Genomic DNA, 57,671 nt, shown 5'->3' with positions numbered 1-57,671 from the left:
CTCCATGACCAAACGAACTGACTTGAAAAGGCGAGACAAAGAAGAGAACCTCATAAAGGACATCGCCGACATTGTCCTACAGCGGGCTGATGAGGCTCGGGAGATGCTGCGGGACTATGCCGGTATGCTCCCCCAAGAACAGAATCCCGAAACAGGAACCGAGGCATTGGTCTCGCCGGAGTTGAAGCCGGTCGCGATGCGCGGCTTGCTTGATCCCGCCTTACGCGACGGTACATGGCCCCGCAACATGGCATGGCTGGTGATCGACGGCATGGGACGGGCCTCCCGCGCCAACGGAAACCGGATGCTGGTTCTGGACGTGACGGCGACCGCGGCGGTTGCGGGGCTTTTGGAGGAGGCGTTTCGATGAACTACCTTGTCTTTCCCCGCGTGCGGGTTCAGGCCGCCAACATGCTTTCCGCATCCTTCCTCATGGGCGGGCCGCCGGTCTTCGCCGCCTACGGCCTCGGAGAGGCGCTCTGCTTCCATCTGGGCGGAGGGGCTAAAGTGATGGGGATGGCCCTGATCCACCATAACCGTGAGGCGTTGGGGCAATCTTTTTATGGCGTCTTTTCGCCGCAACAGCGACGGGCCGCCGCGTTTACATTCGGCAAGTCAGCCAACGGCAGCGACTATTCCTCAAAGAACCCGCACGCCCTTTCCTTGCAGCCCGTGGCCTGCGCCCATCTGCGCGTGAGCATCATCTGGGAGCTGGAACAGGTGGCGGGCGTAATGGAAGCCCGTGAATTCCTGCACCGGGCGCGCCTGTCCGGCGGGCTCGTGACGGGGCATGGCGAAATCGTGCTTGAAGACTCTTTGACGTCCGCCTTTGCTCGCGTCGGGAACGGGTATGCCGTTATGGACAGGCGGGATCTACTCGAAAATAAAAATAATAAAAATAAAAATCAGGCAAATCTTTTGGTTGAAGCGCTGGGAATGCAGCCTGCGGCTGAAGGAAACGACACATGGCTGTCCGCAGCCTGCCTCGGCTACGCGGCGATCACGCCGTTCGAGCACCGCGGCGGGGTGCGCTGCGGCTATACGCATGCCTTTGCAGAGCCTCTGGTGGGCATGGTGCAATACCGTTCCCTGCGCCAGCGGCGGAAGGAAGCGGATGCGAAAAAAAACCTCCAGTCCCCCGCATGGGAGGAAGAAACCCTCTGGCGCCCCGTATGGCTGGATGATCGGCGGGGCGCATTCGTGCTGCGGCAAGAACAAACGGAACCTGAGGAGATGTAAGGAGATACTGGCATGGCAAAAAAATGAACAAGCTTCCGGGCGTACTGTCGTTTCAGCGCTGCCTTCTGGTGACAGACGGCCTCTTTTACAACGAATTGGGCAACGGGAACCTGAGCCCGCTGTGGGTGGTGAGGCACGGCATCCGCGGGACGCAGAACATCAATAAGTCAAGCAAAGAAGGGCAGGCGGCTTCCGCCAGCGCCAAGCGGGAGGAAGTATCCAACATCCAGACCACGGACAGCGCCAAGCTCGACGCCAATGCGTCGGCCCTGCAAGTGCGTTTCAACCTGCGTGGCATGGACGTGGGAAAAGCGCTGTTCGCCTGCGCCCCCGGACAGAATGACTCCATGGGCGAGCTGAACGCCTTCAAGAAGGATCTGGCGGAGTTCGTCGGCCGGGCCAAGGACAGTGACGCGCTGGTTCATCTGGCCTGCCGCTATGTGCGCAACATCGCCAACGGACGTTTTTTGTGGCGCAACCGCACTGTGGCAAGTTCCGCCGCCGTTGACGTGCTCTTGCCAGACGGCACGAAGAAAACGTTCGATGCGCTGGCTACCCCCTTCAACCATTTTGAAGAGATAAGCGGTGACGAGCGTGCTGTGGCCGAAGTGCTGGCACGCGGCTGGAAAGGCGACCCGGCAACGGAATTGCGGGTGACGGCCCATGTCGATCCGGGAGTCGGTGGGGCCGTTGAAGTCTTCCCTTCGCAAAACTACCTCGAAAATAAAGCTCGCGGTTTTGCCCGTCCCCTGTATTGCGTGGGAGGCGCACCGGACGGACAGGATCAGCACAGCGTACGCGTCATGGGACAGGCGGCCTTGCGTGACCAGAAGATCGGCAATGCCCTGCGAACCATCGATACATGGTATCCGGCCTATAAAGAGCGCGGTGTGCCGCTGCCCGTGGAGCCCAACGGCGCAAGCCTCGATGCGCAGGAATTTTTCCGCAACAAGGGCGAAGCTTCCGGCTTCAAGCTGATGCTCCGCGTGGGCGAGCTGGATCCCATGACGCCCGATGGGTTGTTCCTGCTGGCCTGCATCATCCGCGGCGGCGTCTTTTCGGGGAGTGAATGATCATGAGGCCCCAATGGTATTGCGATGCCATGCCGCTGACTCTAGGAGGCGATACGGGCATAAGCGGGCCGATGCTGCGGAGCCGCATGCTGGGCCTGCTGCACGGCGTATTTGCCAAACGCCCCGGGACGTTTGCCGTAGCATTCCCCGGAAGGGAGCAATTGCCCACATTGCCTCTCCCCTTGACGGGGACTCTGCGCGTGTTCGCTTCCTCCCGCGAAGATCTGGACGGGCTGGCGAAAAACGTGATTTCGCAGCCGTGGTTCCGGGATTATGCGCGATTGTCTTATCCACGGGCCGTCCCCGATGATTTTTGCGGGGATTGGGTGCGTTTCGTCAGGTACAGAGTGCCCTCGCTAGCCTCGGATCGTCATGAGGGAGAAGAGCACGGACTGTTGAGGAAACGGCGCATGGAAACCGCCCGCAAGGCCCAAATGACGTACTTCATATTGCGCAGCGCAAGAACGGGACAGCGTTTTTCACTGGTGGTAAATCGCGAACAAGGAGAACCACAAAGCGGGGAATGCGCACCCAACGGTTATGGCTTTTGCGTGACCAGCAGCCCCTTTAGCCTGCCGGAGTTGCCGTGGGCATAAAAAGGCAAACCAACCCCAGACCGCTTCAGCTCTCCAAACGGGCCAACGTCTTTTATCTCGAACATGCCCGCGTGGTGCAACAGGATGACCGTATCGTCTACCTGACGCAGGACGGGGGTGAGTTCGAGCAGATGTTCAACATTCCCGAACGGAACACGGCGTTCCTGTTGCTGGGCAAAGGCACTTCCATTACGGACGCCGCCATGCGCCGTATGGCGGCATCCAACGTAATGGTGGGCTTTTGCGGAACGGGAGGTTCACCGTTGTTCAGTGTATGCGACATCGCTTTTATGACGCCGCAAAGCGAATACCGCCCAACTGAATATATGCAGGCATGGGCGGAAATGTGGTTTGACCCGGCGCTCCGACTGGAGAAAGCCCGCAACTTTCTCAGGCGGCGCGCGCAGATGACGGCGGAGTGCTGGCGGGAAAACAGCTACCTGCAAAAACTGGGAATAGCCCTGCCCGATGCCGTACTGGAACGTTTCCATTCGGATCTGGAACAGGCCAAGGATGTTCAGGAGCTTTTGCTGGCGGAGGCACGCTGGGCTAAACGTTTATATGCGGATCTGGCACGAGGACATGGATTTTCTTTCGTTCGCGAAGAAGGGGCGCGGCGTTCAACCTCAAAAGCTGATGTCTGCAACGGCTTTCTGGATCATGGCAATTATATCGCATATGGGTATGCCGCTGTGGTGCTTTGCGGTCTTGGGATCAGCTTCGCCATGCCCATCCTGCACGGGAAGACGCGAAGGGGCGCGCTGGTATTTGACCTCGCAGACGTGGTCAAGGATGGTTATGTCATGCCGCTGGCTTTTGAGTGCGCCAAGGAAGGAGAAACGCAAAAAGACTTTCGGCAACGCCTTATCGAGCACTGCCAAGAAAAAGAAGTTTTAGACTTTCTTTTTGACTTCATGAAAGGCTTGTGTGTAAAAAATGTATGATATAAATATGTTGTATTCAGCTTACCAAAACGAAACCTTCTAACGGATTTGAAATCCAACATACTGAAAAATAAATATATTGGTTTTACAATCTCCAGTTATCCGCCGCGTAGGCGGTTTAGAAGTATCTCTGCGCCGACTGGCGCGCCGATCCCGAGTTATCCGCCGCGTAGGCGGTTTAGAAGTGAACCCGGCGCGAAAGGAGCGAACATGAAAAGTTATCCGCCGCGTAGGCGGTTTAGAAGGTCAGCGTCACCGCAGATATGCCGCATGACGGGTTATCCGCCGCGTAGGCGGTTTAGAAGAAGTGGACGACGGGATGCTGGAAACGGTTCTGGTTATCCGCCGCGTAGGCGGTTTAGAAGCTGGCCGACGAGGGCGGCGTCATCATCGGCCGTTATCCGCCGCGTAGGCGGTTTAGAAGAGAATATGCGGAGGCGGTGAAGCACCACATACGTTATCCGCCGCGTAGGCGGTTTAGAAGTTCCGGCGCGCCTCCAACGGCGCGGAGTTCCGGGTTATCCGCCGCGTAGGCGGTTTAGAAGAACGTGCTTTCGCTCGGCAATGCCATGACCAAGTTATCCGCCGCGTAGGCGGTTTAGAAGCAAAGGGGGACGTATGAAGGATATGGGGAGGGGTTATCTGCCGCGTAGGCGGTTTAGAAGTGATAGATACCCTCAGCGGTTTCCGGGTTGAAGTTATCCGCCGCGTAGGCGGTTTAGAAGGCCCGGATATTTCTTCACCGCCGTCTGCACGGGTTATCCGCCGCGTAGGCGGTTTAGAAGCCAGACACAGTGATCGCGCTGTGCGACCGTATGTTATCCGCCGCGTAGGCGGTTTAGAAGTTACGCGGTTTCTCCGCGCCGCTGGCTTTTGCGTTATCCGCCGCGTAGGCGGTTTAGAAGACGAGTGCCCGGTGGCTCTCGGAGAGAACTACATTATCCGCTGCGTAGGCGGTTTAGAAGCATGTGGCCGAAGAAATGCGGCTTTACAGCTACGTTATCCGCCGTGTAGGCGGGTAAAAAAACGACCAAAAATGGAGTACTCGGCGGTTATATTACTCATAGATTTTCCCCATACGGCATGTTCCGGGATATGATTTCGTCGTACCGCTTATATCCTTCCCCGATATATACACCTACGCACGGCCGAAGCCCGGCATCTGGTGGATCGCGGTGGGGGAACGCATCACGGACTCCATCGTACGCCAAGCCATGCCCAAGGACGACGGCAGTATGGTGAGTCCTAAACGAGGGCATTTCTTCCTCGCGCACTGGAGCAAGTCGGATGTGTACGCCTACATCCGGCATCATCGACTGAAGGGTTTTCCACACACGGGGCAGCTCTCAACCACACTCTCACCCAGCCCAACACTATGAATCTTCCCCCACAAGCGTGGGAGGGGACTGGACTCGTAAACTCCTGTAAGTCGGGCTGGCTGTTTCCCCCTAACACATATGGGTTAGTTCTCGAAGCGGCATTAACGTCACTGTGGCAGATGTGACAGAAATGGGCATTTCACCATGCGCACCCATCCGAGGCATACTTCGCCAATACACAATAATACGGCAATATTTCCATACTTGTAGATACTGCCGGGCGTTTTGCCGAGTTGGGCTTCCGACGAGACAATATGGAGATAAGGTATGCACGGGAAGACTGTTCTGAGGGAAGAAGTCGGCAAGATCATCAGAAAAGTAGTATAGATTCCACCAGTTCAGCTCAGTCGGGCCACAGAATGCCTGTACTCGGTGCGGAATTAGATGAACTGCCAAGCCTGGACACCCATCAATGAGCTGCTGAATCTGGACGCCCTGCAACTTGAACGTATCAAGGATACGCTTCACGCCTACCAGATGGAAAACGCTGCAACATGAAAAGAGGATAATGGAAACCTTCAAAGGGGAGGGGCAACGGGCAAGCATCAATTCCATTTCCCCAGCATCGCCGTGACGCCTTCCATTGATGCATTCAACGCCCCATGCGAAAACTTCTATAGAATGTTTGCCAAAGACTCCTTTATACTATGCAGTTGTTTCATCACCACAGCGTGGTGAAAATACAGCTTTTTTCTCCAGTTTTTCCCTTGTTGGAACCTATGGCTAAGGCCTTTTACTGGTTATTCCTTTGAAATTTCAAGAAAAAACATCAACCATTCTCTATGACATAGCCTTGCCAAACACTCGGCAGGACATCCTAGAATGGCGGATGAAATCGTCAATGCAGCGGAGTTGCTTATGAGCTGGGCGCGTTCATCTCATTACCGGAGCGGGCTTTCTGCTCGACAGCGACGCTAGGTCGTGTCGTCAATCAGATAGGCTCTGTTATAGTTTATGGTTGTTTTATCTCAGCAATATAGTGAAAATACTTTCTTTTTCTTATATTTTCCCCTTGGCTGGAGCCACGGATAAGGCATTTTGCCGGTTATCCCTTTGGAGCTTCAGGGAAAAGAGCATCAACCATTTTCTATAACACAGCCATCAGATATAATATGTTAAAATTAATTTAACTATTTTTTCAAATCATGAAGATTATTTTAAGCAATTTCAAATAGTTATATAAAAAACAACGACACGGCCTAGGGTGCCCATTCCTATGCTCCGCTGAGGTTCGAAGCCTAATCAGGACGACATATCTTCCCACCCCAAACAGCGAATAGGGATTCAATAAGGTCAAAAGTCTTTGAAAGAGGAGGGATGGGGGGTCGGGGGAAGGGAGGGGAAAACTTTCTACAGAAAGTTTTCCCCTCCCTTCCCCCGCTTGCCTTATCCCCTACCCTTTCAATTACAACGCCAAACCGCGATCCATGCGGGCGAGCGTCTCATCTTTGCCGATGGCAAGCATGAATTCCGGCAAGCTAGGGCCGCCGATCACGCCGGTGATTGCCACACGCACAGGCTGCGCGACCATCTTGAACTTCACGCCGAGGCTTTCCACATACGAATGGATCACATGCTCAATGCTTTCCTTGTCAAAGGAAGGAAGCGCGGCAAGCTGATCACGGATAACCTTCACGTGCTCCTTGCCTTCGTCCGTCATCCACTTGGCAACGCCCGCCTCGTCGTAAGGCAGATCGGCGGACTTGCAGAGCAATTGGGCGAGGCCGTCGGCAAGCTCGATAAGATTCTTTGCCCGTTCGCGGTACAAGGGAAGCAGCGGCTCAACGGATGCTTCCGTCGCGTCCGTGAAGCCTTTCTGATGGATAAAAGGCAGAACCAGACGGGCCAGCTCGTCAAGCGGCGTCTCACGCAGGTAATGGGCATTAAACCACAGGAGCTTGTCGGGATCGAAAGCGGAAGCGGAGCTGTTCAGATTCTTCCCGTCGAAAAGCTCAATGAGTTCCTGCATGGAGAACAGCTCCTGATCGCCGTGCGACCAGCCAAGGCGGACAAGGCAGTTGACCAGCGCGTGCGGCAGAAGGCCGTCATTCTGGTATTCCACCACGGAACGGGCCCCGTGACGCTTGGAAAGCTTCTGGCGATCCTTGCCGAGGATCATGGGCACATGGCCGAACACGGGCAGTTCCCAACCAAGCGCCTGATAGATGAGGATCTGCTTCGGCGTGTTGGAAACATGGTCGTCGCCGCGGATAACGTGGGTGATCCCCATATCGTGGTCATCCACCACCACCGCCATGTTGTAGGTAGGCATCCCATCACTGCGGCGCAGAATCATGTCGTCGAGCTCGGAAACATCCGTGGCGATATGCCCTTTCACCATATCGTCGAACACAACGCGGCCTTCGGTAGGGATCTTCAGGCGGACGACACGTCCGGGCGCGGCGTCAAGATGGCGGTCGCGGCACCGGCCATCATAGCGCGGCTTTTCACCCTTGGCACGGGCGGCCTCACGCATGGCCTCCACTTCTTCGGGCGTGCAGGAGCACCAGTAGGCATGGCCGCTTTCAAGCATCTTGTCGATGACCTCATTGTAGCGGGCCGTGCGCTGCGTCTGATAGGTCAGCTCGCCATCCCAATCCAGCCCCAGCCAACGCATGGAAGCCAGAATCGCGTCCGTATATTCCTGCTTCGAGCGCTCGGTGTCCGTATCCTCAATACGCAGGCGGAATTCGCCGCCGTAGTGACGGGCAAGAAGCCAGCAGAACAACGCGGTGCGGGCGCCGCCGATATGCAGATGCCCGGTCGGGCTCGGCGCGAACCGGGTGATGATTTTAGACATGAAAAACTCCTGAAAAATCAGCGTTGAGGTTTCTGTTCCGGCTGCCAATGCAGTTCAACGGCCCCCGTCTTGGCGTCCTTACGTGGAGACGCGGGACGGCGGCAGGCGACAAGCGCCCCGGATGGGATGTCCCCGGCTGCGGGGATAATGGCGAACCCGTCTTCCGTACAGGCATAGCGGGCATGTCCCATGCCGGGGACGGGGAATGCCTCGGACAGGATGCGGGCGACGACACCGTTGGGGGCCATCGCCGGGAAAAGGGGCGTCCTGACGGAGGGCCCGGCCTCCGATTCAGGCCGAAGCTGCATGAAGGACAAACTCAGCGAATCCTTGGGCAGTTTGGCGTAACGGGCCAGCTCCGCCAGCCATGCCGGGGCCACAGCCAACTGCGACGCATGGCACCAGCGGCGCTCACGCGTCTCCAACAGGGGGCACGGGCCAAGATGCGGACAGGGGGCCACGGGCGTCAGCCCCTCTTCAAGCGCCGTTTCTCGGAGCTTCGCGGTAAGCGTGCCGCCAAGCCGCGTACCGGGCTCAACAAACAGCGCCGTGCCTTCAGGATGCAGCGTCCGCCCCACGGCGACGGCGAGATCCGCCATGCGTTCATCGACGCTGACTCCAGGCTTGTCCTTCAATTCATTGAGCACATTGCCCGCCATGATCAGATGGGGGGAGCGCAACTCCCGGAACGACTGCATCAGCGGCGAACGCACGAGCCGGATCGTCCAGTTCAGCGGTTCACCGGAGAGCTTCGCCATGTGCTCCAGTATGGAACGCCCCATTTCCATGGGCCGGGGAACCGTATCCACACAAACCAGCGTCAGCGGCACGGCCCGCCAATCGGGACGGGACAGCCACAAGGCGATAGGCAGGGTCAGCGGCCCGCTTCCGAGGTCGGCGATGACCACCGGCGTTTCGGCGCCGCAAAGGGGGGCAGGCAAATCCAAGCCCGGCAAGAGGCCGATCAGCCGCACAAGATTCCACGGCAAAAAATAACGCAGATATGCCGACACATACCGGGGCGCGCTCCAGTAGGAACGCCCGAGGCCGCTGCGCTCATAGGTGAGCATGGCGGACAGGTCACGGATGGCCTCCGGCAGATCGGCGCGGTGGCTGCGGGACAGCGGCATTACCGCATCCAGCGCCTTGGGGAGCTGCGCCAACGCGCTGCGGCAAAAGGCGTCCAACGGCGAAAACAACGGACGGCACATCGGATGCCCCGCCGCATGCTTGGCCGGATCGGGCATAAACCTTGCCGGGCCGTCGGCACGCGGCGCATCAGGCTTGCGGAAGCCTGAACGCGCACCGGGGCGGCGCTCTCCAGAACCGTCCTTCGGATTGTTTCCGAAACGCCCCTGCCCTGCATGGCTGTTCGGGGCTGGACGTTCCTGATCGGCACGACCGCCCTTCCGGGATGCGGGGCGCTTTTCCGCCGGGCCACGGGACGGGGAACGCGGGGCCCCCTTTTCGGAAGTCCCCGCGTTGTTTCTACGTTTAGGGGAGGATGACTGGCTCACGATGCCGCACGCGCCTCAAGAGCGGCCACAGCCGGCAGGGTTTTGCCTTCCAGCACTTCGAGGAACGCGCCGCCAGCCGTGGAAATATAATCCACCTGACTGGCATAGCCGTACTTTTCGAGGGCTGCGATGCTGTCGCCGCCGCCGGTGACCGTATAGGCGGACGTTTCCGCGACGGCCTTGGCGATGGCTTCCGTCCCCTTGCCGAACTGGTCGATTTCAAACGCGCCCACAGGCCCGTTCCAAACCACGGTGCCCGCCTCGGCGATGAGCTGGGCGTACATTGCGGCGGTGGCGGGGCCGATATCAAGGATCATGTCGTCAGGACGCACATCCTCGACCTTGAGCACGGTCGCCGGGGCATGTTCTTCCAGCGCCGGGCCGACAACGACGTCCACGGGCAGCGGGATGGCCGCGCCGCGCCCTTTGGCCTCTTCCATGATCTTGGCGGCGGACTCCACCAGATCCGGCTCATACAGGGACTTGCCCACTTCATACCCGGCGGCCTTCAGGAAGGTATTGGCGATGCCGCCGCCCACGATGAGCTTGTCCACGCGCTTGGAAAGGTTGTTCAGGACTTCAAGCTTGGTCGAAACCTTGGAGCCGCCGATGATGGCGAGCAGGGGATGCTTGGGCGCATGGAGGATACGGGTCACGGCTTCGAGTTCGGCGGCCATGAGCAGGCCCACGCAGGCGACCTTGGCGAAACGGATGGCCCCTTCGGTGGAAGCCTGCGCGCGGTGCGCCGTGGCGAACGCATCCATGACGTACACGTCGCCGAGCGCGGCCAGCTTGCGGGCCACTTCCTCGTTGTTCTTCTTTTCGCCTTTGTTGAAGCGCACGTTCTCGCACAGGACGCATTCGCCGGGCTTTACGCCGACGCCGTCCAGATAGTCCTTCTCAAGCCTGACCGGAACGCCGAGCAGTTCCTCAAGGCGTTTGGCCACGGGAGCCAGCGAAGCTTCTTCGGAATAAACGCCTTCTTCGGGGCGTCCAAGGTGCGAAAGCACGATGATGCCGGCGCCTTTATCCAGCGCGAACTTCAAGGACGGAACAGCCGCCCGGATGCGCTTGTCGCTGGTGATTTTCCCTTCCTTGACCGGGACATTGAGGTCTTCACGAAAGACAACGGTCTTCCCTTGCAGATCAAGGTCGGACATGAGACGTACGTTCATTGTTCTCCTCCTAAAAAAGAGGTTGCGCTACAGGGTATCGAATACGGAGGCAATGCCACAAAACGCGGTTTCTTGCAAACGGACGGCGCTTATCCGAAAACCATATGCCGCATGTACAGGGCCGTAAAATCGGGACGGGCCGCCAGATCCACAAGCATACACCCGGCACTCCAGCGGGCCAGCCTTTCCCGCAGCTCCGGGCGCGCCAACAGAAGCGCCGCCCCGCGCAGGGAGGTGTTGCCCTTCGCCGCCGTACGCGCCTGCAGGCCCTGCGGCACAAAGCCCAGCCGTTCCAGTGCGGTTTCGGGCATGTGTTCCCCAAGCGCACCGCCGAGGCAGACTCGCGCGAGCGCCCTGCTCTCCAGCCCGGACGCCGCCAGCAGGCTTTCCAAGGCCAACGAAAACGCGGCCTTGACCTTGAGGATTTCCTCCACGTCGGCCCCGGCAAGCGCCATGCCACCGGGCAGCGGCAGGCTCCAGCCGGAAGCCCCCCGCTCGACCGTTCCGAGCAGGCGGGCGGCCAGAGGCGAAACCGGGGACGCCGAAAGGCGGCCTGCAGCGTCGAGGAAACCTGTCCGCAGCAAAATATCCAGCAACGACAGGTAGCCCGTACCGCAAATCCGTTTCGGTTCCGTGTTGCCGATAACCACGGGAGACAGCCCGGACGGGCCGAGCCGGAACCCGGAGACGCTGCCCGCATCCGCCACGCCGCCGTAGCTGAGCCCGATGCCTTCAAGGGACGGCCCAAGCGGTACGCTGGCGATAAAGGCACGCCCCTCATCCACGGCAAGCACGAATTCTCCGTTCGTCCCCAAGTCCGCAAGCAAAAAGGGAAACTCCGGCGTTTCGCCGTACAGGAGCGCCGCCATGCCCGCGCTGATGTCCCCGCCCACAAACGGCGCCGGCTGCGGAGGAATCCATGCCGCAGGCAAACCGGGCAAATCCGCCGTACGGCCTCCACGTTCCGTCAGCCGGTACGGGGCGGCGCACAATCCCGCCACATCTTTATTCAGGAGGATGGAGGTCATGGCGGTATTGCCCGCGATGCACAGTTCCGCCACCGGGACGCCCGCATCCGAAATGACGCGCCGCAGAAAACGGATCACGAGATGCCGCAGCCGTTCCCGCCCCTCTTGCTCACGGGCGGCGGCAAGGCGCGACACCACATCGCTCCCCGCCCCCATCTGCGGGTTAAGGGCCTGACCGGACGCGGCCTCATGCCCCGTACCGTCGAGGAGCCGCCAATGGATGGAGGTCGTCCCCAGATCCACGGCCAGCCGGAACGGGCCCGCATCCGGCCTTATGTCCATCCGTTTCCGTTTCTCGGACGGCGGAGGCGGCAACTCCACAGCCATACCCGCAACGGGCGCATGGCGGCAGGCCAGCCGCCAGCCGCCGCGAACGGCCTCCGCACCGAGGACGGCGCTGTCCGCAGCGCACGGCTCAGGCGTCCCTTCAAGAAACCGCACCCGGCACGCCCCACAGCGTCCGAGCCCCGAACACAGCGCGGGAGGGGGCAGTTCGCCGGACAGCCAAATCGTCTGGGCAAGCGTCCGTCCCGCCTCCACGGGCAGGATGTGGGATACGCCGGACGAATCCATAACGCGCACGCCTTGAGCCGTTGACGAGATCGAGGCCAAGACACGCGCGGGGGAATCCACAGCACGCAAACCTTGAGCCGCGTGGAGGGAGTCCACGGCTACGGCGGCGTCCGAACCCGCGGCATGTATGCCGCCGCCAGCCGCCTCAGGCTTCCGCCCGCCCACATCCAAAGGCACGCCCTCCGTATCCGCGCCATCAGCCATCGGCATTCTCCCGTTTGCGCTTCGCCATATGTATGGCGAGGGCCTGACAACGCATCGCCCGGAGCCGTTTTCCCGATTCCTTGCCCCTGTCCCGCCATTCCGGGGGCAGAGAAATGCCGAGCAGCACCGCAAGGTCGTCGTTGACGGCAGGGCGCAGCGAACGCCCGCTGTCGGCTTCGGCCAGCTTCCAAAACGGCTCGTCCAGACCGGCATTGTGGATCTGCATCAACAGATCGCAGCGGGTTCCGGCCCGCAGCATATCATAAATCCCCGCCTTCATGTGCAGCTGCGACGACAACACGCCGGCAGCGGCGTAACGTGCGGGCAAGGCGAGGCGCTTGGCGACATGCTCGGCGGGTTCGGCCCCGCGCAGCTCGTGCCCGTAATGGTGCGGCAGCAAAGCCGGGTCCGTGCCGATCTTGCCGAGATCATGGCACAAGGCCATCCATACGCACAGGGGATCGCCCGCCACCGCATCCATCACATCCATCAGATGCGCCATCACAGAACCCGAATGGTACGCCACGGGGCCCGCCGGAATATCCATCGAAGTTTCCAGCTCCCGGAACCACGGGGAAAGGCAGCCCCCTTCAGCCAGCACGGACAGCCAGCGCGACGGCTTCGGCGAGGCCAACGCCTTCATGAACTCGCGCCCCACACGTTCGGCGGGAATACGCCCAAGCAGCCCCTCCCCCGCCACGGCGCGCATCTGCGCCACGGCCTCAGGGTGAACCGTGAACGACGGCAATTCGCAAGCCATGCGTGCCAGCCGGAACACCCGCACGGGCTCATCCCGGAAACTCGTCGGCGAAGCGGGCCGCAGGATGCCTTCCCGCAGATCCGAAAGCGCATCGGGATGCCCGAAAAGGTTGCCGTCCCGATCCTCGGCCAGCGCGTTGATGGTCAGATCGCGGCGGCGCATGTCGTCTTCCAGCGTCCCCTCAATCGGCATAAATTCCTGACCGTGCAGCAAAAAAACCGAAACGCTCTTCCCGACCTTGCGGGCATCGGGATTCCGCTGTAGAAACGTGGCTTCATCCGCGTCAAACGCGAAATCATATTCCCGCGGCGTCCGCCCCAACAGGCGGTCCCGAACGGCCCCACCCACCAGATAGACCGGTATCCGGCCCGTTTCCGGCCAATTTTCGATTGCCATGACACACGACTCCACTTTTCGTCTCAACGGCACGGTGCGGCTTCTGCACGAAGGCGCCCTCTCCGAACGCCCTCCGCACGGCCGCATCGCCGATCCGTTTCCGGCTGATCACGCGGCAAGCTCCGCCCTCTGGAGCGGGCTTCCCGAAGCGGCATTCACCGCGCCGGGCACAAGCACGGCCTGCCCGTATCTCGAACAATTCTTCACTGCGCCGGTTTCGCGGACGGAAAACGAGCCCGAAACGGCCAGCGTACCGGCGCCAGTGTATCTGTGCGGCCCCGCCACTTCAAGTATGGATGTCGCCCGGGCCCTCGCCGCATACGGGCAGCTTCCCGTCTGGGGGAGCGTGCTCGCCCTGAGCCAGCGCAGCGGCCGGGGGCAGCTCGGACGGAACTGGGTCTCGCCCGAAGGCAACGTCTACGCGGCGCTCCGCCTGCCGCAGCGCCACCCGTTCACGGGCACGGCCGCGGCCCCGGCCGTGGGCGGGCTCATCGCGGAAGCGCTGACCCACATGGGTTTCGACGTCCATATGAAATGGCCCAACGACTTGCTGCGGCGCGAAGAACAAGAGGAAGGCCCCGGCTGGTGCAAGGTCGGCGGCATCCTTCTGGAGGAACGCCCCCTGCCCCGGCATGGAGAAACGCCCGCCGAAAATATGCTGGTCGCCGGGATCGGCCTGAACCTCGTATCCTCCCCCCCTGCCTCCCTCATGCGGGCGCAGCGCGCCGTTCCGGCCGGGCTTCTCTCTTCCGCAACAAAATCCGGCGTCTCCCCCCTTTCCGTTACAGGACTGTGGATGCGACTTGTGAGCCGTATCTTTTTCTGTTATGTCGAAGAGATTGACGCCAAGGGGAAAAACGCGTGGCGTTCACTTGCTGAACGTCACCTCGCCTTCCTTGGGCAAACGGTCCTTCTGACGGACGGCCCAGACGATCAAGAACGCCACACGGGCATTCTTGAAGGGCTGGACGATTTCGGCGGGCTGCGCCTGCGAAATCGCAAGGGAACAACCAGTTTTCTTTCCGGGAGCCTTCGGTTGGATCGCCCTCCCATGCAGCCGTGACGCGAAGCGCCATGCGCGGCGCCGGGAACGGCCTCCCGCAGCGATGCGGAGGCGGATCACAGGTGTCCCCGATGCCGTTTCGGGGTGCTTCCTGAACAGGACCGGCTCTTGCCGGGTCTAAACATTTCTTTATTGAAAAGGTTGAAAGCATGGCCGCCAAGACGTTTGAACAGGTACTGGACGAAGTTCGGGGCAAGCCCATACTCGTAGCCAACCGGGGCATTCCGGCACGTCGAATCTGCCGGGCCATCCGTGAACGCTTCGCCGCAGTTCCCGTAATGACCGCCACCGACATCGACAAGGCCGCGCCGGCCGCTTCATCCGCGCAGGAACTGCTCCTGCTCGGTTCCGATCCCCGCGCGTACCTTGACCTCGATCTCATCATCGCCAAGGCGAAGCAGCGCGGTATCATCGCCATCCATCCCGGCTGGGGCTTTGCGTCGGAAGACGAGCGTTTCCCCCAGAAATGCGAAGAGGCGGGCATCACCTTCATCGGCTCCAAAGCCGACTCCATGAACCTGCTCGGCAACAAGGTGCAGGTCCGCAAGATCGCCAAGCGGCTCGGCATCCCCGTGGTGCCCGGCTCGGAAGGCGCGGTCGACGTGCCCGCCGCACGCAAGGTCGTCGACGAAATCACCCTCCCCATCATGCTGAAGGCGGAGGGCGGCGGAGGCGGGCGCGGCATTTTCCTTGTTCGTGAGAAAAGCGAACTGGAAGATGCCTTTTTTAAGGCCTCCGCCATGGCGCAGGCCTCTTTCGGCAACCCTCACCTGTATGTGGAAAAGTACCTCGAACAGGTCCGCCACATCGAAATCCAGGTCATCGCCGACCAGCACGGCAACGTGTTCGCCTTTGACGAACGCGACTGCTCCGTGCAGCGCAACCACCAGAAGCTCGTGGAAATCACCCCGTCCCCGTGGGCGGGCATTACCCCCGAACTGCGCGAACGCCTCAAGGAATACTCCCGCATGCTGGTTCGCGAGGTGGGCTATTTCTCCCTCGCCACGGTGGAATTCCTCGTCACCCCGCAGGGCGAGCCCTACCTCATTGAGGTGAACACCCGCCTTCAGGTGGAGCACGGCATTACCGAAAGCCGTTACGGCGTCGACCTTGTCGAAGAGCAGATCGCCGTGGCCTTCGGCGCGAAGCTGCGCCTGACCGAAGAAAACACCAAGCCGTCCCACTTCGCCATGCAGGTCCGCATCAACTGCGAAGACCCGCAGAACAACTTTGCCCCGAACTCCGGCCTGATCACCCGCTACGTGTCGCCCGGCGGCCCCGGCGTGCGCATCGACTCCAACCTTTCCGCCGGGTACGAGTTCCCCCCGAACTACGACTCCGCCGGTTCGCTCCTCATCGCCTACGGGAGCGACTGGCAGAAGGTGCTCGGCATCATGGACCGCGCCCTGACCGAATACATGGTCGGCGGCGTAAAGACCACGATCCCCTTCTACCGTCAGGTCCTCAAGCACCCGGCTTTCCGCGCGGGCATGTTCGATACGGGCTTCATCCCGTCCGCGCCCGAACTCATGATATACGCCGACCTCGCGCCGGAAAGCGAACGCCTCGCCAAGCTCATCGCGGAAATCTCCGCCAAGGGCTACAACCCCTTCGTCCAGCTCGGCGAATACCGTTCCCACACCACGCCCCGCCTGCCGCGTCAGGATGTGGTGCTCCCGTCCATCCCCTCCAAGGTACGCAAAGAGCCCTCCCCCTATCCGCACGGCGACCGCGTTGCCCTGCTCGACTACGTGCGCGACAGCGGCCGCATCCACTTTACGGACACGACCACCCGCGACAGCACGCAGTCCAACAGCGGCAACCGCTTCCGCCTTGCCGAAGACCGCCTCGTGGGGCCGTATCTGGACAACTGCGGCTTTTTCTCCATTGAGAACGGCGGCGGCGCGCACTTCCACGTCGCCATGATGGCGAACATGACCTACCCCTTCACCGAAGCGAAGGAATGGAACAAGTTCGCCCCCAAAACCCTCAAGCAGATTCTGATCCGCTCGACCAACGTGCTCGGCTACAGCCCGCAACCCAAGAACCTCATGCGGCTGACCGGCGAAATGATCTGCGACAACTACCAGATCATCCGCTGCTTCGACTTCCTGAACCACATCGACAACATGCGCCCCTTCGCCGAAGTCGCGCTGAGCCGCAGGGATGTGGTCTTTGAGCCCGCCATCTCGATGTCGTGGGCCAAGGGCTTCACTGTGGATCACTACCTCGGCGTAGCTGAGAACGTCCTCGGCGTGTGCGGCGACGTGGCCGGCATGGGCGAAAAGGAAGTCTCCCGCCATATCATCCTTGGCCTCAAGGACATGGCCGGCGTGTGCCCGCCCCGCTTCATGACCGAAGTGGTCACGGCCCTGCGCAAACGGTGGCCCGATCTGGTGCTGCACTACCACCGCCACATGACGGACGGCCTTTTCGTGCCCTCCGTGGGCGCGGCGGCCAAGGCCGGCGTCCAGATCGTGGATACGAACCTCGGCGCGTGCGTCCGCAGCTACGGGCAGGGCGACACCCTCGCCACCGCCGCCTACATGGAAGGCGAACTGGGCCTCAAGACCGCCATGAACAAGGATATGGTCCGCGACGCCAATTTCGTGCTCAAGCAGGTCATCCCCTACTACGACCGTTATTGCGCCCCGTACTTCCAGGGCATCGACAACGACGTGACCGAGCACGCCATGCCCGGCGGCGCGACCTCCTCGTCGCAGGAAGGCGCGCTCAAACAGGGCTACATCCACCTGCTGCCCTACATGCTCAAGTTCCTTGCCGGAACCCGCAAGATCGTCCGTTACCATGACGTGACGCCCGGTTCCCAGATTACATGGAACACCGCCTTCCTCGCCGTGACCGGCGCGTACAAGCGCGGCGGCGAAGAAGAGGTCAAATACCTGCTCGGCGTGCTTGAGCGCGTCAACGGCGTGTCCGATGAAGCCGAACTCAGCGAAGGCACCCGTGCGGCCCGCCTCGCCCTCTATCAGGATTGCAACGACGCGTTCCGCAACCTCCTTTTGGGCAAATTCGGCAAGCTGCCTCTGGGCTTCCCGCCGGATTGGGTGTATGAGAGCGCATTCGGCAATGCGTGGAAGCAGGCCATTGCCGACCGGACTACGCATTCGCCGCTGGAAAAGCTCACCGACCTGGACATTGAGGCCGAGCGCAAGGCGTTCCGCGACATCATCAAGCGCGAACCCACGGAAGAGGAAATGGTCATGTACCTGAACCATCCCGGCGACGCCGTGAAGACGGTTCAGTTCCGTGCCAAGTACGGCGATCCCAACCGGCTGCCGCTGCCCGTCTGGTTTGAGGGCTGCTCCGTGGGCGAGGAAATCAACTTTGTGGATACGTCCGGCAAGCCGCACCAGTTCCTGCTGGTGAGCATGTCCCCGGTCAACGATGCCGGCGAATCCATGGTTCGTTTCGTGCTTGACTCGGAAATCTTCAGCCAGCTCGTCAAGGTCGCCCCGCCCAAGAACGGCGGAGCCGGGGGCGTGGTGATGGCCGATCCTGCGGACAAGTATCAGGTCGGCGCGCCGAGCAACGGCGACCTCTGGGTGATGTACGTCCATCCCGGCGACATCGTCGAAGAGGGCGAAGAACTGTTCAACGTGTCCATCATGAAGCAGGAAAAAGCCGTTCTGGCCCCTGTGGCCGGCATCGTCAAGCGTGTGCTCAAGACCGCCGACTACAAGGAAACCAGAAAGATGGAAACCGTTCGCGAAGGCGAGCTCATTGTGGAGCTCGGGCCGGTTCCGCGCATCTGCACCAACGAGGCGTGCAGCCGCCCGCTGCCCATGAATGACATCGAGTTCTGTCCCTACTGCGGGGAACGGCTCAGCCGGATCTAAGGGACATTAACCGATACGAAGAGAGAGCCTGGAGGCAATTCTCATGACGAAAACCCCTTCCGCAACCAAAAACCGACAAGACGAGGTTCCGGTGGAAGATCTCCTCAAGCGCCTGGTTCTGACCGGCGCGGATATCGTGCGCATCGGCGAGGACGCCGAGCTGCTGGTGGGTGGCAAAAACTACAACACGGCGCTGATCAGCCGCGTTGAAGGCGTTCGCATTCCTCAGTTCCGCGCCATTTCGTCCGTGGCGTTCCACATCGTGCTCGACGAATGCAAGGTGTGCGCGGCGCTGATCCGTTCCATGGTCGACGAAGCCTACAACCGCATCGACTGGACTTCTCCCGAAGTCACCAAGGATCACGAGTTCCTGCCCAAATTCGTGCGTTCCGTCGCCGCCGAGATCCGCAAGGCTTCCGAAGCCGACCCGGAACTGCCGCGTATCCGTCTGCGCACGTTCGTCAACAACGTGGTTGACGGCTTCGCCTCCTCGCAGGAAGGCATCGACCAGCTCCGCAAGCGCTCCGTCATGGTGCAGGCCGCCATCCTGTCCTGCCCCCTGCCCGAACGCGTGGACAAGGCCGTCCGTTCCGCCTACCGCGACATCTGCGCCGAAGCGCAGGAGGGCGACGTGCCCGTGGCCGTGCGTTCCTCCGCCGCCGGTGAAGACTCCCGCAAGAAAGCCTTCGCGGGCCTTCAGGATACCTTCCTGAACATGGTCGGCGACGACGCCGTGGCCACCGCCTACCTGTGGGACTGCGCCTCGGCCTACAACCTGCGCTCCATGATTTACCGCCGTGAAGCCATCCTCGATGCGCTGACCCAGTCCGAAACCACGGGTCAGGAAGAGCTCGCGGCGCAGGCGAAAAAGGAATGGTCCATTGAGAACACGTCCCTTTCCGTGTGCATCATGCGCATGATCAACCCGGTGGTGTCCGGTACGGCGTTCAGCGCCGACACCGCCACGGGCTGCCGCGGGACCGTCCGCAAGGATCTCGTGAGCATCGACACCAGCTATGGCCTCGGTGAGGCCGTGGTGGGCGGACGTGTGACGCCCGACAAGCTGTATGTCTACCAGAAGGACGACGGCAGCGAAGTCGTGATCCGCTTCATGGGCAGCAAGACCATGAAGATCGTCTATGACGAAAACGGCGGCACCAAGGAAGTGCCCGTCCCGGAACGTGAGTGCATGCTCTGGGCCCTGACCCCCACGCAGGCCGAACAGGTCGCCAAGGGCGTGCGCGCCGTGAGCAAGGCCTACGACGGCATGATCATGGACACCGAGTTCTGCATCGACTCCAAGGGCATGCTGTGGTTCGTGCAGGCGCGTCCCGAAACCCGCTGGAACGAAGAGCTGGCCCTGCATCCCCACACCATCTTCATGCGCCGCCGCGAAGTGGAGCCCAAGGCCGCCGCTGCCGCCGAGGTCTTGCTGACCGGCAACGGGGCCTCCCGCGGCGCCGGGCAGGGCAAGGTCCGCTTCCTCCGCTCCGCGCTGGAACTGAACCGCGTGGGCAAGGGCGAAATCCTCGCCGCCGAACGCACCGACCCCGACATGGTTCCCGGCATGCGCGTGGCCTCCGCCATCCTTGCCGACGTGGGCGGCGACACCAGCCACGCGGCCATCACCTCCCGCGAACTCGGCATCGCTGCGGTCATCGGCATCCAGAACCCCACGGCCCTTCAGGCTCTGGACGGCCTGGACGTCACCGTGGACGGCACCCGTGGGCGCGTGTACCGCGGCCTGCTCCCGCTGCATGAAGTCGGCGGCGAAATGGACGTGGAAGCCCTGCCCAAGACGAAAACCCGCGTCGGCCTCGTACTCGCGGACATCGGACAGGCCCTGTTCCTGTCCCGCCTCCGCAACGTGCCGGACTTTGAAGTGGGCCTGCTGCGCGCCGAATTCATGCTCGGCAACGTGGGCGTGCACCCCGCCGCGCTGGAAGCCTTCGACAACGGCGATCTGGAACGCCTCGTCCAGAAGAAGATCGGCGAACTGGACTCCAAGCTGCGCAAGACCATCCGCGAACAGCTCGATGCGGGCCTCGTGTCGCTGGATCTCCGCCTCCGCGAACACGTCGGCAACATCACCGGCTTCGCGGAAGAGCTGGAAAAGCTCGGCAAAAAGGATGACCTCCGCAACCCCGACGAGATCATGGCCGTATATCGGCGTATGCGTGAAGTCGAAAAGCTGCTGGACGAATACACCGAACGCGCCGCGCGCTTCTACACGACGCTGGAAACGTCCGCGGATCTGGCCGAACACGTCCGCATCATCATGGGCTACGAAACCGAACTGCTGGCCCTCTCCGGCGATTCCCCCGAAGTGAAGGCGCGCCGCGCCGCCATCGAAAAGGAAATCAGCAATCAGGTCAGCTACGCCGCGCTCAACCCGGCGGTGCAGGAAACCATGCGCCAGATCGCCGCGCTGCGTGAAGATGTGGGCGCACGCTGCGGCCTCGCCAAGGAAATCGCCGCGCTGCGTTCCATCCCCGGCGAAATCGGCACGCTCATCCGCGCCCGCGGCCACAAGAACGGCCACGACCACTACGTACAGACCCTGTCCCAAGGCTTGGCCCTGTTTGCGATGGCCTTCTACGGCAAGCCCATCGTGTACCGTACCACCGACTTTAAGACCAACGAGTACCGCAACCTGCTCGGCGGCAACCTCTTTGAGGATCACGAAGACAACCCGATGCTCGGCTATCGCGGCGTATCCCGCGACATCCACGACTGGGAAATCGAGTCCTTCAAGCTGGCCCGCTCGGCTTACGGCGCGCAAAACCTCCAGCTCATGCTGCCCTTCGTGCGCACGCTGGAACAGGCCCGCGCCATGCGCGGCTACCTCGACACCGTGCACAATCTGCGCAGCGGCGAGGACGGCCTCAAGATCATCCTCATGTCCGAACTGCCTTCCAACGCCATTCTGGCGCGGCAGTTCATCCAGGAGTTCGACGGCTTCTCCATCGGTTCCAACGACATGACCCAGATGGTGCTGGCCACCGACCGCGACAACAGCTCGCTCTCGCACATCTACGATGAGGAAGATCCCGCCGTGGTCTGGGCGATTCTGGTAACCATCTTCTCCGGGCAGAAGTTCGGCAAGAAGGTCGGCTTCTGCGGCCAAGGCGTGGCGAACAGCGAAGTGCTGCGCGGCCTCGTGGCCATCAGCGGCATCACCTCCGCCTCAGTAGTGCCCGATACCTACTACCGCACGAAGCGGGACTTCGCCGCCGTCGAAGCCCTGAACATCCCGGCTTCCGGCCTCGGCAAGTGGCTTGGCGAACAGCATCAGGCCAAGCTGGTCAAGCTGCTTGAAGCTGCCGGGAAAGCCGATGTCGCCAAGCTCGCCTCCGATCCGGCCAAGATCCGTGCGTGGTACGATGCGGAAACCGCCCGTCTGCACGGCGAACTCCGCGACAGCCTCGGCGGAAGCCGCGAAAATGCCGCCCGCAAGGCGCTCAAGGCATTCCGCGCCACGTTCCACAAGCCGGTCATCTATGCCGCATGGAACTGGGACGAGACCGTCGAGGACGCCCTGCATCAGGCCGGTTTCGCCACCTTTGAAGAACAGGCCGCGGCTCTGGTGGAACAGCGCAAGAAGCTGGCATAACATGAATACGCGCAGGGCGCAGCCCTGCACCTGCTGAGGCGCTGCCTCAGGCTCCGCCGGGCTGCCGCCCGGACCTGCCCGGGGGGAGAGCCTCCCCCCGGACCCCGGCAGTTTCGGAAAAACGACCGTCGGGGGATGTTCCTCAGACGGATCATCCCCCGACGTTTTCTGTTTGGATGGCATTGCTATGGCTGTGCCATAGGAAACGGTTGATGTTTTATTCCTTGAAACTCCAAAGAAATAACCAATAAAGTGCCTTAGCCTTGAATCCCGCCAAGGGGAAAGCTGAAGAAAAAGGCCGTATTTTCACCGCACTGCAGAAAGGAAACAACCACATACTATGACAGAGCCACTGCTAACAACACCAAGTTAGCTTATCATTATCCAATATAGCCCACTCTCTTGATATTCTCCTCCGGCTGGAACGAACTCCTTTCGCGCAGCCTCCCCACCAGTCAACATTTTTGCGGGTGGGGGTCTGGGGGAGGGAGCTTTTTATAAAAAGCTCCCTCCCCCAGATTCCTCCCCAAAGGACAGCATATGGAACTCCCCCGCAAACAGACACGGCAACTGAAGCTCGGCCCCGTCCGCATCGGCGGCGGCGCGCCCATCGTCGTCCAGAGCATGACAAATACCGACACGCGGGACGTGGAGGCCACCCTCAGCCAAATCAAACGCCTGCACAACGCGGGCTGCGAAATCGTGCGCGTCGCCGTACCCGATGAAACAGCGGCCAAGGCCCTGCGCGCCATCCATGACGCCAGCCCCATCCCGGTCATTGCGGACATCCACTTTGATTACCGGCTGGCCCTCACCGCACTGGAGGCGGGGCTGGAAGGCTTGCGCATCAACCCCGGCAACATCGGCGAACGCAAAAACGTCGAAATGGTGGTCGATGCCGCCAAAGCGCGGGGCGCGGTGATCCGCGTGGGCGTCAACAGCGGCTCTGTGGAAAAACGGCTGCTGGATCAGTACGGGGGCCCTACCCCGCAGGCAATGGTCGAAAGCGCACTTGGGCATGTGCGCATCCTTGAGGAGCACGGCTTTTACGATACGAAAATTTCCATCAAGTCGTCTTCGGTTCTCAATACCATTGAATGTTACCGCCTATTATCAGAACGCTGCGATTACCCGCTGCACCTTGGCGTCACCGAGGCGGGCGGCGTGCTGCGCGGAGCCATCAAATCCTCGGCCGGCATGGGCATCCTCCTCAGCGAGGGCATCGGCGACACCCTGCGCGTCTCTTTGACGGCCGCCCCGGAAGAAGAAATGACCGTGGCGTGGGAACTGCTCCGTGCCCTCGGCTTGCGCCGGCGTGGGCCGGAAATCATCTCCTGCCCTACCTGCGGGCGCACGGAAATCGATCTCATCGGCCTCGCTCAGGAAGTGGAACGCCGCCTGAGCACTGAAACCGCGCCTATCAAGGTCGCGGTCATGGGCTGTGTGGTGAACGGCCCCGGTGAGGCGCGGGAGGCCGATCTCGGCATGGCGGGAGGCCGCGACAAAGGCATCATCTTCCGTAAAGGCGAGGTCATCCGCTCCGTGCGCGGGCAGGAAGCCCTGCTTGCCGCATTCATGGAAGAACTGGATAAACTGCTCGCCGAGCGGCAAGGCTTATAGCCGCCCGGTGACGACAAAAGGGAGGTTTGACGCCTCCCTTTTGTTGTTCTTTCCATCATCTGGAGCTGTAGCAGGAAACGCGTTTTCCTGTGTTGTCCGATCAGTAAACGCCGCCCGCTGCCTGCCGTTTTCCCGCTCAGCGGCTTAAAGAGGAGGCTCTGCCTGTTTCTCCACCGTCCAGGACGCAAAAGGCGCTCGTCGGCACTCCCTAGGTCGTGTCGTTATTTTTATATAACTATTTTGAATTATTGAAAACAATCTTTTTTTATGAGGTTGTGTCATAGAAAACGGTTGATGCTTTATTTCCTTGAAGTTCCAAAGAAATAACCAATAAAATCCCCCAATCACAGAGCCCACCAGCGGAAAATCTTGAGAAAAAGCATATATTTTCAGTGTATTGCCAAAACAAAACAACCATGCACTATGACAGAGCCTTTTATGACTTGAAAAAGAGTTAAAGAATTTCAATAGACTATATCTAATCGACGACACGACCTAAAGGATCGCGTGACTCGATACCGCGGCACAATGACCATGCCATGCACGGCGCGAGTCAAGTCCCCCGACAGGCCGGAACTGGCGATGCCCGCCTCGATTATCCCGACGATGGCGATGCCGATCAGCGTGCCGTACAGCCTCCCGGCGCCTCCGAATACGCTGGTTCCGCCAATGAATACGGCGGCGAACACCAGCAGCATGTACCCGTCTTCCTGTATGGGCCACCACGACCCCATTTCCATACAAACGGATCCATGATTTCCCAGCAACAGCACAACCAGCAAAGCGAGAGGCCGGATCAATCCCACAGCTATCGGAGGCCCTTTTTCCTCGGTGAGCACGGTACAAATCCCTTTTTCGCATGCGGCATTCCGCAAAAACCCGGCCCCGCCGGATCCCTTTTCCAAAGGCTATTGGAACCGGGCACGCTGCGGGTGAATGGCCTTCCTCCGCAAATCCCAAGGTTCCGCCACAGCAACCGCTTGATATTGCATTTCTTGATGTTCCAAGCAGATAACCGACAAAATGCTTCAGCTATGGAGCCTGCAGACGGAAAACAGAAGAAAAAGACTGTATTTCCACCACGCTGTGGCGATACACCAATTACATTCGATAGCAGAGCCCCCCAAAACACGCCATCAGGTCTGCCGTTGCCCCGCCTGCCCGCTTGGAGCCCGCCCCGTGCAGGACGGGAGGGGCCAAACATTGACGGGACTATGGCAACCGCCCGTTGAACTTTCAACCGGCTCTGCCCCACCCCTTCCCACGCGTTTCCCCAAAGGGGAACGCCCTTCCTTGCCGGACATCAAAACCATCCGTTTCCGGCCAAGCCAGTTCTTAGAAATCGTTCTTAATAAAAAGGATTCAGTATCCGCCGCAAAAGACTGCTCTCTTTTTATGGAACAAGAATACGTTTTCCGGGCAAAAACTTTTTTTGATTTTTCCTCACGTTAGGAGGTTCCTTGAGGCAACTTTGTGTTTTCAAAAACATTTTCCTTCATTTCTTTTGGATACAATTTTTTTGACCCTTTTTTCGTGTTGCTGTTCCGTAACCTCAATCCTGTCTTTTCACAAAATATCCGCCGTTTCGGGGCTTGATTACCCTAAAAAAAACAAGTGTCCTTTCAGGCTATTATCCTTGCTTTTGGTATGGGAAACAAGAAGAGGCGATAGCCTGTACGCCCCTAATACGGCATCATTCCCCTCTTTCACGGTTTTTCCTTAAGGCCGGAAAAACCGGGCTGTTCCTTTTAGGACAATGCCCTGCATGGGAATGGGGTAATGCCCGTTCCAGACGGAACGGCTTTACAGAACGTGATTTCGCGGTATGCTTCTTCCCAAAAGTAGCTTCACACCCAGTGGGGGACTGTATGGAAGATCAGAAACGGTATGATTGGGAACCTTCTGTCAGAAAGATCGGGGAAACGGCGATGCTGCCCGAAACGGCATGGCAGGAGGAATGGCAGGTTTCTCCGGACTGCGAATCGTTCGCGGCGGTTTCTGCCCTCGAAGACGGCACTTTTACCGTACGCTTGAACGATGCGTTGTGGGAAACGCGCACCGACAAGATGTATAACTGCCAGTTCGCCCCCGACGGGCGGCTGACGGCCCTGTCCCAGAGCGACGGCGAGTGGGCCATTGTGGTCGACGACGCGGAAAGCGAAGAACACGCCGACTATCTGTGGGGAACCCGGTTCAACCACTCCGGGGCCATCGCCGTGCCCATGCAGACCGGTATGGAATACGGCATGCTGGTCAACGGCACGCCGTGGGAACGGCTCTACACCGCCGCCACCGATTTCGTCCTTTCGGAAACCGGCAAAACCGCCGCAATCGTCCAGACCGCCGGGCTCGGACAGGCCGATCTGGAAGGCTTCAGCAAGGGCATCTATACGGTTGCCGTCGACGGCGAGGCATGGGAAGAGTGCTACCTGAACGCGTGGTCGCCCTGTTTTGACCGGGAAGGCCACCGCGTCGCCAGCACCGTGCGCGTCACGCCGTACGAATATACCATTTCCATCAACGGCCAGCGCTGGAGCGAAACCTACCCCTGCGCGTGGGAACCCGTTTTTGAGCCCAAGTCCGGCGACGTCATCGCGCCCATCCGCAAGGAAGGCAAGTGGGGGCTCGCCCGCAACGGCTCCCTCTTCTGGAAGCCCGTGTTCGCACAGTGCTGGTCGCCTCAGGCCGCCGCCGTCGACGGCGAGCACATCTGGGCCATCGCCGCGCCCTCCTACGGCGCCTTCACCGTAGCCTGCAACGCCGCCCCGTGGAGCTGCCGCTTCCCGTCCGTCACGGATCTCGTCCTGTCCTCGGACGGCAAGCACGCCGCCGCCCTCGGCAGCCAGAACAACAGCCGCTTCCAGATCGCCGTGGACGGCAAGGTGTGGGACGGGGCCTTCGATATGGCGTGGCCCGTCGTGTTCTCGCCCGCCGGGGATCGCGCCGCAGCCAAAGTCCGCCGCAATGGGAAGTTTGCCCTGTACGTCGACGGCAGTGCCGTGATCGAAAACCTCGACGGCGTGTGGAACCCCACGTTCAGCCCGGACGGTACCGTCCTGCTGTTCTGTTCCCTCAAGGACGGCGTGTTCTCCCGCCACACCGTGCGGCTCTAGGCATCCAACTGCAACAAGGAACCCATCATGAATGCCCTGTACAATTTTGCGGTAGGCCCGCTGGCATGGATCGCCTTCACGGTGTGCATCGGCGGGATGATCTGGCGGCTGTGGTCGCTCGGACGCCTCGCCCGCCAGCGCGACGCCTCGGCCCTCGCCTACATGAACTGGAAAGACTCGCTGACGTCGATCATCCGCTGGACGCTGCCCTTCTCCACCTGCGGCTGGCGCGAGAACCCGCTGCTGACCGTGGCGAACTTCGTGCTGCACATCGGCATCCTGCTCGCCGTGCTGTTCTACTCGGCCCACAACGTCATGTGGGACTACAATTTCGGTTTTTCCCTTCCTTCCCTGCCCGACGGCTTCATGGACGCCGTCACCCTAGCTACCATTCTGGCCTGCCTGATCCTCGGCTGGCGTCGGCTGGCAGTCCCGGCGTCGAGCTATGTGACCCGGCAGGCCGATTGGTTCTCCCTGCTGCTCGTCACCGGCGTCATGGTGACCGGCTTTGCCTCCGCGCATGGGTTCGGAAGCGAAAGCTTCATGGCTCTGCTCCACGTACTGTTCGGCGAGGCGATCCTTGTCTGCCTGCCCTTTACGCGCCTGAGCCACGCCATTCTGATTCCCTTCACCCGCGCCTACATGGGTTCCGAATCCATCGGCGTCCGTCGTACCTGCGACTGGTAATTTTGGAGGCACACGATGGGTATTGAAAAACGCTTGATCGAAGACGCCAACCTGACGCGCGGCATGCAGCTCGCCACGCCGGAGCGCATCACCAAAGTGATCCGCGATGTCCTGAAGGGCGAGGTGGGCGCGCGAGTCAAGGTATACGAACAGACCTGCATGCGCTGCGGCGCCTGCGCCAAGGCCTGCCACTTCAGCCTTTCCCACCCGGACGACGCGTCCTATACGCCCGTCGCCAAGCTCGACAAGACCATCTTCAAGATGATCCGCGAGAGCGGGAAGCTCAACGCCGAACAGATGCGGGGCATCGCGCAGATCGCGTTCACCGAATGCAACATGTGCCGCCGCTGCATCCATTACTGTCCCGTGGGCGTGGACATCGCCTACCTGATGAGCCTCGTGCGGCGCATCTGCAACAAGCTCGGCATCACCCCGACCTTCATTCAGGACACCGCCAACAGCCATTCCGCCACGTTCAACCAAATGTGGGTGCGCGAGGACGAATGGATCGACAGCCTCATCTGGCAGGAAGAGGAAGCCCGCGAGGAATTCCCCGGCATCCGCATCCCGCTCGATAAGGAAGGCGCCGACTTCATGTACTCGGTCATCGCGCCCGAACCGAAGTTCCGCACGCAGCTCATCTATCAGGCCGCCGCGATCTTCCATCAGGCGGGCTGCGACTGGACGATGCCCTCCCGCCCCGGCTGGGACAACAGCGACATGTGCATGTTCACGGGCGACTACGAAATGATGGGCCGCATCAAGCGCGCCCACTTCGAGCTGGCCCAAAAGCTGCGCGTCAAGCGCATCGTCATGGGCGAATGCGGGCATGCCTTCCGCTCCGTGTACGATCAGGGCAACCGCTGGATCGGCTGGAAGGATTCCCCGGTCCCGGTGGTCCATGCCATCGAGTTCTATTGGGAACTCATCAACGAAGGCAAGATCAGGATCACGCATCAGTTCGAGGATCCGGTCACCATCCATGACCCCTGCAACACCGTCCGCGGCCGCGGCCTTGCCGACAAGCTGCGCGACGTGGTGCACTTCCTCTGCGCCAATGTGGTCGAAATGACGCCCAACCGCGAGCACAACTTCTGCTGCAGCGCGGGCGGCGGGATCATCAACTGCGGCCCGCCCTTCAAGAGCGTGCGCATGGAAGGCAACCGGGTGAAGGCCGATCAGCTCCGCAATACAGGAGTCCATACCGTGGTCGCCCCCTGCCACAACTGCCACGGCGGGCTGGAAGACATCATCAAGCATTACAAGCTCGGCATGCACACCAAGTTCATCGGCGACCTCATCTATGAACTGATGGAAAAGCCCGAAGTATAGTCAGCCCGCGGGGACAGCCTTCCCGGAAACGGGAGGGCTCCCCGCAGCGCCCCGCACACCGCTTTTGGAGGCGCCGCCTCCGTGAATCACTGGAGTGAACTATGCCCCTGCACGCCCTTGCCCGTGCCGGCCTCGCCGTCACGCTGCTGCTTGGCCTCGTCGGGACGGCCCATGCGCTGACCCTGAAATCCGAAGAGTTCAAGACCCACCGCCGCCCCGCCGTCACCTTCGATCACGACAACCATAACGAGCGCGCCAAAATCGAAGACTGTATCGTCTGCCACCACGGCGGCGAGAACGGCGTCATCGACCCAGAACTGGGCTCGGAAGATCAGCCCTGTTCCGAATGCCACAAGGCCAGCATGCCCAGCGGGCGCACGCCGCTCATGCGTGCCTACCACAAGAACTGCATCGAATGCCACAAGGCCCAGAACAAGGGGCCGACCACTTGCGGCGCCTGCCACAAGTAGGGCCGGCTCATGGACGCCATCCGGCTGCATGCTGACGGGACGCTTTCGTCCGAAGCCCCATTCGCGGGGCTTCTCCGGATGAGGCTCGAACTCGACGGGGACGTTACGCTGCGCTCGTTTTTCCGGCTGCTCAAACGGAATCCGCTGGCGCGGGAACTGGTTCCCGGCCTCGGCGATGCCCTCGTCGAAGCCGAAGCCTGCCCCGCCTCCGGCTGCCGCTATCCCGGCCTTGAAGCCCTGCGCCTCGGCAAGCGCGTGGAGTTGACGGGATTTCCCGGCACGCCCCGCGTGGAAGTCTACCTTGCCGTCGAGGGGGTCGGCGACGGATTGCCGGAACTGCGTTTTTTCCGCCTGCGGGACATGCTGGACGCCCCATTGAAAATGGGGACGGCCCGGCATGTCCTGCTCGGCGAAACCGCGGCCGTGTTGGATGCGGCAACCAGCTTTACAGTCTTTGATCTGTTGGAAGGCATAGGCTGGGAACTGGGGTTCCAAGGCGGCTCACTCACCTGTAATCTCAAGGAGTAGCGAGATGTTGTTCAAAAACATCCTGTTTGCGAGTTCGGGAACGGCCGGCAGCGACAACGCCGCGAAACTGGCTTTTGGGTTGGCGGAAAAACAGCAGGCGGAACTGACGCTCTACCATTGCTGCGGCGTCCCCTCACGGGGGTTCGCCACCAACGTCACCGATACCCGCAGCGGCAGCCTCGAACAGCCGGATGAGGCGTATCAGGAAATGGTGCGCGAAGAGCTCAATACGGCCTATGCCTATCAGATCGAAGCCTGTACCCGCCCCTTCCGCATGGAACTGAGCGTGGGTATGCCCTCCACCGAAATTTTGCGCTACGCCCGTCAGATCAAGCCCGATCTCATCGTCATGGGCGCAAGCAGCGCCGCCAGCGATCCCAACGCCGCCCGCATGCGCTCCATCGTGGGGAACACGGTGCGCGCCGTGGCGAAAAAAGCCCCCTGCCCGGTGCTCATCGTCAACCGCCCCTGCACCACCTGCTGGCACCTGTTCTCGAACATCGTCTTCTGCACCGACTTCAGCGAAGCCGCCAGCCATGCGTTCCGCTTCGCCCTGAATACGGCCCGCCAACTGAACGCCAAACTGTACATCACGCACGCCGTCGACATCACGTCCATACAGGGCATGACGATGGATCAATCCGAGATCGAGCGCCATGCCTCGAAGATGCGTGGGAAGATCGACAAGCTGTACCTGTCCAAGCTCGACGGCTTCGCCAACGTCGAGGTCATTGTGCGCGAAGGCATCCCCTATGTCGAAATCCTTAAGGCCGCCCGTGAGAATGAGGCCGATCTCATCGTCATGGCTCACCATTCCTCGGATCTGCCCGATGACGACGCGGACATCGGCTCCACGGTGGAACAGGTTGTCCTGCGTTCCGCCTGTCCCGTCGCCAGCGTGACCCGGCCAGAGGCCCGGTGACATGGGCGGAAGGCGTGCCCTCGTCATTGATGACGAAGTCCATTTCCGGTATTTTCTTAGAGTGCTCCTCGAAAAGGCCGGGTTCACCGTAAAGATGGCCCGCAACGGGATTGAGGCGCTGGACGTGCTCCGCTTATGGAGGCCGGACGTCATCACGCTGGACGTCATGATGCCCGAACAGAGCGGCCTGGCCTTTTACGGGGCCGTCTCCAGCGACGAGGACTGGAAGCGGATTCCCGTGGTCATGCTGTCCGCCGTGCCGATCCCCGTCCGGGAACATGCCTTCGCCACGCTCGGCCTGGCGCAGGGCCCGCTTCCCGCTCCCGCGGCCTGCCTTGAAAAACCGTGTACGCCGGAAGCCCTGCTTGAGGTCGTCAACCGGCTCGTTCCCGAACCAACCACAGCCTGATCCGAACGCAAGGAGAAGCCCCATGCCCAAGAAAATCCTGACCATCGACGACGACCCGTACATCGTCAAGTACATCACCGAAGTCCTCTCCGACAACGGCTACGCGACCTGTTCCGCGTCCAGCGTCGAGGAAGCGCTTTCCGTCCTCGAAGCGGAAAAGCCCGATCTCGTCACGCTGGACATGGAAATGCCCGACGAGTGGGGCCCCCGCTTCTACCGCAAGATGACCATGAATCCCGCATTCCGGGATATGCCCGTCATCGTGATCAGCGGCCTTCAGGGTATCCACCTCGCCATCCGCAACGCCGTGGCCACACTCCAGAAGCCCTTTGATCCCGAAGAGCTGATCTCCATCGTCAACCGGGTGCTCGAATCCAAAGATGCCGCCCGCAAGGCCATGGATGGGGAATAACCGTTTCCGTTCCGGCGGTTCCCCGCGAACCGCCGGAAACCGGGGTTGACGATGCATAGCCGATTCGGAGCCTACCGCCTCATGGCCAAGACCATCACCATGACGGCGCTGCTGTTCCTCGCCGGGGTGGGGGCCGTCCTGTGGCTGATGCCCCATGAATGGCTCCGGGTTGCCCTGCCCGCCGTTACCCTGCTCCTCTGCGCCGTCTCGGTGGCCCTTTATTGGTATGAAGTGCGCCTGCCCATCGGCCGCATGATCGCCAGCATGCAGGCCATGCGCGAAGGACAGGCCGTCACCCTCGACGACGCCCGCCGCGACGACGAATTCGGGCAGCTCGCGCGGGCCATCGTTGAATTCAGCATCCGCAATCAGCACCACCTCGAAGAAATGCGCCGCCGGAAGGACGACTTCCAGCGGCTCTTCGACATGGTTCCCTGCGGCATTTCCGTGCAGGATCGCGAATACCGCCTCCTGCGCTGGAACCGCAGCTTCGCCGTCCGGTACGATCCGCAGCCGGGCAGCACCTGCTACGAGGTCTATAAAGGCCGCACTGCGCCCTGCCCCGAATGTTCGGTACAGCGCACATGGGAAGAGGGGGCCGTCCTGTGCAATCAGGAAAGCCGCGTCAACCCTGATGGGACGCGGGACTACTGGTTCGTGCAGACCGTGCCCCTGTTCGACAAGGACGGCAACGTGTCCTCGGTTATGGAAATGAGCATCGACATGACGCTCATCCATACCCTCCAGCACCAGCTGCAGGCGTCCGAGCGCACCCACAAGGCCATTTTCGACAGCATCCCCAATGCCGTCTTCCTGCTGGACGCCGCCGGGCTCACCATCCTCGACTGCAATCCCGCTTCCGTCAAAATGTACGGGCGCCAGCGCGAGAACGAGCTGACCGGGCGCAGCATCCTCGATCTGTTCCTGCCCGAAGAGCGCGAGCAGTACGCTTCCCAACTGCGGGCCTTCACCGTCTTTTCCGGCGTGACGAACATCAAGGCCGACGGCACCCCCCTGCGCGTGGACATCCGTTCCGCCTCGGCCATGATCGAAAACCGCCGCGTCCGCATCCTCTGCGCCACCGACGTCACCGAACGCATCGAGATGGAACAGAAATTCATTCAGGCCGGGAAGATGGCGACGCTCGGAGAAATGGCGACCGGGGTGGCCCATGAACTGAACCAGCCGCTCACCGTCATCAAGGGCGCGGCAAGCTATTTTCTGCGCAAGACCCGCCGCAGCGAACCCATCCCGCCGGAAACGCTCTCCGAGCTGTCCGTGGAAATCAGCGGGCAGGTCGACCGCGCCAGCGACATCATCAACCACATGCGCGCCTTCGGCCGCAAATCCGATCTTACGCTGCTGGATACGGACATCAACGGCGTCGTGGGGCAGGCCTGCGAGCTGTTCGGCCGCCAGCTCGTGGTGCACGGCATCACGCTGGAAACCTCGCTCGCCCCGGCCCTGCCGCCCATCCTCGCCATCCCCAACCGCCTGGAGCAGGTGATCGTCAACCTCATCCTCAACGCCCGGGACGCCGTGGAGGAACGGGTCAAAAACGCGCCCGAACCGCCCGCCGTCATCGGCGTTTCCACGGCTATGGACGGCAACACAGTGCTGCTGTCCGTCTGGGATACCGGGACAGGCATTCCCGCACATCTGTTGAACAAAATTTTCGAGCCGTTCTTCACCACCAAGCCAGTCGGCAAGGGAACCGGCCTCGGCCTTTCCATCATTTACGGGCTGGTCAAGGATTTCGGCGGTTCCATCTCCGCCCGGAACCGCGGCGAAGGCGGGGCGCTCTTTGAAATCCGTTTCCCCATTACCCGGCGCGGGGAGCCCGCCTCAAGCGCGCCCACCGATGGGGACAGGGCCGGGGGCGTTTCCGCCCCACAACCGGAACAGCTTTCTTGACGCAAGGATATGTATGGACGCTCCCATTCACGTTTTGCTCGTCGATGACGAACCCGGCATCCGCCATGTCCTTGGGGCCCTGATCAAGGATTTCGGCTATGACGCCCACACCGCCGAGAGCGCCCGCGAAGCGCTGGAAGCGTTCGCCGCCCACCCTTTCCCCATCGTGGTCACCGACATCCGCATGCCGGGCATGGACGGGCTGGCCCTGCTCGAACGGGTACGGAAGCAGGCTCCCGACACGCAGGTGATCATGATCACCGGGCACGGCGACATGGACAACGCCGTCGAATGCCTGCGCCTCGGCGCGGCGGACTTCATCGCCAAACCCGTCAACGAAGATCTGCTGGAACATGCGCTGAAACGCGCCGCCGAACAATACTCCCTGCGCGAACAGATCCGCCGCCACACCGAACATCTGGAGGAGCTCGCCGCCTCGCGCACGCGGGAACTGCTGGAAGCCCACCGGGTCGCCGTCGTGGGCGAAACCGTGGCCTGCATGGCCCACACCATCAAAAACCTCGCGGCGGCGCTCGAAGGGAGCCTCTTCGTCCTCAAACAGGGGATGGAATCCGGGAACCGGGAATACCTCGACGACGGCTGGGCCATGTTGGAGGAAGACATTTCGCGGGTGCGCGACAAGCTCCTGCACCTGCTGCGTATCGGGCAGCAGACGGAACTGCGTGAATGCCCGGTGGACCCGGTGCAGCCCGTGCGCCATGTGGCCAAGCGCTTGGAAGGCAGGGCCGCCAGTCTGGGCATAGCGATCCAGCTTCAGGATGCCGCCGGTTCAGGCCCCATCGCTCTGGACGCCGAACGCCTTGAAGGCTGCCTGTTCAATCTGGTGGGCAACGCGCTGGAGGCATTCCCCGCGCCGGGGCTGCGCGCCCGCCCCGCCGAAGTCCGGGTCGGGATCGCCCGCACGCCCGACGCCCTCATCTACGATGTGCGGGATAACGGCACGGGGCTGAGCGCGGAAGCCGCCGAACGTCTCCGGGACGGTTTGTTTACGACCAAAAAAGATGGTACAGGGTTTGGACTGCTCGGAACGCGCAAGGCGCTTTTGGAAATGGGCGGGCGGCTCCTGTGGGAGAACCTGCCCGACGGCGGGGCGCTGTTCCGCATCGTGCTGCCGCTGCGCAGGGGACGCCCCACTGACGCCGAGGCGCATCACTTCAGGGAGGGCTCATGAAAGAAACCATTCTCCTCGTCGACGACGAACAGGGCATCCGTACCGTCATGGGTCTTTCGCTCCGCGACGCCGGGTATAACGTCATCACTGTGGCCTCAGGGGAGGAGGCGCTGCAACTTTTTGCGGAACGGCCCATCCCCATCGTAATCACCGACATCAGGATGCCCGGTATGAACGGGCTGGAGCTCCTGAAGCACATCAAAATCCTCGCGCCGGAAACCGAAGTCATCCTCATATCAGGACATGCGGATCTGGAAATGGCGATTCAAGGGCTCAAGCTGGAAGCATCCGACTTCATCACCAAGCCCATCGACGACGATCTGCTGCACATTTCCCTGAAGCGCGCCCTTGAGCGCATCGGCATGCGCAACAAGCTCAAGGAATACACGTCGAACCTCGAAAAGATGATCAACGAGAAGTCCGCGCAGCTCGTGGAGGCGGAGCGCCAGCTCGCCGCCCGGCAGGTCGTGGACGGCTTCGCCTTCGGGCTGCACACCCTCGGCTCGTCCATGAGCGGGGAACAGCAAGCCTTCAACGAGCTGCCCTGCTTCATCGCCATGCACGACCGATTTATGGAAATCCTCGCCGTCAACGATCTCTACCGCGAACGCCTCGGCAACCTCGTGGGGCATCCGAGCTGGGAACCCTATGTCCTGCACAGCAACGAGGCCATGTTCCCCGTGGAGCGGGCCATTGTGGAGGGCCGCGGCGCGCGCAGCGAGCAGATCCTGCGCGACAAGAACGGCAAGGAAATCCCCGTGCTGGTGCATACGGCGCCGATCCTCAATAATGAAGGCGAAGTGGAACTTGTGCTCGAACTGAGCGTGGACGAGCAGGAAAGCCGCCGCCTGCGCGAGGAGCTGCGCGTCACCCGCGAACGCTTCCGCCAGTTGTTTGAGGAAAGCCCCTGCTACGTCTCCGTGGTGAGCCGCGATTTGCAGGTGCTTGAAGCCAACCGCGCCTTCCGCCATACCTTCGGCATGCAGAGCGGCAAGCGCTGTTACGAGCTGTTCGCCGGTTCATCCGTTCCCTGCGACGAGTGCCCGGTGCAGCGCTCCTTTCAGGACGGCAAGCCCTGCCATACGGAAAAGGTGGTCATCGACCACGAAGGCCGCCCGGTCAACGTGCTCGTCTGGACCGCGCCTTTGCGCGACACATCGGGCAACATCACCGAATGCATCGAAATGGCCACGGACATCACGGAACTGCGCCAACTGCAGGATAGGCTGGCCTCCCTCGGCCTGCTCATGGGCTCCACCGCCCACGGCATCAAGGGCATGCTCACCGCGCTGGACGGCAGCGTCTACCGCCTCGGCTCCGGCATCGACAAGGGCGACGAGGCCCGAACCCGCGATTCCCTCAAGGACATGCGCCAGCTTGTGGCCCGCCTGCGCAAAATGGTGCTCGACATCCTCTATTTCGCCAAGGAACGCAAGCTCGACTGGAACATTCTGGTCGCGGAGGAGTTCATGCGTTCCGTTGTTTCCACAGTTTCGGACAAGGCCGCCGAAGCGGGCGTCGCCATGACGCTGGAGGCCGACGGCGATCCCGGCACCTTCGAGGCCGACGCCTCCGCCCTCAGCGCCGCGCTGGTCAACCTGCTTGAAAACGCCGTGGACGCCTGCCGCACCGACGGTTCCAAAAAGGAACACTCCGTGCGTGTCAGCGTCAAGGGGCTTCCCGACGCCGTGGAAATACGCATCGAAGACAACGGCATCGGCATGACCGAGGAAACCCGTGCCAAGCTGTTCACCCTGTTCTTCTCCTCAAAGGGCAAGGGCGGTACGGGCATCGGCCTGTATGTCGCCCGCCAAGTGGTCATGCAGCACGGCGGCAGGATTGAAGTGGCCTCCGCCAAGGGCGAAGGCAGCACCTTCACCGTCACCATGCCGCGCATTCTGGCGAAGTAACCCGTGTTCCCAAACGGACGCGCCGGATAAAAGCCGGATCGTCTGAAACCCCATTGGAGGATACCGTGAAAAGACTCATTCTCTGTGCGCTGGCCGCCGCTGGCCTCTGCATCCCGGCCTTGGCTGCCGATCCCACGCCCGAACAGAAGGCGCAGATCGAAAAGCCCATAACCATGAACAATTCGGGCAACGAGAAGAAACAGGTTGTCTTCACCCACAGCGCCCACGCCAAGACGGACTGCGCATTCTGTCACCATAAGGCCGCGGACGGCAACATCTATGTCGGCTGTGCCGTCAAGGGCTGCCACGACAGCATGGACAAAAAGGACAAGAGCGAGCACGGCTATTACTTCATGATCCACAACAAGAAGTCCGAAAAGTCCTGTATGGGCTGCCATCAGAAGGCCGTGGCGGAAAACCCCGCGCTGAAGGAAAAGTTCAAGGGCTGTAACCCGTGCCATGCGAAAAAGTAGCGGCATAAGAGGGGAAGGATAGGAGAAATCCATAGTGGCGGAGGAAGGGCCCCTTCCGATGAAGGGGCACCCTTCCTCCCCAGCCAATACCCCCTTTCCTGACGCCGGCAATCGGTTGCCGGTGATTCTTGAAGGCCCCATCATGGAATAACCAGTAACTTGTCCCAAGTATGGAGCCCATCGATGGGAAAGCTGGAGAAAACGTCTGTATTTTCGCCATACTGTGGAGATAAAACAACCATATGCCATGACAGCGCCAAAACAAAACGCCGGGAAGCTTTCCCGACGTTTTTTCCATGGAGCGGCCCATCCCCGAATCAAACGGTTCAAAGCCCCTTTCAAAGCCATCGGCTTCAGCCTCCCGGCTGAACGGCTCGGCGTGCTTTCAGCATGTTCCCAAAGCGTTCCTGATCGGCTGCCATCCAGATATAAAAAGGTTCTGTTAGAGTATGTGGCTGTTTCATCTCCACAGTGCGTTGAAAAATAGAGCTTTTTTCCAGTTTTCCCCTTGGCGGGATCCACGGCTAAGGCATTTTCCGGTTATCCCTTTGGAGCTTCAAGGAAAAAAGCATCAACCATTTTCCATAACACAGCCATATAAAAAGGCTTCTTAGCTGCCAAGACGAAAGGGGGCACCCCAGCTCAAAGGGCTTCCTGATTCTTAGGACAAAAGGGTACGCCCCAGCTCACGGGCCTCATCAAGAAGTTTCTTGTTGGCGAGGATCGCGCCGGGCTCAAGGGCGGTTCCGTATACCTGCCCTTTCAGTTCCATGCCCGTATAGCGGCAGATATCCTGAAAGCAGCGAATGGCGTTGATACAGCCGGAATCAAAGGGATCTTCGCCTTCATAGGCCATCGTCACCGCCAGCTTCTTGCCGCGCAAGCCGCGTTTGCCGCCCCCGACGTCCACGGCGGCGCAGCGGTCGATAAACGTCTTAAGCTGCCCGGACATATTGAAATAATAGATAGGGGTAGCCATCACCAGCACATCGGCGGAAGCGATCAGAGGGTACAGCTCCGTCATGCCGTCGTGCTGCACGCATCCCCTATCGGAACGGGTACAGGCGAAACAGCCATGACAGGGATTGATGTTCCGCTCCACAAGCCGGATGACTTCGGCCCTGCCGCCGTGTTCGGCGGCACCTTCGAGCACGGCCTCGGCCAGCAGCCCCGAATTGCTGTTCTGTCGCGGGCTGCTCAGGATACACAGGATATTCTTTTCCATAAATACACTCCTTGCTGTCCGTTTCACCAAACAGGCATTACGCCCTCTTGTTCCCAGAAGGAGACGCCTTTCGGCTATCCCCAGCGTGAGGAGAAAAGCGCCTCTTCCATGCCGTCAAACATGGCCTCCGCAGCCACATCGAATGGCAGGCGGCCCGTTCCCGTACCCATGCCCGGAAAAGCCACGGACGCAAATGATTGTCCCAGCCCCGCCCGCATTGCGGCACGTGCCGAACGCATCACGGGATCGCCGTCATGAAGCACGGAAGGCCTGCGCATGGTCGGCGCGGAGATCAGCCACGGGATGCCCGCATGTCCGGTGGGCACGATGAGGGCTTCCCCGACCGGCAATTCCTTCGCGGGAAGCGTGCGGATGATTGCCCGCAGCCGGCTTTCCACGCCTTCCCCGAACACGCGGGTATAGACGCCGTCCACCCCGCCGCGCATAAACCCGAACGAGTTCGCCGGGGACACGACCGCGTCCACCTGCAAGCCCGTAATGCTTCCCGCCGCAACCGAACACAGCGCCGCCAGCCGGGGCCGCCGCTCCAGTTCCTTTTCCCACGCATCACGCATAGCCGGGTTGATGTCGCATAACAGACATTTCATACCTTTCTCCTTGTCTGAAGGAAACCGGCTCGAACCCGGCGGCGATGGCGGGGCGCTTCCAGCCGTTCTCCTTATCGAAGGGAACCGGCCTCCTTCCTCCTTCACGCACACGGCCCCTTGCGCGTTCGGAAACGGCCGCCTGTCGCCCTCCCTTAAAAAAACCTTCCTTTGTCCGGGATGCCGTTGAAGCCGCCTTCAACAGAGTGCCATAAAACAGGAAACGGCTGCAACCAGGGCGCCGTCTTCGCTGCAAGCGTATACCAACCTTGCGCAGTCAACAATAAAACGTGCCCGTCCGTCCCCTACTTGGCAAACCTCTTAGGCTGTATCGTCATTTAACATATAATTATTTGAAATTACTGAAATAATATTTTTACAACCTGAAAGTATCATAATAATTTCAATATGTTATATAATTGACGATATAAACTAGGAAAAGGGGGCTTTTCCGCCCCCTCCACAAGTGCCTCCTTGCAGGCCCAAAACGTATCCGTCCTAGGGCCTGTTCACGCAAACAGAGAATAAACATCCTTTTTACACATGGTTACCCTCATTTCAGCGGTGCTGCATTTTTCTTCACCCCTCTTCAATCATGGGAAAAATCCAGCATAGCGTGAACACGCCCTAGAGCACCTTTAATCCGTTCAACAGGATAATGACGATAAGAACCGGAGTGACATAGCGGCACAGGAACAGGATCGCCTTGGCGCAGGCGAGGTTGTGCAGCGTCCCGCCGTTGGTCAGGGCATCCAGCGCGTCGCTGCGGTTCCAGACATACCCGACGAACAAGCTCAGGAGCAGGCCGTCCAGCGGCAGCATCAGGTTTGAAGACAGGAAATCGTACAGATCGAACAGGGACATCCCGAATACGGTAAAGCCCGACAGCACGCTGGTGGACAGGGTCGCTGGCGCGCCGAGCAGGATCAGCGCAAGGGTCATGAGCACGGTCGCCCGAGGCCGGGAAATGCGGAATGTCTCGGAGAGCCATGCTACCGACACTTCAAGCAGGGACAGCATCGCACCCATCGAGGCCACGGCGGAGAGAATAAAAAACAGTGCGGTGAAAAGCTGCCCGCCGGGCATGGATGCGAATACGGCGGGGATGGTCAGGAACAGCAGGCTTGTCCCGGCCGTGGGTTCAAAGCCAAAGCTGAACACGGCGGGGAATACGGCGATGCCTGCCAGAATGGACACCAGCAGATCACAGATCATCACGCGGACGGCAAGGAACGGCACATGCGTATCCGAACGGAAGTAGCTCCCGTATGTGATCATGCAGCCGAACCCGATGGACATTTTGAAGAAGGCCAGCCCCATCGCCATGAGCACCACAGAGCCGTCGATACGCGAGAAATCCGGCATGAACAGGAACTTCAGGCCCTCCATCGCATTGGGCAAGGTCAGGCTGCGTATGCAGACCACCACAAGCAGGATGAACAAAAGCGGGATCAGGATACGGGTGGCTTTTTCAATGCCGCCGGACGCCCCCCGCAGGATAACCGAAGCCGTCAGGCCGAGCACCAGCCACTGCCAGAACAACGACTTCCACGGGCAGGCAAGCAGGGACGAAAAAGCTTCCTTGGCCACGGCGGGATCCTGCGTGTGTACGCTCCCGGTAATGCCCTTGGGGATATAGGCGAACACCCAGCCCGCCACATCCGAATAAAAACTCAGGATCGTCACCGCACCGGCAATGCCCAGCCCGCCGATGATCCACCAAAACCGGTTTGAGGAGAGCGCCTTGAAAGCCTGATACGCATTGGAGCGCGTCGAACGGCCGATGAGCAGTTCCGCAATCATGAGCGGAAGCCCCACAACCAGTGTGGACAGGATATACACGAGGAGGAACGAAGCGCCGCCGTGCTCGCCCGTCAAAGCGGGGAATTTCCAGATATTGCCCAGCCCGACCGACGATCCGAGCGTGGCCGCCAGCATGCCAAGGCGTGAAGCAAACAGATCGCGAGAGGTTTCCGCCATAATCAGCTCCGATAAAATAAAGGCATGCCCCGGAAAGGCAGCCGTGAAAAGAAGGCCCGTGAATATCACGCCGATGGGATTGAGGCAAGAAACAGGGCCATTTCATCCTTTTTTCGGCCCTGTAGGGCCTGTTTCCCCCATTGTGCGGGGCCGGGGGGACGGTTCGCCGTGCTCCGCCCTCTCTAGTGCCGTACGCTTTTATGGCGTAGTATGCTATGGAAAAACACCCCAAAACCAGCCGCCCTATACAAATGCGGCAAAGGAGTCCCCATGCTTCCAGCCATATCCCCACAAGAAGCCTTCGAGCGTTTTTCCAAAGGCGAGGTCAGGCTTGTCGACATCCGCGAAACCAACGAGTATGCTCAAGAGTTCGTGCCGGGTTCCCGGCTGATCCCGCTCTCGATCATCGCCAGGCATCCCCTGAAGGACGCCGACGCCCCGGACAAGCCCATCGTCTTCTTCTGCCATTCGGGCAACCGTACCGCCAACGCTTCCGATCTGCTGGAACGCCTCGCCGGGGGCGTGCAAGCCTACCTCCTTGATGGCGGCATCTCCGGATGGGGGAAGGCGGGGCTTCCCGTGGAGCATATCTCCTCAACCATCCCGCTGTTCCGCCAGATTCAGATCGCGGCCGGTTCCTTGGTGCTCATCGGCGTCATCGGCAGCGCCTTCTGGCATCCGTTTTTCTGGCTGTCCGCCTTTGTCGGTGCGGGGCTCATCTTCGCCGGGGTTTCCGGGTTCTGCGGCCTCGGCGTGCTGCTTTCGCGCATGCCGTGGAACCGGCGTTGAGCCGGGCCGTCTGAAAGCAACGGCCCTGATACAACAGTAAGCAGTTGTTTTTTCTTTCTTGAGGTTCCAAGTAAACGGCCAATAAAATGCTTCCGGCATGGAACCCGTCAATGAAAAGCTGGAAAGGCTCTGTCATGGCATGTGGTTGCTTCATCTCCACAGCACGGTGAAAAGACAGACTTTTTCTCCAGTTTTCCCCTTGGCGGGACTATGGCTGACGCATTTGGTTGGTTATTCCTTTGGAACTTCAAGGAAAAAAGCATCAACCAATTTCTAGGCCGTGTCGTCATGTTATATATAATCATTTGAAATAATTAAAATAATATTTTTGCTACTAAAAAATAGTTACATAGTTTCAATAGATTATATCTAACTGACGACACGACCTAGGACACAGCCAAAGGAAATGGTGCATGTCTTCGCTATCGTTTTTTTCCGACGGGCTGCGCCGCAAGGATCGCTTGCGTGGAATGGGCCATTTTTTCTCGACTTCGCGGATCTGGACCAACAAACTGGCCCGCCGCCTAACCGTGGCACAGGCCTTCTGGCGGTGTTCGGCGTCAAGGATGGCCACATTGTCCTCGACCCGCCTCTGCTCCTCACCGACCGCCTTAACCGACGGGGCGATATGCACTTCGTAGCCATCGTTCCCGAATACCGTATTTTCCCGGCCATCTTCCCAACAAATGCCCCTTGCCCAGCCGCCCACTCGATCTTGCGGATAGCCGGATCGGACATGCCGGGCTCCAGCTCGAAAACCATGCCGCTGATCACAACGACATGCCCATGTCCGTGCACGGCGATAATATCCACGCTGATGTTTTCCCTTTCCATAGCAGAACCTTACCCGGATCTCCGCCGGGCATTGCTCCTTGCAACAGTAACGACCGCGCATTGCCAAGCGTTACGGCATGGAAGACCTTGATCCCTTCCTGAAAAGCCGCTTTTCGGGGCCTGCCGTCAGGGTTCCGCTTTCATCAAAAAAATGGGGCAGGCTCTTTTTTTAGGATTTCCCCACGGCTTTTTCTTGACACGGCCTTTTTCTGAGTTATGCTCATTTGAACATTATTTGGAGATGCACATGGCAAGGCCCAAAAATTGTCGCTACGTCGAACGCAAGCCCCACGTGACGTATTTTAAGCCGCGCGGGATACCCATGACCGAACTCACGGAAACGCTATTGACCGTGGAAGGCCTGGAAGCCTTGCGCCTTGCCGATCTGGAAGGGCTCACCACAGGGGAAGGCGCCGAACGGATGCGTATTTCACGCCACACCTTCGGCCGTACGCTGGCCGAAGCCCGCCGAGCCGTAGCCGATGCGCTCGTCAACGGACGGGCCCTGTGCATTGAAGGCGGGACTTACGCCGTCCTGCCGACACAAGCCGAGGCGGATACGCCTCACAAGGAGTTTCACATGCAGAAAGTTGCCGTTTCCAGCGAAGGCCCTTCGCTCGACGATATGGTGGATCCGCGTTTCGGACGCGCGGGCGGCTTCGTCATCGTGGTTCCCGAAACGATGGAAACCTCTTACCTCGACAACGGGGCCTCCCAGACTATGGCGCAGGGCGCGGGCATTGAAACCGCCGAACGCATGTCCGCCGCGGGCGTGGATGTGGTTCTCAGCGGCTACGTCGGCCCCAAGGCTTTTGAGGCGCTCAAGGCCGCCGGAATCAAGGTCTGTCAGGATCTGGACGGCATGACCGTCCGTGAGGCCGTGGAAAAATTCAAGAGCGGGGACGCGCCCTTTGCCGACGCGCCCAACAAGTAGGCCCGCCATGCGTATCGCCATCGCCAGCGGCAAGGGCGGCGCGGGCAAAACCACGGTTACGGCCTCGCTCGCGTCGGTATGGGCCCGCCCCTTCGTCGCCGTGGACACGGACGTGGAGGCCCCGAACCTGCACCTGTTCCTGCCCCCCGCCGTGGAAAAATCGGAGACCGTGGGGCTGGAAGTCCCCGTCCTCGATCCCGAACGCTGTACCCTGTGCGGGGCCTGCCGCACCATCTGCCGCTACAAGGCCATCGCCCAGTTCGCCTCGCGCCTCACGATCTTTACGGATATGTGCCACGGCTGCGGCGGCTGTTTCGCCGTTTGCCCCTCCCAAGCCCTTACGCCGGGCAGCCGTGAACTCGGCGCGCTGGAACAGGGGACTGTGCTGGAAGGCCGGGGACGCTTCCTCATGGGCCGCTCCCGCATCGGGGAAGCCATGACCCCGCCGCTCCTGCGCGCCCTGCGCAAAAAACTGGATCTGATGCTCACGGCGATCCCCGCCGACGCACTCATCGATTCGCCCCCCGGCGTAAGCTGTCCCGCCATGACCGTGGGCCTCGACGCCGATGCCGTCCTGCTGGTGGCCGAGCCGACGCCGTTCGGGTTCCACGATTTCCGGCTGGCGCATCAGGCTTTCCGGCAGATCGGCAAGCCCGTGGCCGTGATCATGAACCGGGCCGCCATGCCGGGCAATGCCGAGGGGGACGGCGCGCTGCGCGCGTATTGCGCGGAACGGGGCCTGCCTTTGCTCGGCGAGCTGCCCTTTGATCGCGCCGCCGCCGAAACGTATGCGAAGGGACGCCTCATTGCGGCAGCCTCGCCGGAATGGCGGGCGCGGTTTGAATCCCTGCGCGATGCCGTGCTGACGTTCGCCGAAGGAGCCTGCCATGCGTGAGATCGTCGTCATCAGCGGCAAGGGCGGCACGGGCAAAACGTCCGTCTGCGCAAGCCTTGCCCATCTGTCCCAAAACAAGGTCGTCTGCGATCTCGACGTGGACGCTCCCGACATGCACATCCTGCTTGATCCGCAGGTCCACACCCGCGAAGCGTTCGTCTCCGGCAACGAAGCCGTCATCGACAGGGATGCCTGCCGCCGTTGCGGGATCTGTTTCGAGCACTGCCGTTTTGATGCGGTGAAAAAGGACGGCGATGTCTACGGCATCGATCCCCTGCGCTGTGAGGGGTGCGGCGTGTGTGTGGCGCTGTGCCCGGCCAAGGCCATCGCCTTCCCCGAAAAGGAGTGCGGCGAGTGGTATCTCAGCGACACGCGCTTCGGCCCGTTCGTCCACGCGCAGCTCTACCCAGGGCAGGAAAATTCCGGGCGGCTCGTGACCCTGCTCAAACAGCAGGCCCGTGAGCTCGCCAAACGGCAAGGGCTTGATCTCGTCATTTGCGACGGCTCGCCGGGCGTGGGATGCCCGGTCATCAGCTCGCTCTCCGGGGCGAACCTCGCCGTGGCTGTGGTGGAGCCCACGCCTTCGGGCCGTCACGACTTCGAGCGCGTCGCGGCCCTGTGCGACCACTTCCGCATCCCGGTCGCGGTCCTCATCAACAAAGCGGATCTCAACCATGAGGAAGTGCAGGCCATCACCCGGCTTGCCGACGACAGGGGCTACACCGTCGTGGGGGCCCTGCCCTTTGATCCGGCGGTAACGGGAGCCATGATCCGGCGCAAGGCGCTGACCGAGACGGATTCGCCGCTCGCGTCCACGCTCTCCGCCATCTGGGGCCGTATCCGCGAACTGGCTTACGCACCTCGAAAGCGCGGCTGATCCGCCCTGCGGCAGCGGCGTTTGCCAATACTTTAACCAACAGGAGTCAATCCAATGAGCACGTCTACTCTCGCTATCCCTTCCGCACTTCCCGGTGGCCTTGAAGCCGGTATGGGTATGCATTTCGGCCACTGCGACATCTACACCATCGTGCAGATCGAGGACGGCGCGATCAAATCCGTGGGCACCCTGCCCAACGTGCCCCACCAGCAGGGCGGCTGCCTCGCCCCCGTGCAGCATCTCGCCTCCCACGGCGTAACCGCGCTCCTCGCCGGCGGCATGGGCATGCGTCCGCTCATGGGCTTCCAGCAGGCTGGCGTTTCCGTCTACTATGCGGGCAATTATCCCACCGTCGGCTTGGCGGTGCAGGCGTTCCTCGAAGGCAAGCTCCCCGCCTTCTCCACCGAATTCACCTGCGGCGGCGGGAATCACTAGGCTGTGTCATTGCTTTATATATAACCATTTGAAATCATTAAAAACAATCTTTTCGTAATTTGAAAGATAGTTAAATAATTTCAATAAATTATATCTAAGTAACGATACAACCTAGGGAATGTTCACACTATGCTGCATTTTTCCCATGATTGAAGAGCGTTGAAGAAAAATGCAGCATCGCCCAAATACGAGGATAACGATTTGTAAAAATGATGTTTATCCTCTGTTCGCGTGAACAGGCCCTAAGGCATTGGGAATTGGAGGGGACGGGAAAACCTTTCTGGAAAAGCTTCTCCCGCCCTCTCCAAACTGCCGGAGCGTCTCGCTCCTCACCCACCTTCTCCAAAGGCTTTCGCTCCTATCGAATCCCTGTCCGCAGTTTTCTTGAAAATCGAAGAAAAGACGCCATCTTACCATTTTATTGCATTGCATGAGGAAACATTATGGAACTGCTGCTCGTCACGCCTCGCCCCGAAGCCTGGAACGAATGCCTGCCGGTGTTTCAGCGCGGGGGCAATACGCTCCAACAGGCCGCATCGCTTGAAGACGCCACGCCGATCATCCGCGACACGCCGCCCGTCCTCGCCATCCTCGATCTTGGGCTTGAAGGGAAGGCCCTCCGTCAGGCCGTCATCGACATCATGATGATCAACGCCAGCGTCCATACCGCCGTCGTCAGCGACATGGACCCCGACGAATTCCACGAAGCCACGGAAGGGCTCGGCATCCTCATGCCCCTGCCCACTTCCCCCAAGGCCGACGATGCCGAACGCCTCCTTAAAGCCCTTGCCGGGGTTATGTAGGGTTGCCGTACCGCGCAGCCTGCGGCAAAACGCCTTATGAGGAACATGCGCCTTCGGCCCCGTTGGGGTGGAGGGCGCTTCTCCGTTTGGGGAACGTATGGACGCCAGCGTATTGCCGTTTCCATTCCGATCAGACGGGACATCTTTGATCCCGAATTCATATCCGCCTTGAATACCAAAGGGATGGACAGCACGCCCGCGTGCTGGTAACCAAAGGGGAAACTCCGTATCCGGGCGGGAGGGCACATGCGTTTCATCGTATTCAGCACGGTTTCCCATCTAGATATGTACACCGGCGAAGATCGGAAAGACCGCTGGCGCCCCTTGCTGGAGCTGCTGCGTATCCACGGCTTCAAGGTAGACAGGCTGTATTTCTTCATCAGCCACCTGTACCGGCACATCGTCCCCACGCTGGTCAAGGACATGAACAACGTCTGCCCGGAGACCGAGATTGTCCCTGTGATCACCGATCTCAACGGCGTGCTCACCTACGAGGACATCGCCCCGGCCACGCTGTTCGCGCCGGGCGTGTTGCAAAGCAGGATGCCGCGCCGGAGCACGGCGGGGATGTCGATCATGTCCAGCCCGGTGCCGAGCTTGGCAATCAGCTTGAGGTTGGACAGCTTTTCCAGCAGCCCGTCGGTGATGGCCAGGCTGTTGCCGGTGACGGCGATGTCGGCGGCAAGCGCTTCAACGAAGCCGGGCGCGTCCACGCGCTTTCCGCGCCAGTCCAGCACTTCCAGACGTTCGTCATCAAGCAGGCGGCGCATCTCGGCGTCGGAAAAGTTGGCGAACGGCGGGGCTTCCACAAATCACAGTATGCTTGCTCATGTCCACTCCGCCTAAACAAAGGTGTATAAGGGAAATTCAAAGGAAACGGCCTGCTGCGGCAACTGATGCGGCCAAAACAGCGTACCCTGCCTCAAAGCAAGGAACTAAGCCCCAAAAACAAGCTGCCTCCTCAAGAAATGCCGTAAGGAAGATCTGCCGTGCGAGGCTCCCCTCTTCGGGCGGCTTTCTCCACTACGTCCCCCAATCCTCACTCATACCGCAGGACGCTCATCCCCTGAAGCCGCGAAAGAATCAGGTTTTCGCGGCGGACGTTGGGAAGCTCGGCTCCGGGCTGGAGGGAAGTGACCACGGCCCGCCCGATGATGTGGCGGCCTTCGCCGCTCCCGTCATTGGTACGGAGGCCCCAGATGTTGTGGAACATGACGGGTTCGCCCTTGTACGTCCCTATATATAATGTAATGTGCCCGCGCAGCCAGAGCAGCGTAGCAAACGGCACCCCTTCATCCTTGATGATGCCTTCCTTACCCGTGGGAGACGCCTTCACAAAGCTGATGTACTGCCAAGCCTTGGCCTGCGCCGATGAGTTGCGTGGCAGCCATACCCCAAAAGGGACGAAAAGATCCCTCATCGCCAGCGAACAGTCCCGATTGAACAGATATCCGCCCCAGCCGTAGGGCTGCCCCATCATGCGGTTGCCGATCTCGGCCGCCGCCTTTGCCGTCAGGGGGATGGGCTTGCGCACCGCGTCGGAGGGGGACACCCGCACGGGCACGGCTACGGCACGGCCCTGCGGATCACGGACAGGAACCAGCAGCCTCAGCGAGGAGCCCGATCCGCCGGACAGGGGCAGCATGGTTCCGAGGCTCCCCGTGGTGACATAACGGCCCAGCTCATCCACCAGCGGGACGCCGTCACGGACGATGACCGCATACGTCCCGTTCTCGTAGCGCGAGCGGAACGGCGCATCCGTCACAGCCGTATCCTCCGTGGGAACCCAGCCTGATACCAGCCCCGTCTCCACGAACACCCACGCGCCATCGGCGGAGGCATGCACAACAAGAAGCGGCATCCCCACCGGAAGCGTGGAGTACATGAACATATCGAAGGGATACCCTTCCCCGGCCTCGGCAGGGTTCCCGAACCGGGGCTTATGGGTGGGCGCTTCACGCAGTACCGTGGGCCGCACGGTAATCGCCTTGTCGAACCGGGACGGGTACGCATCCCGTGCGGCGTTCGCCGTCAGCTTGTCCCAGTTCTCCTGCGTCCACGGCAACAGGTTTTCCGCCCATCCCCGCGCCTTGCCCCGCTTCTTTTGCCCGCCGAAAATGGCGAACGCCTCAGACGCGGAAACGGAGGGGCGCACGGCATCCCACGGGCCAAAGAACAGGCGGTTGAACCGGGCATCCTGCCGGGCCTGCTCCGCAGCCGACATGAGGGGCTTGTCCGGGCTGCCCTGCCGGGCATAGACCAGCAGATCCTGCGGCAACCGGCGCAGATCCGCAATGCTCCCCTTCGGGCCTTCAAAGCTGCCGGACTCGGCCGGAGGCAGGCTCCCGCCCTTACGCCCGCCGCCGCAGCCGCCAAGCGCAAGGGCGCAGCACAGCAATAGGCCGAGCGCAATCAGGCGGAGGCTTCTCCCCTTCACCGCTTCGGGGACAGGGACAACGCCCCGCCCCCCGATCCTTTCATACGGCGGCACACCCCAACATCCCTTGCGGGTACCAGAAATCATCATGCACGTCCCCCCTCCGTCTGCGAGCCGACGGCTTCCGGGGCCGCCCCCAGACGTCGGGCCAGCCACGTATACCGCTTCTGCATCCGGTTGTTTTTAACGGCCATCGCCAAAGCGCGGGGCTCTCCCACCAACACGACGAGGCGCTTGCCCCGCGTCACCCCCGTATAGATGAGGTTCCGCTGCAACAGCATATAGTGCTGCGCCATCAGCGGAATGACGACGGCAGGATATTCCGAACCTTGTGATTTGTGAATGGAAATCGCGTAGGCCGCCACTATTTCGTCGAGCTCTTCCCAGTCGTACCCGACATAACGGTCGTCATACCGGACAACAAGGCACTTTTCCTGCACGTCCACGCTGGAAATCCGCCCGATGTCGCCGTTGTAGACATCTTTTTCGTAGTTATTGCGGATCTGCATGACCTTGTCGCCGAGCCGATAGAGCCGCTCCCCACGCTGGAGGGCCTCCCCTTCGGGGTTGAGCGCCTGCTGAAGCCGCAGGTTGAGGTTTGCCGCGCCCACGGTGCCCTTGTGCATGGGCGAAAGCACCTGGATTTCGTCGAAAGGATCAAGCTGGAAACGGCGGGGAATGTGGTTCTTGACCAAATCCACGATGATGTCCGCCGCGCGATCGGGATCGTCCTGCCGCATGAAATAGAAATCGGAGAGGCGATCCTTTGAGGATTCAAGGCGCGGAAGCTCGCCCCGGTTGATCAGGTGGGCGTTGCACACGATTTCGCTTTCCGCAGCCTGCCGGAAGACCTCCACCAGCTCGACCACGGGCATGGCCCCGGAAGCGATGAGATCCCCAAGCACATTGCCCGGCCCCACGGACGGGAGCTGATGCACGTCGCCCACGAACACGATGGTCGCGCCGAGCGGGGCCGCCTTGAGCAGATGGTACGCCAGCATGGTGTCCATCATGGACGCCTCGTCCACCACAAGCAGCCCGCAGGCCAGCGGGTTATCCTCGTTGCGGGCGAACCCGTCGTCCTTGGGCGTGTATTCGAGCAGGCGGTGGATGGTGCGGGCTTCCCGGCCGATGGCCTCGGACATACGCTTCGCCGCCCGGCCCGTGGGCGCGGCCAGCAAAATCTTGGCCTTGTTTTCCGCGAAAACCTGAATGATCGCGTTCAGGATGGTGGTCTTGCCCGTACCGGGGCCGCCGGTCAGCACCATGACCTTGGACGTCGCCGCCGTGCGCACGGCCTCAAGCTGTTCCTCGGCCAGCGTAATGCCGAGCCGGGACACGACTTTCTCCACCACCTCGTCGGCCTTGGGGAACCGCACCGACTTCGGCGAGGCGAGGATGCGCCGCAGGTAATAGGCAATCTTCGATTCGTAATGATGGAACCGGGTCAGGTACACGCCGATTTCGTCGTCGAGCTCCTCCAGCACCACCCGTTCCTCACGGGCGAGGCAGTCCACGGCCTCCTCGACGAACTCTTCCGCAATGCCGAGCTGGGAGCAGGTCTGTTCCACCAAGGCCCGGCGGGGGTAATAGACGTGCCCGTCGTCGATCTGCTTCATCAGCGTATACAGCGTGCCCGCCTGAATCCGCAAAGGGTGCTCGCTTCCGAAGCCCAGCTTGGCCGCCAGCGCATCCGCCGTCAGGAAACCGATGCCCCGGATGTCCATCGCCAGCCGGTAGGGGTTTTCCTGCACGATGGACAGCGCCTGCGGGCCGTAATGCTTGTAGATGCGCACGGCGAAGGATGCGCCGATGTCGTGCGGCTGGAGGAACTGCACCAGATTGCGCACGCCCTGATGCTCGGTCCAGCACTCGACGATGGTTGCCAGCTTCTTCTGGGTAATGCCGGAAATTTCCAGCAGGCGCTGCGGTTCCTCATCGAAAATCCTGAGCGTGTCCTCACCGAACGCCTTGACGATGCGCGCCGCGATGCTCTTGCCGATGCCCTTGATCAGCCCGGAGGCCAGATACAGCTTGATGCCCTCGGCGGTGGCGGGGAGCAGGCTTTCAAAGGAGTCCATCTGCACCTGCCTGCCGAAGCGGGCGTTGTTCACCCACCGGCCCTTGATGCGCAGGGATGCGCCCGCCTGCGGGCTGCCCATATGCCCGACCACGGTGACGAGATCCACCTCGTCCTTGCCTTCCGGCCTGACCCGGAACACCGTGTAGCCGTTTTCCTCATTATGGAAGACCACGCGCTCCAGCGTACCCTGCAACTCCACCGTCTCGCTGAGGGATGAAAGAGAAAGCTGCGTCATGCCCTACCCCATCCGCCGCTGCAGCAGCAGGGCGTCGGCCACTGTCAGGGCGGCCATCGCCTCAAGCACGGGGTTGACGCGCGGGATGGCGCAGATGTCGTGCCGCCCGCCCACACGCAAGGATACGGGGCTGCCTTCGGCGTTCACGCTTTGCTGTTCCTTGGCGATGGAGGGGATGGGCTTGATCGCCACGGTCATCACCAGCGGCTGGCCGGTCGAAATGCCGCCGAGGATGCCGCCGCAATGGTTGGTGGCGGGATTGCCCGGCGTCGATCCGGCCTCGGCCGGGCGGTAGGCGTCGTTGTTGAAGCTCCCCCGGCTGCGGGCCGCGGCGAAACCGTCGCCGATCTCCACGCCCTTGACCGCACCTACGCTCATAAGCGCCTGCGCCAGCACGGCATCCAGCTTATCGAACACGGGTTCGCCCAGACCGGCGGGCACGCCGAGCACCTCCACCCGGACGATGCCGCCGAGCGTGTCGCCCTCGCCGCGCACGGTGCGGACCAACGCTTCCCAAGGCTCCACGGCGGCCTCACACGGGGCGCAGTACGGGCGGGACGCCGCGCACGCCATGTCTTCCGGTGTAAACGCCGGGGCGGGCATGCCGCCGATTTCCAACGTGCAGGAACGCACCGAAATCCCCTGCGCCGCGAGCAGCGCGCGGGCAATGGCCCCGCCGGCCACGCGGGCGGCGGTTTCGCGGGCCGAGGAACGCCCCCCGCCCCGGAAGTCGCGCATGCCGTACTTGGCGTCATAGGTCATATCCGCGTGCCCCGGACGCCAAACCGCCGCCAGCGGCCCGTAATCGCCGGAACGCTGGTTGGTGTTCCCGATTTGGAATCCGATGGGCGTCCCCGTGGTCACGCCTTCAAAAACGCCTGACAGCAGCCGGACGGCGTCCGGCTCCTTGCGCGTAGTCCCGGCCGTGCCGCCGCCGGGACGCCGCCGGTCGAGCTCCTTCTGGAGAAGTTCCTCCGAGAGGGCGATGCCCGCCGGGCAACCGTCCACCACGCCGCCAAGCGCCGGGCCGTGGGATTCGCCGTAGGTGGTCAGACGAAAAAGGCGTCCGAAAGTATTTCCGCTCAATGTTCTTTCCTCCGTGTGACTCCCGCCATCAAAACACGATTCGTTTTCGGCGTCCAGAGACGAACCCCCAAGCGGAGCATGACTTTTTTATCTTCATCCCACAGCCGAGACATTCGCTTCTGCAATGAAAGACGTATTTCAGCTAGTTGAAATTCAAAATGAATTTTTAAAAAATCATCGAAAAGGCGGATGCCTCCCACAACCCCTCCCTTTACAGACGGCGGCGTTCCCTACTATAGATACGGCCTTACGCTACGGACAGATACTTCCGTCCCTTCCGCGAGTACTTCAGCCCAAAGGACATCTGTTGATGAATACGACCCTGAATATAGGACTGGCCGGACTCGGAACCGTCGGCGGCGGCCTTGTGCGCCTGCTGTCCGAAAATGCCGAAGAAATCCGTGCCCGATCCGGCTGCGGCTTCAACCTGAAAGCCGTCGCCGTCCGCAATCCGAACCGTAAACGCGATCTCCCGGAAGGCGTGCGCCTGACGGCCGATCCCATGGCCCTTGCCGACGATCCCGACATTGACGTGGTCATTGAGCTGATGGGCGGCATCGACACGGCCAAGGAACTCATTACGCGCAGCCTTGCAAACGGCAAACAGGTCGTCACCGCCAACAAGGCCCTGCTCGCGGAAGAAGGCGAGAGCCTGTTCCGGCTGGCCGACGAAAAGGGCGCCACCCTGCTCTATGAAGCCAGCGTTGCGGGCGGCATCCCCATCGTCCAGACGCTGAAGGAAAGCCTCACCGGGAACCGTATCACTTCGCTCGAAGGCATCCTGAACGGCACCGGCAACTATATCCTTTCGGAAATGACCAGCAAGGGCGTCAGCTTCGCCCCGGCCCTCGCCGAAGCGCAGGAAAAGGGCTACGCCGAGGCCGATCCCACGCTGGACATCGACGGGTTCGATACCGCGCATAAGCTCGTGCTGCTTATCCGCCTTGCATGGGGCGTGGACTACCCCTATACGAAAATGCCCATCGAAGGCATCCGCAACCTCGACAAGATGGACATCGACTTTGCCCGCGAGTTCGGCTACCGCATCAAGCTGCTCGGCCGCGCCCGGATGCGTGGCGGCAAGCTCGAAGCGGGCGTCTTCCCGACGCTGGTGAACCACACCTATCTCCTTGCCCGCGTGGGCGGCGCGTACAACGCCGTGCGCGTGGAAGGCAACGCGGTGGGTTCCCTCTTCCTGCACGGGCTCGGCGCGGGCAGCCTGCCCACGGCCAGCGCAGTGCTTGGGGATCTCATTTCCATCGCCCGCCGGAACAACAGGCTGAACTCCGGCTTCGTCAAGCAGGTGCTCCCGCAAGCCGACATCCTGCCCCCGGAAGAAGCCTCCAGCACCTATTACATGCGTTTCATGGTCAAGGACGATCCCGGCGTCCTGCGCGACCTTTCCGGCGCGCTCTCCGATCAGGGCGTCAGCATCGCGCAGGCGATCCAGAAGGGGCAGAGCGAAGCGGGCGTTCCCCTCGTCTTCATGACCCACGAAGCCCCGGTTTCCGCCATCCGCAAGGCTATCGAAACCATGCGCAAGAGCGATTTCCTCCTTGCCCCGGCTATCTGCTATCGGGTCATGGGGTAAAAAGCTGTTGGGGAGGGAGAGGGGAACCTTTCTGGAGAAAGGTTCCCCTCTCCCTCCCCAAACCCCACCCTCTCCCCTCCCAAGACTTTCGCCTTTATCGAATCCCTCATGACGATTTTATCCGGTGTGGACAGTATTGCCATTGGAAAAGGCTTTGTCAGAGTACATGGTTGTTTTGTTTCATCAATATACTGAAAATATATACTTTTTATCCAATTTTTCCGTTGGCGGGCTCCATGATTGGGGGATTTTATTGGTTATTTCTTTGGAATTTCAAGAAGTAAAGCATCAACCGTTTTCTATGACACAGCCTTGGAATCATGTCCGCCCCTTCAAGGGGCGGTTTGATTTGGCCCTATAAGGGCCCGGTACTTGTCTGCCCGCTTAAGCAGGCATGTCCTGACTACTGCCATTATTCCTAGCTACCCATAAATGGGTTTTCATACTCTATCAGGCTATGTTGATCGGCTATTTTGTCGCGCGTTTCCTGTTCACGGATATACTTGATTATTGTAGTCTCATTCACACCTGCCGTACTGACAAAATAGCCTTTGCACCAGAAATGACGATTCCCAAACGTATACTTAAGATTAGAGAACTGCTCGAATATCACCAAGCTGCTATCACCAAACTGCTTTTTCCTTTCAAGTAGCCCATGATTTGGGAAATACTATATTGGGGAGGAATTTTGATACACATATGTATATGATCAACACACGCATTCGCTTTCAATATCTCATCCGTTTATATTCGCACAATTTTCGTAAAATCGAACCTATCTCTTTTCGGTATTTGCCATAAACTATCTTACGTCTGAACTTGGGGGCAAAACAATATGGTATTTGCAATTCCAACGAGTATACTCTAAACTCTGCTCTTCCATTGTTGCTCTCCTTTGCTTATTCATGAGAAGTCAAAATTACTTCTTTCTAAGCAAAGGAGAGCTTTTTTGAGGATAGGTGTAAGCATCGCCTTTTTGGAACTCCCCACTTAGCGGGGAGTTTTCGTTCACGAAAAAAGAAGAGCATCCGCGCGCGGATGCTCTTCTTTGAAGAATAGGCCTTTCAGGGATGTGGTTGTTCCATCTTCACAGATAGGGAGATCCCCTGTTTTTCTCTGCCGTTTCCGGTGGTGACCCCTATAAAATATTTTAGTTAGCTATTTGAAATTTTAAGAAATAAACAATCATTTGCCGTGGCATAGCCTTTTCCTCACATCCCTACCCTTTCCGAAAGGCCGTCGCAAAGAAAATACCGCCAAGGATGGCTGCGGAACTGAGGGCCACGCGCAGCGTAATAGGCTCGTTGACGAACAATACGCCGCCGATGGCGGTGATCACGGGGACGCTCAACTGGACGACAGCCGCAACGGTGACCGTAAACCGAACCACGACCATATACCAAATCACATAGCCGCCCGCGGAAGCCAGCGCACCGGCCGCCAGCGCGTACCACATACCGGGATTATCGAAACTCACCTGCGAAGGCAGGCAAAGCATCATGAGCAAAGTGAAGGGGACGGCCTTCATGAAATTGCCCGCGGTTGACGCGGCGGGATCGCTCACGCCTTTGCCGCACAAGCAATAAACGCCCCATGACGCACCGGATATGAAAATAATCAGTGAACTGAAAAGCGGCGGTGCGGTCAATCCCGGCAACAGCAAAAAGACAAGGCCGACCAGCGCGATGCCGATACCGATGCCCTGCTGGGTGCTAGGGCGTTCTCCAGAGAAAAATCCGAAACCAATCATTGTGGTCTGCACCGCCACAGCGATGATCAGCGTCCCCACGGCGGTGGGCAGCTCAACATAAGCCCACGAAAAGCACGCCATATAGGTAAACAAGGACAGCGCGCCGGGCCACGTCCCGGATTTGAAAATATTCTTGTGGCGCACGGCCATGATCAGCCACAGCATCAACGCGCCGGAAATGAGACGAACCGCCGTATAGGTCACGGGCTCCATTTTGTACTCAAGCAGCGCCAAACGGCACAGCACAGAGTTGCCGGCGAAAAGCGTCATGGAAAGCAACGTCAACAACGCCGTACACATAGTACTATTCATGAACCCCCACCTTATAAAAAAACGTGGCCGGAAGGAGGCCGGAAAGGAACACGCCGTAAAAAATCCGCGCGTAAGCGCGGCCCGGTACCTATAACATCAGCCCCGCGAGATGACAATATGCCATCCCTCCCGCTTCTCAGGGAAAACCAGTTGACCGCAGCTCCGTTCTTGGTACATCTTCTTGAAGGCGAAACGAACTTCTACAGGCAGGTCAGCAATGGATACCGCGGAGATACTTTCAGGGCAGAAACCGCCCTTTGTCCTCGTGCCCGGCTCATGGTGCGGGGCGTGGTGCTGGAAGCCGGTAGCGGACAGGATCCGCCATGCCGGACATACGGTTTTCCCCATGAGCCTCACCGGGCTTGCCGAGCGCTCCCATCTCCTTTCCGACCGGATCTCGCTGGAAACCCACGTCATGGATGTGGTCAACCTGATCAAATACAATGACCTGCGCGACGTTGTGCTTGTGGGGCATAGCTACGCGGGCATTGTCCTGACGGTGGTAGCCGAACGCATCCCGCAATGCCTGCGCCACATCGTCTATCTTGATGCAATGGTTCCCAAGCCCGGCGAATGCGCGATGGATCTGATCCCGAATGAGGAAGCCGAACAGCGCATCCTCCGGGCGCGGCATGACGGCGGGATCAGCATCCCCGCCCCGGCTCCGGGGCACTTCGCCATCGATGCCATGCGCGAATGGTTCAAGGATCACATGACCCCGCAGCCCATCAAGCCCTATTTTGATCGCATCGACGTCCGTGTCCCCCAAGGCAACGGCGTTCCCGTAACCTATGTTTCCTGTACGCCCGTCAAACTTCATCCCATCGCCCTCTCTGTGGAACGTGCCCGCAGGCTCCCCCTCTGGCGCGTCGTTGAAATCGCCTCAGGGCACAACGTCCATCTGCACCGCCCCGATGATACCGCAAAAATCTTGCTGGAATGTGCCGGGAGAGCATGATGCCCTATTGGGACGGCTACCCCTTTCACGGAACCCCACAGGGAAACCGTATTCGCTTGAAAAAGGCATTGGAAGAAGGGAAGCCCTTTTCAGGAAAGCTGTGCCATAGTAATCAGTTGGTGCTGTATTTCTTGGCATTCACAAAGGCTGTGTCATAGAAAATGGTTGATGCTTTTCTCTTGAAGTTCCAAAGGGATACGCCTTAGCCGTGGCTCCCGCCAAGGGGAAAACCGGATAAAAAGGCCGTATTTTCACCGCACTGTGAAGATAAAACAACCACAAACTATAACAAAGCCTTCACAAAACAACAGTCGCCAGCCGGCGGGTGGTTTACTGTTGCAGCTGCTTTGCGCCCTCAACAGGCTAGAATACACAATAATTAACTGTTATAGTTTAGTTTTTATCTTTACAGCACGGTAAAAATACGGCCTTTTTCTCCAGCTTTCCCATTGACGTAATCCATGACTACGGCATTTTGTTGGTTATTCCTTTGGAACTTCAAGGAAAAAAACATCAACCCTTTTCTATGTCACAGCCATCATAACAATACCTTTCCATTGGCTGTGTTTAAGTTTACGGTTGCTGATTTTTTCAATGAAAATCATGAATAGATAAAAGCTCGTTTCACGTCTAGTGATGT

General features: G+C 60.3%; 44 protein-coding genes, 2 pseudogenes and 1 CRISPR repeat array (1 of these 47 running past the window's edge). Of the genes and pseudogenes, 31 read left to right on the top strand and 15 right to left on the bottom strand.

Annotated features, from left to right (window positions below; translation table 11 throughout):
- The 5 genes in view from ACZM8Y_RS06150 to cas1f are tightly spaced (at most 23 nt apart) and all read left to right on the top strand, a layout consistent with a single transcriptional unit that may run on beyond the window.
- Positions 1-370 carry the final stretch of a hypothetical protein gene (locus ACZM8Y_RS06150; protein ID WP_482333214.1) on the top strand. 911 nt of this gene lie to the left of the window's left edge, so only the last 370 of its 1,281 coding nucleotides appear in the window; the start codon falls outside the window, past its left edge; the stop codon is at positions 368-370.
- Positions 367-1,239, top strand: a complete 873-nt coding sequence (locus ACZM8Y_RS06145; RefSeq protein ID WP_482333212.1) for a type I-F CRISPR-associated protein Csy2 — start codon at positions 367-369, stop codon at positions 1,237-1,239. The genes ACZM8Y_RS06150 and ACZM8Y_RS06145 overlap by 4 nt, the downstream gene beginning before the upstream one ends.
- Positions 1,240-1,262: 23 nt before the next feature.
- Positions 1,263-2,312 carry a type I-F CRISPR-associated protein Csy3 gene (gene csy3 / locus ACZM8Y_RS06140; protein WP_482333210.1) on the top strand — a complete coding sequence of 350 codons (1,050 nt, stop codon included), beginning with the start codon at positions 1,263-1,265 and terminating at the stop codon, positions 2,310-2,312.
- Entirely contained in the window at positions 2,309-2,908 is a 600-nt protein-coding gene (gene cas6f, locus ACZM8Y_RS06135) for a type I-F CRISPR-associated endoribonuclease Cas6/Csy4 (protein ID WP_482333208.1), read from the top strand. Before csy3 ends, cas6f begins: the two co-directional genes overlap by 4 nt.
- The gene (gene cas1f / locus ACZM8Y_RS06130; RefSeq protein WP_337432347.1) at positions 2,899-3,852 is read left to right on the top strand and encodes a type I-F CRISPR-associated endonuclease Cas1f; all 954 of its coding nucleotides are present in this window, start codon (positions 2,899-2,901) and stop codon (positions 3,850-3,852) included. Before cas6f ends, cas1f begins: the two co-directional genes overlap by 10 nt.
- 97 nt (positions 3,853-3,949) lie before the next feature.
- Positions 3,950-4,878: a CRISPR direct-repeat array (repeat unit 28 nt; unit sequence GTTATCCGCCGCGTAGGCGGTTTAGAAG).
- A gap of 1,758 nt (positions 4,879-6,636) precedes the next feature.
- On the opposite strand, the gene gltX is transcribed toward cas1f, so the two are convergent.
- The 5 genes from gltX to ACZM8Y_RS06105 form a co-directional block, all read right to left on the bottom strand.
- The gene (gltX, locus tag ACZM8Y_RS06125) at positions 6,637-8,031 is read right to left on the bottom strand and encodes a glutamate--tRNA ligase (RefSeq protein WP_302552636.1); all 1,395 of its coding nucleotides are present in this window, start codon (positions 8,029-8,031) and stop codon (positions 6,637-6,639) included.
- Between the two features lie 17 nt (positions 8,032-8,048).
- Entirely contained in the window at positions 8,049-9,548 is a 1,500-nt protein-coding gene (locus ACZM8Y_RS06120; RefSeq protein ID WP_482333205.1) for a small ribosomal subunit Rsm22 family protein, read from the bottom strand.
- The gene (locus ACZM8Y_RS06115; RefSeq protein WP_482333203.1) at positions 9,545-10,723 is read right to left on the bottom strand and encodes a phosphoglycerate kinase; all 1,179 of its coding nucleotides are present in this window, start codon (positions 10,721-10,723) and stop codon (positions 9,545-9,547) included. The genes ACZM8Y_RS06120 and ACZM8Y_RS06115 overlap by 4 nt, the downstream gene beginning before the upstream one ends.
- An 89-nt stretch (positions 10,724-10,812) precedes the next feature.
- On the bottom strand, positions 10,813-12,528 hold the full coding sequence (locus tag ACZM8Y_RS06110) for an ASKHA domain-containing protein (protein WP_482333201.1): 1,716 nt from the start codon (positions 12,526-12,528) through the stop codon (positions 10,813-10,815).
- Positions 12,521-13,684 carry a tRNA nucleotidyltransferase/poly(A) polymerase-related protein gene (locus ACZM8Y_RS06105; protein WP_337430809.1) on the bottom strand — a complete coding sequence of 388 codons (1,164 nt, stop codon included), beginning with the start codon at positions 13,682-13,684 and terminating at the stop codon, positions 12,521-12,523. The genes ACZM8Y_RS06110 and ACZM8Y_RS06105 overlap by 8 nt, the downstream gene beginning before the upstream one ends.
- Here ACZM8Y_RS06105 and ACZM8Y_RS06100 point away from each other — a divergent pair.
- The 4 genes from ACZM8Y_RS06100 to ispG all read left to right on the top strand — a co-directional run bounded on the left by ACZM8Y_RS06100 (position 13,683) and on the right by ispG (position 23,840).
- Positions 13,683-14,747 (top strand): biotin--[acetyl-CoA-carboxylase] ligase, encoded by a 1,065-nt coding sequence (locus ACZM8Y_RS06100; RefSeq protein ID WP_487479885.1) that lies wholly within the window; start codon positions 13,683-13,685, stop codon positions 14,745-14,747. The genes ACZM8Y_RS06105 and ACZM8Y_RS06100 overlap by 2 nt on opposite strands.
- Before the next feature lie 149 nt (positions 14,748-14,896).
- Entirely contained in the window at positions 14,897-18,607 is a 3,711-nt protein-coding gene (locus ACZM8Y_RS06095) for a pyruvate carboxylase (RefSeq protein WP_482334414.1), read from the top strand.
- 43 nt (positions 18,608-18,650) lie between these two features.
- Positions 18,651-22,220, top strand: coding sequence for a PEP/pyruvate-binding domain-containing protein (locus ACZM8Y_RS06090; protein WP_482334412.1), 3,570 nt, complete (start codon positions 18,651-18,653; stop codon positions 22,218-22,220).
- 540 nt (positions 22,221-22,760) lie between these two features.
- Entirely contained in the window at positions 22,761-23,840 is a 1,080-nt protein-coding gene (ispG, locus tag ACZM8Y_RS06085) for a flavodoxin-dependent (E)-4-hydroxy-3-methylbut-2-enyl-diphosphate synthase (RefSeq protein ID WP_482331494.1), read from the top strand.
- Between the two features lie 464 nt (positions 23,841-24,304).
- Here ispG and ACZM8Y_RS06080 read toward each other — a convergent pair whose 3' ends face one another.
- Complete coding sequence (locus ACZM8Y_RS06080) at positions 24,305-24,580, bottom strand: hypothetical protein (protein ID WP_482331491.1); 276 nt, start codon at positions 24,578-24,580, stop codon at positions 24,305-24,307.
- A 1,128-nt stretch (positions 24,581-25,708) separates the two neighbouring features.
- Between ACZM8Y_RS06080 and tmcD the strand changes: the two genes are divergently transcribed.
- From tmcD to ACZM8Y_RS06020, 12 genes are all read left to right on the top strand, one after another.
- Positions 25,709-26,953, top strand: a complete 1,245-nt coding sequence (tmcD, locus tag ACZM8Y_RS06075) for an electron transfer complex subunit TmcD (protein WP_482331490.1) — start codon at positions 25,709-25,711, stop codon at positions 26,951-26,953.
- A 27-nt stretch (positions 26,954-26,980) separates the two neighbouring features.
- Positions 26,981-27,640 carry a TmcC family electron transfer complex membrane anchor subunit gene (gene tmcC, locus ACZM8Y_RS06070; protein WP_302552626.1) on the top strand — a complete coding sequence of 220 codons (660 nt, stop codon included), beginning with the start codon at positions 26,981-26,983 and terminating at the stop codon, positions 27,638-27,640.
- 15 nt (positions 27,641-27,655) lie between these two features.
- Positions 27,656-28,972 carry an electron transfer complex ferredoxin TmcB gene (tmcB, locus tag ACZM8Y_RS06065; RefSeq protein WP_302552625.1) on the top strand — a complete coding sequence of 439 codons (1,317 nt, stop codon included), beginning with the start codon at positions 27,656-27,658 and terminating at the stop codon, positions 28,970-28,972.
- A 101-nt stretch (positions 28,973-29,073) separates the two neighbouring features.
- Positions 29,074-29,442 carry an acidic tetraheme cytochrome c3 TmcA gene (gene tmcA / locus ACZM8Y_RS06060; RefSeq protein ID WP_302552624.1) on the top strand — a complete coding sequence of 123 codons (369 nt, stop codon included), beginning with the start codon at positions 29,074-29,076 and terminating at the stop codon, positions 29,440-29,442.
- A 9-nt stretch (positions 29,443-29,451) separates the two neighbouring features.
- Positions 29,452-29,970 (top strand): hypothetical protein, encoded by a 519-nt coding sequence (locus ACZM8Y_RS06055; protein WP_479858397.1) that lies wholly within the window; start codon positions 29,452-29,454, stop codon positions 29,968-29,970.
- A gap of 4 nt (positions 29,971-29,974) precedes the next feature.
- The gene (locus ACZM8Y_RS06050; RefSeq protein ID WP_482331477.1) at positions 29,975-30,892 is read left to right on the top strand and encodes a universal stress protein; all 918 of its coding nucleotides are present in this window, start codon (positions 29,975-29,977) and stop codon (positions 30,890-30,892) included.
- A 1-nt stretch (position 30,893) separates the two neighbouring features.
- Positions 30,894-31,301 (top strand): response regulator, encoded by a 408-nt coding sequence (locus tag ACZM8Y_RS06045; RefSeq protein ID WP_302552621.1) that lies wholly within the window; start codon positions 30,894-30,896, stop codon positions 31,299-31,301.
- A 22-nt stretch (positions 31,302-31,323) separates the two neighbouring features.
- The gene (divK, locus tag ACZM8Y_RS06040; protein ID WP_302552620.1) at positions 31,324-31,713 is read left to right on the top strand and encodes a DVU0259 family response regulator domain-containing protein; all 390 of its coding nucleotides are present in this window, start codon (positions 31,324-31,326) and stop codon (positions 31,711-31,713) included.
- A 51-nt stretch (positions 31,714-31,764) separates the two neighbouring features.
- Entirely contained in the window at positions 31,765-33,627 is a 1,863-nt protein-coding gene (locus ACZM8Y_RS06035) for an ATP-binding protein (protein ID WP_482331467.1), read from the top strand.
- A 13-nt stretch (positions 33,628-33,640) separates the two neighbouring features.
- Complete coding sequence (locus ACZM8Y_RS06030) at positions 33,641-34,819, top strand: response regulator (protein ID WP_482331463.1); 1,179 nt, start codon at positions 33,641-33,643, stop codon at positions 34,817-34,819.
- Positions 34,816-36,729 (top strand): hybrid sensor histidine kinase/response regulator, encoded by a 1,914-nt coding sequence (locus tag ACZM8Y_RS06025; protein WP_308770916.1) that lies wholly within the window; start codon positions 34,816-34,818, stop codon positions 36,727-36,729. The genes ACZM8Y_RS06030 and ACZM8Y_RS06025 overlap by 4 nt, the downstream gene beginning before the upstream one ends.
- A gap of 65 nt (positions 36,730-36,794) precedes the next feature.
- Positions 36,795-37,202, top strand: a complete 408-nt coding sequence (locus tag ACZM8Y_RS06020; protein ID WP_302552616.1) for a cytochrome c3 family protein — start codon at positions 36,795-36,797, stop codon at positions 37,200-37,202.
- Between the two features lie 661 nt (positions 37,203-37,863).
- On the opposite strand, the gene ACZM8Y_RS06015 is transcribed toward ACZM8Y_RS06020, so the two are convergent.
- The 3 genes from ACZM8Y_RS06015 to ACZM8Y_RS06005 all read right to left on the bottom strand — a co-directional run bounded on the left by ACZM8Y_RS06015 (position 37,864) and on the right by ACZM8Y_RS06005 (position 41,012).
- Entirely contained in the window at positions 37,864-38,427 is a 564-nt protein-coding gene (locus ACZM8Y_RS06015) for a flavodoxin family protein (protein ID WP_302552614.1), read from the bottom strand.
- 74 nt (positions 38,428-38,501) lie between these two features.
- Complete coding sequence (locus tag ACZM8Y_RS06010; protein WP_308770913.1) at positions 38,502-39,035, bottom strand: macro domain-containing protein; 534 nt, start codon at positions 39,033-39,035, stop codon at positions 38,502-38,504.
- A gap of 624 nt (positions 39,036-39,659) precedes the next feature.
- Positions 39,660-41,012: a sodium-dependent transporter gene (locus ACZM8Y_RS06005; protein WP_337431029.1), complete on the bottom strand. Its 1,353-nt coding sequence runs from the start codon at positions 41,010-41,012 to the stop codon at positions 39,660-39,662.
- Positions 41,013-41,282: 270 nt separating this feature from the next.
- Between ACZM8Y_RS06005 and ACZM8Y_RS06000 the strand changes: the two genes are divergently transcribed.
- The 8 genes and pseudogenes from ACZM8Y_RS06000 to ACZM8Y_RS05965 all read left to right on the top strand — a co-directional run.
- Positions 41,283-41,801 carry a rhodanese-like domain-containing protein gene (locus tag ACZM8Y_RS06000; RefSeq protein WP_482331451.1) on the top strand — a complete coding sequence of 173 codons (519 nt, stop codon included), beginning with the start codon at positions 41,283-41,285 and terminating at the stop codon, positions 41,799-41,801.
- Positions 41,802-42,494: 693 nt separating this feature from the next.
- The gene (locus ACZM8Y_RS05995) at positions 42,495-42,737 is read left to right on the top strand and encodes a hypothetical protein (protein WP_489501665.1); all 243 of its coding nucleotides are present in this window, start codon (positions 42,495-42,497) and stop codon (positions 42,735-42,737) included.
- A 145-nt stretch (positions 42,738-42,882) separates the two neighbouring features.
- Positions 42,883-43,569: a DUF134 domain-containing protein gene (locus ACZM8Y_RS05990; protein WP_302554073.1), complete on the top strand. Its 687-nt coding sequence runs from the start codon at positions 42,883-42,885 to the stop codon at positions 43,567-43,569.
- 7 nt (positions 43,570-43,576) lie between these two features.
- Entirely contained in the window at positions 43,577-44,464 is an 888-nt protein-coding gene (locus tag ACZM8Y_RS05985; protein WP_302554074.1) for an ATP-binding protein, read from the top strand.
- The gene (locus ACZM8Y_RS05980; RefSeq protein ID WP_279137452.1) at positions 44,457-45,341 is read left to right on the top strand and encodes an ATP-binding protein; all 885 of its coding nucleotides are present in this window, start codon (positions 44,457-44,459) and stop codon (positions 45,339-45,341) included. The genes ACZM8Y_RS05985 and ACZM8Y_RS05980 overlap by 8 nt, the downstream gene beginning before the upstream one ends.
- Positions 45,342-45,395: 54 nt before the next feature.
- The gene (locus ACZM8Y_RS05975) at positions 45,396-45,776 is read left to right on the top strand and encodes a NifB/NifX family molybdenum-iron cluster-binding protein (protein WP_302554076.1); all 381 of its coding nucleotides are present in this window, start codon (positions 45,396-45,398) and stop codon (positions 45,774-45,776) included.
- A 443-nt stretch (positions 45,777-46,219) separates the two neighbouring features.
- Positions 46,220-46,579: a hypothetical protein gene (locus ACZM8Y_RS05970; RefSeq protein ID WP_482331431.1), complete on the top strand. Its 360-nt coding sequence runs from the start codon at positions 46,220-46,222 to the stop codon at positions 46,577-46,579.
- 246 nt (positions 46,580-46,825) lie between these two features.
- A pseudogene (locus ACZM8Y_RS05965) lies at positions 46,826-47,014 on the top strand (RNA repair transcriptional activator RtcR family protein); the annotation flags it as partial.
- A gap of 53 nt (positions 47,015-47,067) precedes the next feature.
- On the opposite strand, the gene ACZM8Y_RS05960 reads toward ACZM8Y_RS05965, so the two are convergent.
- From ACZM8Y_RS05960 to aroC, 4 genes are all read right to left on the bottom strand, one after another.
- Entirely contained in the window at positions 47,068-47,388 is a 321-nt protein-coding gene (locus ACZM8Y_RS05960; protein WP_482331426.1) for a hypothetical protein, read from the bottom strand.
- Positions 47,389-47,618: 230 nt separating this feature from the next.
- Entirely contained in the window at positions 47,619-49,106 is a 1,488-nt protein-coding gene (locus ACZM8Y_RS05955) for an NlpC/P60 family N-terminal domain-containing protein (RefSeq protein ID WP_482331422.1), read from the bottom strand.
- Entirely contained in the window at positions 49,103-51,334 is a 2,232-nt protein-coding gene (recD2, locus tag ACZM8Y_RS05950) for an SF1B family DNA helicase RecD2 (protein ID WP_302554080.1), read from the bottom strand. Before recD2 ends, ACZM8Y_RS05955 begins: the two co-directional genes overlap by 4 nt.
- 3 nt (positions 51,335-51,337) lie before the next feature.
- Positions 51,338-52,420, bottom strand: coding sequence for a chorismate synthase (gene aroC, locus ACZM8Y_RS05945; protein WP_482331414.1), 1,083 nt, complete (start codon positions 52,418-52,420; stop codon positions 51,338-51,340).
- 310 nt (positions 52,421-52,730) lie between these two features.
- Here aroC and ACZM8Y_RS05940 point away from each other — a divergent pair, with 310 nt between their 5' ends.
- Positions 52,731-54,011, top strand: a complete 1,281-nt coding sequence (locus tag ACZM8Y_RS05940) for a homoserine dehydrogenase (RefSeq protein ID WP_482331410.1) — start codon at positions 52,731-52,733, stop codon at positions 54,009-54,011.
- 418 nt (positions 54,012-54,429) lie between these two features.
- On the opposite strand, the pseudogene tnpA reads toward ACZM8Y_RS05940, so the two are convergent.
- Positions 54,430-54,894 (bottom strand): annotated as a pseudogene (gene tnpA, locus ACZM8Y_RS05935) (IS200/IS605 family transposase).
- Between the two features lie 336 nt (positions 54,895-55,230).
- Entirely contained in the window at positions 55,231-56,073 is an 843-nt protein-coding gene (locus ACZM8Y_RS05930) for a DMT family transporter (RefSeq protein WP_302554792.1), read from the bottom strand.
- 217 nt (positions 56,074-56,290) lie between these two features.
- Between ACZM8Y_RS05930 and ACZM8Y_RS05925 the strand changes: the two genes are divergently transcribed.
- Positions 56,291-57,031: an alpha/beta fold hydrolase gene (locus tag ACZM8Y_RS05925; protein WP_482334299.1), complete on the top strand. Its 741-nt coding sequence runs from the start codon at positions 56,291-56,293 to the stop codon at positions 57,029-57,031.
- The last annotated feature ends 640 nt before the right edge of the window (positions 57,032-57,671 follow it).

It is taken from the genome of Bilophila sp. (genome assembly GCF_057864385.1).
Note: the sequence above shows the minus strand (reverse complement) of the source record. Positions and strands in the feature narration are given on the sequence as shown.

What these genes read in the sequence shown, in the direction of transcription:
- ACZM8Y_RS06145 (WP_482333212.1), top strand. Translation starts at nt 367, where the DNA reads ATGAACTACCTTGTCTTTCCCCGCGTGCGGGTTCAGGCCGCCAACATG.
- csy3 (WP_482333210.1), top strand. Translation starts at nt 1,263, where the DNA reads ATGAACAAGCTTCCGGGCGTACTGTCGTTTCAGCGCTGCCTTCTGGTG.
- cas6f (WP_482333208.1), top strand. Translation starts at nt 2,309, where the DNA reads ATGATCATGAGGCCCCAATGGTATTGCGATGCCATGCCGCTGACTCTA.
- gltX (WP_302552636.1), bottom strand. Translation starts at nt 8,031, where the DNA reads ATGTCTAAAATCATCACCCGGTTCGCGCCGAGCCCGACCGGGCATCTG.
- ACZM8Y_RS06115 (WP_482333203.1), bottom strand. Translation starts at nt 10,723, where the DNA reads ATGAACGTACGTCTCATGTCCGACCTTGATCTGCAAGGGAAGACCGTT.
- ACZM8Y_RS06110 (WP_482333201.1), bottom strand. Translation starts at nt 12,528, where the DNA reads ATGGCTGATGGCGCGGATACGGAGGGCGTGCCTTTGGATGTGGGCGGG.
- ACZM8Y_RS06100 (WP_487479885.1), top strand. Translation starts at nt 13,683, where the DNA reads ATGACACACGACTCCACTTTTCGTCTCAACGGCACGGTGCGGCTTCTG.
- ACZM8Y_RS06105 (WP_337430809.1), bottom strand. Translation starts at nt 13,684, where the DNA reads ATGGCAATCGAAAATTGGCCGGAAACGGGCCGGATACCGGTCTATCTG.
- ACZM8Y_RS06095 (WP_482334414.1), top strand. Translation starts at nt 14,897, where the DNA reads ATGGCCGCCAAGACGTTTGAACAGGTACTGGACGAAGTTCGGGGCAAG.
- ACZM8Y_RS06090 (WP_482334412.1), top strand. Translation starts at nt 18,651, where the DNA reads ATGACGAAAACCCCTTCCGCAACCAAAAACCGACAAGACGAGGTTCCG.
- ispG (WP_482331494.1), top strand. Translation starts at nt 22,761, where the DNA reads ATGGAACTCCCCCGCAAACAGACACGGCAACTGAAGCTCGGCCCCGTC.
- ACZM8Y_RS06080 (WP_482331491.1), bottom strand. Translation starts at nt 24,580, where the DNA reads ATGGAAATGGGGTCGTGGTGGCCCATACAGGAAGACGGGTACATGCTG.
- tmcD (WP_482331490.1), top strand. Translation starts at nt 25,709, where the DNA reads ATGGAAGATCAGAAACGGTATGATTGGGAACCTTCTGTCAGAAAGATC.
- tmcC (WP_302552626.1), top strand. Translation starts at nt 26,981, where the DNA reads ATGAATGCCCTGTACAATTTTGCGGTAGGCCCGCTGGCATGGATCGCC.
- tmcB (WP_302552625.1), top strand. Translation starts at nt 27,656, where the DNA reads ATGGGTATTGAAAAACGCTTGATCGAAGACGCCAACCTGACGCGCGGC.
- tmcA (WP_302552624.1), top strand. Translation starts at nt 29,074, where the DNA reads ATGCCCCTGCACGCCCTTGCCCGTGCCGGCCTCGCCGTCACGCTGCTG.
- ACZM8Y_RS06055 (WP_479858397.1), top strand. Translation starts at nt 29,452, where the DNA reads ATGGACGCCATCCGGCTGCATGCTGACGGGACGCTTTCGTCCGAAGCC.
- ACZM8Y_RS06050 (WP_482331477.1), top strand. Translation starts at nt 29,975, where the DNA reads ATGTTGTTCAAAAACATCCTGTTTGCGAGTTCGGGAACGGCCGGCAGC.
- ACZM8Y_RS06045 (WP_302552621.1), top strand. Translation starts at nt 30,894, where the DNA reads ATGGGCGGAAGGCGTGCCCTCGTCATTGATGACGAAGTCCATTTCCGG.
- divK (WP_302552620.1), top strand. Translation starts at nt 31,324, where the DNA reads ATGCCCAAGAAAATCCTGACCATCGACGACGACCCGTACATCGTCAAG.
- ACZM8Y_RS06035 (WP_482331467.1), top strand. Translation starts at nt 31,765, where the DNA reads ATGCATAGCCGATTCGGAGCCTACCGCCTCATGGCCAAGACCATCACC.
- ACZM8Y_RS06030 (WP_482331463.1), top strand. Translation starts at nt 33,641, where the DNA reads ATGGACGCTCCCATTCACGTTTTGCTCGTCGATGACGAACCCGGCATC.
- ACZM8Y_RS06025 (WP_308770916.1), top strand. Translation starts at nt 34,816, where the DNA reads ATGAAAGAAACCATTCTCCTCGTCGACGACGAACAGGGCATCCGTACC.
- ACZM8Y_RS06015 (WP_302552614.1), bottom strand. Translation starts at nt 38,427, where the DNA reads ATGGAAAAGAATATCCTGTGTATCCTGAGCAGCCCGCGACAGAACAGC.
- ACZM8Y_RS06010 (WP_308770913.1), bottom strand. Translation starts at nt 39,035, where the DNA reads ATGAAATGTCTGTTATGCGACATCAACCCGGCTATGCGTGATGCGTGG.
- ACZM8Y_RS06005 (WP_337431029.1), bottom strand. Translation starts at nt 41,012, where the DNA reads ATGGCGGAAACCTCTCGCGATCTGTTTGCTTCACGCCTTGGCATGCTG.
- ACZM8Y_RS06000 (WP_482331451.1), top strand. Translation starts at nt 41,283, where the DNA reads ATGCTTCCAGCCATATCCCCACAAGAAGCCTTCGAGCGTTTTTCCAAA.
- ACZM8Y_RS05990 (WP_302554073.1), top strand. Translation starts at nt 42,883, where the DNA reads ATGGCAAGGCCCAAAAATTGTCGCTACGTCGAACGCAAGCCCCACGTG.
- ACZM8Y_RS05985 (WP_302554074.1), top strand. Translation starts at nt 43,577, where the DNA reads ATGCGTATCGCCATCGCCAGCGGCAAGGGCGGCGCGGGCAAAACCACG.
- ACZM8Y_RS05980 (WP_279137452.1), top strand. Translation starts at nt 44,457, where the DNA reads ATGCGTGAGATCGTCGTCATCAGCGGCAAGGGCGGCACGGGCAAAACG.
- ACZM8Y_RS05975 (WP_302554076.1), top strand. Translation starts at nt 45,396, where the DNA reads ATGAGCACGTCTACTCTCGCTATCCCTTCCGCACTTCCCGGTGGCCTT.
- ACZM8Y_RS05970 (WP_482331431.1), top strand. Translation starts at nt 46,220, where the DNA reads ATGGAACTGCTGCTCGTCACGCCTCGCCCCGAAGCCTGGAACGAATGC.
- ACZM8Y_RS05955 (WP_482331422.1), bottom strand. Translation starts at nt 49,106, where the DNA reads ATGATGATTTCTGGTACCCGCAAGGGATGTTGGGGTGTGCCGCCGTAT.
- recD2 (WP_302554080.1), bottom strand. Translation starts at nt 51,334, where the DNA reads ATGACGCAGCTTTCTCTTTCATCCCTCAGCGAGACGGTGGAGTTGCAG.
- ACZM8Y_RS05940 (WP_482331410.1), top strand. Translation starts at nt 52,731, where the DNA reads ATGAATACGACCCTGAATATAGGACTGGCCGGACTCGGAACCGTCGGC.
- ACZM8Y_RS05930 (WP_302554792.1), bottom strand. Translation starts at nt 56,073, where the DNA reads ATGAATAGTACTATGTGTACGGCGTTGTTGACGTTGCTTTCCATGACG.
- ACZM8Y_RS05925 (WP_482334299.1), top strand. Translation starts at nt 56,291, where the DNA reads ATGGATACCGCGGAGATACTTTCAGGGCAGAAACCGCCCTTTGTCCTC.